We start from the raw sequence: 56537 nt of genomic DNA on the forward strand, positions 1-56537 counted from the left end.
GGCGTGAGCACGACGCCGGGCAGGGGGACGGCGGCCGCGGGCTCGGCGGAGGGCGAGGCAGGGGAGGGCGTCGGGGCACGGTCGCCCCGGACCTCGGGCTCGGAGGAGGCGTTGCGGTCGCGGCCGAGGAACGGTACGACGTCGGCGAGCGGCCCGGTGCCGACCTGGACGGCGAGCACGGCGACGAGACCGGCAGCGACGATCGCGACGGCGCCGACGGGCTCCGTCACCCGCTGGCGCCAGCTGGTCGGTGCGGGTGCCACGCGCACCAGCTCCGGCTCGGTGTCCGTCACGACGACGACGGGCGCGGGGGTGGGGGCCTCGGCCAGTGCGACGCGGGCCGACTCGAGCAGCCGTGTCTCGAGGTCGGTCCGTCGGTACGCCGGGTGGACGAGCAGCCGCCCCGGGCCGGAGGCGGCGGAGACGGCGACGTACCCGACGACCGACCGCACGCCGTCCGCGTCGAGGACTGCGACGCCCTGCCAGTCGGTGGGGATCCGCTGCAGCCACTGGGCGGCGCGCAACGCCCCGGAGGCGACCTCGGGCGCGACCGACGGGTCCTCCGCGACGACCGCCTCGAGCAGGCGGGCGACGAGCCCGCGGTCGGCCGGGCGCGCGCGCTCGACCCGCGGCTCGGGCCGCGGGCGCTCGGCGGGTGCTCGGTCGTCCATGTCGCTCCATGATGGCTGCGGGCGGCGGTTCCTGACGGCAGGACAACGAGATGAGGGGGCGTGAGGTGCGCCTCGACTAGTCCGGCTGCAGCGCGGCGAGGTCGCGGACGGCGTACCGATGGTGCTCCCACTCCTCGTGGAGGACGACGTGCAGGCAGTGGAGCGTCGACACCGTGGAGACGGGGTCCCAGGGGTGGCGGCACGGCACGGTGAGCCGCTCGGGGGTGAGGTCGGCGAGGAAGTCACGGACCATCGCGACCCGCTCGGCCCGCGCCTGCAGCACGTCGCCCCAGGAGGGCGTGCGGGTGGCGAAGACGGACATGTCGTGGCCGTCGGCGGCGTACTCCGCGTTCGGCACGCCCAGCGGGTGGGTCGCCTCCTGGAGCGAGAGCCCGAGCACCCCGCGGCCGAGCCAGGTGTCGGTGGCCATGACGAGGTGGCGAAGCGTCTGCGCGAAGGACCACTCGCCCTCGACCTCCACGTCGACGCTGCCCTGCGGCAGCGCCTCGGCCCGCGCGACGGTGGCGGTCCAGGTCCGCTCGACCGCGGCCCACGCCGAGCGGAGCCCCTCGGGCGTCGTGGCGCGGCGCTCGGAACGCCCGGGGAAGCGTCGGTCCAGCTCGGCCTCGACCAACGGCGCCACGTCGACGCCGTTGACGAGCAGCGAGCCGCCGTCCTCCGAGAGCCACGGCGCGTCGAGGTCCATGCCCTGCACGTCCACGCCCCGCAGCACCGCCCCGGACAGGTCGGCGCGCACGAAGCGGGCGCCGCGCAGGTCGACGTCGACGAACGCCGTGGGGGCCTGCTCCTGGCCGGTCACGGGTCGAGCGTGCCACGGCCTACGCTCCTCCGGTGAGCGCCACCCTCGTCGCCAAGGACCTGACCGGCGGGCACGGCCACCGCGTGCTGTTCGAGGGGCTCGACCTGACGGTCGCTCCCGGTGACGTGGTCGGCGTCGTGGGGGCGAACGGCGCCGGCAAGTCCACGCTGCTGCGCCTGCTGGCCGGCGCGGACGCGCCGATGGGCGGCACGGTGAGCACGGCGCCGAGCGACGCGTTCGTCGGCTGGCTGCCGCAGGAGCACGAGCGGGTGCCGGGCGAGACCGTGGCGGCGTACGTCGCCCGTCGCACCGGCGCCGCCGCCGCGACCGCGGCCATGGAGGAGACGGCCGCGGCGCTCGGAAGTGGCGAGCCGGGCGCGGACGACGCGTACGCCGTCGCGTTCGACCACTGGATGGCCAGCGGCGCCGCCGACCTCGACGACCGCCTCGGCCCGGTCCTCGCCGACCTCGCGCCCGAGGTGGGCCCGGACGCGCTGATGGCCTCGCTGTCCGGCGGACAGGCGGCCCGGGTGGCGCTGGCCGCGCTGCTGCTCAGCCGGTTCGACGTCGTGCTGCTCGACGAGCCGACCAACGACCTCGACCTGGACGGGCTGGCCCGGCTGGAGTCCTTCGTGCAGGGGCTGCGCGCTGGCGTCGTGCTGGTCTCCCACGACCGCGAGTTCCTGGCCCGGTGCGTCACGCGGATCGTCGAGCTCGATCTCGCGCAGCACCAGGTGACGGTCTACGACGGCGGCTACGACGCGTTCCTGGAGGAGCGGGCGGTCCAGCGGCGGCACGCGCGCGAGGCCTACGAGCAGTACGCCGACACCAAGGCCGACCTGGTCAGCCGCGCGCGCACGCAGCGCGAGTGGAGCTCCCAGGGCGTCCGGAACGCGATGCGCAAGAGCCCCGACAACGACAAGATCCGCCGCAAGGCGGCCACCGAGTCCTCGGAGAAGCAGGCGCAGAAGGTGCGCCAGATGGAATCGCGGATCGCCCGGCTGGAGGAGGTCGAGGAGCCGCGCAAGGAGTGGGTGCTCCAGTTCGACATCGCCGCCGCACCCCGCTCGAGCTCGGTCGTGGCGGTGCTGAACGAGGCGACCCGCGAGCTCGGCGACTTCCGGCTCGGCCCGGTCTCCCTCCAGGTCGACGCCGGGGAGCGGATCGGCATCACCGGGCCCAACGGCGCGGGGAAGACGACCCTGCTCGACCTCCTGCTCGGCCGCACCGCGCCCGACGGCGGGTCGGCCTCCCTCGGGGCATCGGTCGCGGTCGGCGTCATCGACCAGGCGCGCACCGGCCTCGACGAGGAGCGGCCTCTGGGCGCGGCGTTCGAGGCCGTCGTGCCGGAGATGACGCAGGCCGAGGTGCGCACGCTGCTGGCGAAGTTCGGGCTCAAGGCCGACCAGGTCGCGAGCCTCGTCGGCCGACTCTCCCCGGGCGAGCGCACCCGCGCGGCGATGGCGCTGCTCCAGGCCCGCGGCGTCAACCTGCTCGTGCTCGACGAGCCCACCAACCACCTCGACCTGCCGGCGATCGAGCAGCTCGAGCAGGCGCTGGAGTCGTACGACGGCGCGCTGCTGCTCGTCTCCCACGACCGTCGTCTGCTGGCGAACGTCCGGCTCGACCAGCGGTGGGAGGTCACCGCGGGGCAGGTGCTGGTCCGGGAGGCCTGACGGGAAGCGTGATCCCGCCGGGAGCGTTGGACCCGGACATGAGGCTCTCGCTGCTCGACCGCTCGCGCACGCGCACCGGCCCGGACGTCTCCGAGGGTGACGCGCTGGGCCACTCGGTCGAGCGGGGGGTGGCGGCCGAGCGGCTCGGCTACGGACGCTTCTGGGTCGCCGAGCACCACGGCGTGCCGGGCGTGGCCTCCGGCGCGCCGGCGGTCCTGCTCGCGGCGGTCGGTGCGGCCACCTCGACGATCCGGATCGGGTCGGGCGGGGTGATGCTGCCCAACCACCAGCCGTTCGTGGTCGCCGAGCAGTTCCGGATGCTCGCCGCGCTGCACCCCGGCCGTGTCGACCTCGGCGTCGGCCGCTCGGTCGGGTTCACCGCGCCGGTGCGCAAGGTGCTGCGTCGCGGGACGGAGGAGCCGGACACGTTCGCCGAGGACGTCGTGGAGCTGCGCGACCTCCTCGAGGACGCCGGCGCGGTCACCGTGCGACCCGCCGGGGTCGGGCCGGTCCCGGTCTCCGTGCTCGCGACCGGCCGCGGGCTCGAGGTCGCCGCGCGGCTCGGGCTGCCGGTGGTGGCCGGCGGGCCGGTGCTGGCTGAGCCCGACGCCGGCGAGCGGCTGGCGGCGTACCGCCGCTCGTTCGTGCCGCACCGCGGCAGCACGTCGCACCTGACCGTCTCCCTCGACGTGCTGGTCGCCGACACCGATGCCGAGGCACGCGAGCTCGCGCTGCCGGAGGTGTGGGCGATGGTCCGCTCGCGACGCACCGGCGTCTTCGGCCCGCTCGAGCCGGTCGCCGACATCCGCGCGCAGGACTGGGACGCCCAGGACACCGCCCGCGTCGAGCGCGGCCTGGACGCCGTCGTGGCCGGCAACGCGCGGACGGTGCGCCGCCGGCTCGACGAGCTCGTCGAGCGCACCGGCGCCGACGAGCTGCTGGTCAGCGGCTCGACCCACGACCGGGACGCCCTTGCGGCCTCCGACGCCGAGGTGGCCGCGCTCCTGCGCTGACCTGCGTCCGCCAGGTCCGCATTTCGGCGACGGCACCGCGTCCTGGGATGATCGGCGGCTGCTGGGGCGTCGAGGGGGTCGGATGAGCGGGATCGCGAGCGAGCTCGCGGGGGTCCGGCGCGCCTTCGCGCAGCCGACCCTGACGCTGCTGCACCAGCGGCAGGCGTCGGTGGTGATCACGATCTTCCGCGAGGCGTTCGGCCGCAACAACGTGCCGATCCCGACCGCCCGGCTGCACACGCAGGTCGAGGAACACCTCGCCCAGGCCCGCGCGGCCGGCGAGACCGACCTGCCGGCCGGCAGCGGGCGCGAGATCTGCCAGCGCTGGATGCGCGGGCAGTGGCTGGTGCGCTCGCTCGACGACGACGGGCGCGAGGTCTACACGCTGACCTCGCACGCGCAGCAGGCGCTCGAGCTCGTCAAGAACCTCGCCCGCGACCGCGCCACGCTCAGCGAGCACCGGATCGCGACGATCCTGGGCACGGTGCGCCGCTTCAACGCCGAGGCCAATCCCGACCGCTCGGCGCGGGTCGGCATCCTCAACGCCGAGATCGCGCGGCTCCAGGCCGAGCGCGACCGGCTCGTCGACGGCGGCGACCTCGAGGGCGCGACCGAGGACTACATGCTCGAGGGCTTCACCGAGCTGCTCTCGCTGGTCTCGGCGCTGCCCAGCGACTTCGCGCGGGTGGAGGAGCGCTTCGCGACGATCCGCGGCGAGATCCTCGCGGCGTTCCGCGCCGAGGACCGCCCCGCCGGGCAGGTCATCGACGACTACCTGGCCCGCGCCGACGCCCTGATGACCGCCACCCAGGAGGGGCGCGCCTTCGAGGGCGCGTTCGCGCTGCTGCGCGACGACGGCCTGGTGACCCAGCTGCGCGAGGACCTCACCGCACTGCTGGAGCACCCGCTCTCCGACGGAATGATCAGCGACGCCGAGCGGGCCGAGCTGCGGGGGACCGTGCGGCTGGTGCGCGACGGCCTGGACCGGGTGCTGGTGCAGCGCTCGCGGGTCACCGCCACGCTCAAGGACTACATCGTCTCGCGCGACGCCGCCCGCGACCGCGAGCTGGAGCAGGTGCTCCGGCAGGTCGAGTCGGAGCTGGTGACCTGGATGGCGACCACCGGACCGCGCGCGACCCACGGCGTACCCCTCCTCCCCGCGCGCGCCGACGTCGGCCACCTCCGCGAGCGGTTCCACGACCCCGCCGACGACGTGCTGCCCGACCGGATCGAGGTCGCCGACCCCGACGACGCGCCGCCGCTGTCGCTCTCCGAGCTGGTCGCCCAAGGCGGGCCGCGGCTGGTCGAGCTGCGCGACCGGGTGGACGCCGCGCTGTCCTCCCTGCTCCCGCCCGCGACGCTCGGCGAGCTCTTCGCTGGCCTCGACGCCGACCTGCGCCGCCCGGTCGAGGTGTTCGGCCTGCTCCACCTCGCCGCGGACCGGGGGTGGACCGGCGAGGACGACGTCACCGAGGACTTCGCCGCCGTCCGGCCCGACGGCAGCGGCCGGACCTTCGCCGTGCCCCGCACGCCGCTGCCCGACCCCGACCACCCCACCGACGCCAGCACCGACGCCAGCACCGACGCCAGCACCGGAAGCGAGACCCGCCCATGAGCCTCGACCTCGACACGGTCACCGACCAGCCGGTCTCGGTCTCGCTCTGGGAGGGCGACGAGGGCGGGCTCGAGCAGGCGCAGCGGCAGGCGCTGGTGACCCTGCTCAAGCAGCGGTTCGTCAGCGCGCGCACCCACCCTCGCGACTGGCAGGTGCTCGTCGAGCACGAGCGGGTGCTGCGCTCGCGGCTCAACGACCTCTTCCTCGACCTCGCGATCGACCGCGACCGCGAGGTCGCCTGGAAGCGCCAGGCCGTCTCCGAGACCGGCAGCCGCTTCCCGACCCTGTTGTACGACGCCGCGTGGTCGCGCGAGGAGACGATCCTGCTCGTGCACCTCCGCGACCGCCTGCGCGCCGGCGCGGCCGCGGGGGAGACGCGGGTCTTCGTCGACCGCGAGGACCTGCTCGAGCACGTGGCCGGCTTCCGGCCCCCGCACGCCACCGACGAGTCCGGTGACGAGAAGCGCGCCCGCAACGCCGTCAGCGGCCTGGTCAAGTCCGGGCTGCTGATCACCGGCGAGCACGAGGACCGGTTCGAGGTCAGCGAGGCCATCGAGCCGTTGCTGCCGCTCGAGCTGCTGCAGGAGCTGCTGGAGTCGCTGCGCCGCGCCAACGCCGAGCCGCAGGCCGCCGATGAGGGGGACGAGGCGGACGAGCCGCTCGGCGTCGGGACGGGTGAGGCGCTGTTCGAGGAGCCGGAGGAGCAGGCATGAGCATCGACGAGATCGAGCAGCTCGAGGACGACCGCTCCGAGGGCCTCTTCGACCGGAAGGTCGTCGAGACGCCGTCCGACGACGGGATGCAGTGGCGCGCGGCGCTCATGCAGCTGGTCAACTGGGGCGGCTTCGGCGGCCTGACGACCATCCCGCTGCGCGGCGACGCGACGATGATCTCCGGCGCGTCGGGTGTCGGGAAGAGCACCGTGCTCGACGCCTACACCGCGCTGATGATGCCCTCGGACACCAAGTTCAACGGCGCTTCCAACGACGCTGTCGCCGGCCGGGCTCGGGGCGTCGGGCAGCGCAACCTGTTGTCGTACCTCCGTGGCGCGGTCGACGTCGTCGACGACCCCCGCACCGGCAAGCCGGTCGAGCGGCTGCTGCGCGGGCAGGGCGTCGACACGTGGGGCGCGGTCGCGATGACCTTCGTCAACGACCAGGGCGGGCGGTTCACCGCGCTGCGCACCTACTACGTCCCCCGCCGCGCCACCCGCTCGGCGGACGTGCAGATGCAGCTCGCGACCCACGAGGGCGCGCTGCCGCTCGGGACGCTCGAGGTTGCGGTCGGCGAGCGGTTCCACGCGACCACGCTCAAGAAGCTGTTCCCCGGCATCCGGGTGCACCGCACCTACGCGGAGTTCGCCGCGGTCCTGCACGCGCGGCTCGGCATCGGCGCGAACGGCGACGGCGCCACGGCGCTGCGCCTGCTGGCGCGGATCCAGGCCGGCAACCAGGTCCGCAGTGTCGACGAGCTCTACAAGGAGATGGTGCTCGAGCGGCCCTCGACGTACGCCGCCGCCGACCGCGCCGTCGAGCACTTCGACGACCTCGAGCGGGCCTACGCGGCCATGCGCACCGAGGAGGAGAAGCTCGCGCTCCTCGAGCCGATCACCGGGCTGCACGAGCGCGGGACCGCCGCGGCGGAGCGGCTCGCGGCCCTCGACGCGTACGGCGTCACGCTGCCCGGCGACACCCCGCTGCGGCTGTGGCTGCTGCGCACGCACCTGCGCCTGATCGAGACGGCCGTCGCGGAGAACCGCGACGCCCGCGCCACCACCGCCGACGCGCTCGCCTCGGCGATCTCCGCCGAGCAGACGCTGCTCGGCGACCTCGAGGCCGCCAAGGAGCAGCACCGCGCCGCCGGCGGCTCGACCGTGCAGTCGCTGGGGCTCGCGCTCCAGCAGGAGGAGGTGGTCCGCGAGGACCGCCTCGCGCGGCGCACCGCCCTCCAGGAGCGCCTGCTCCCGCTCGTCGCGGCCACCGCCGCCGACGGCGACGACACCGCCGGGCTCGACCTCGACGGCGCGCTGATGTCGGCCGAGGCGTTCGCCGTCCTCCAGCAGCACGCGCGGCAGTGGCTGTCCGGGTGCCGCTCGGCGCTGGAGACGATCAAGCGCGACCGCGACGGCACCCGCGACCGGCGCTACCCGCTGCAGCAGCGCCAGGGCGAGCTGCGCCGCGAGCGCGCCTCGCTGGAGAGCCGCGCCGGCCGCGTGCCGGCCGGCATGCACGACTTGCGTGCCGAGGTGGCGCGCGCCAGCGGGCTGTCGGCCGAGGAGCTGCCGTACGTCGCCGAGCTGGTCGACGTCGCCCCGGAGGAGTCCCGCTGGCGCACGGCGGTGGAGACCGTGCTCGGCGGCAGCGCCCGGCTGATGCTCGTGCCGCTCGACCGGCTGGAGCACTTCTCGGCCGCGATCGACGGACTGCGGCTGCGCGGCCGGCTCACCTTCGAGGGCGTCGAGCTCGACCTGCCCGACCTCGGCCCGGCCGACCCCGAGCGGGTCGCCGGCAAGCTGCTGCACCAGGCCTCGCGGTTCTCCGGATGGGTCCAGGCGCACGTCGCCCACCCCTCGCGCAACGCGCTGTGCGTCAAGGACGCCGCGGGGCTCGCCGGCGACGGGTTCCGGGTCACGCCGACCGGCCAGACCCGCAACGGGCGCCGCGGCACGCACGGTCGCAACGACGCCCGGAGCATCATCGGGTTCTCCAACGCCGAAGCGATCGCCGAGATCGACGCCGAGCTGGCCTCGGTGGAGGAGCAGCTGCTGGCGCTCGACGCCGAGGTGGCGACCCTCGACCACCGCGCGGCCGTCCTCGAGCAGCGCCGCACGGCGTACGACGCCGTCGCGAGCGCGCGCTTCGACGACCTCGACGTCTCCGCAAGCGAGCGGCGCACCGCCGAGCTCGAGCAGCGCCGGCAGGACGTGCTCGGCGCCGACGACAAGCTCCAGGTGCTCCAGGCGCAGGTCGAGGAGCTCGCGGAGCGGCTGGAGGCGACGCGGCGCGAGCGGTTCGCGCTGGAGCAGCAGGCCCGGGCGCTGACCGGGGCGCACGGCGCGCTCGTCGACGACGAGGACGCGGTCAAGGACCGGCTCGAGGCGGTCGAGGCCGCCGGTGACGTGGTGCTGACGCCGCAGCAGGACGCCGCGCTTGCGGAGGAGCTCGCCGCTGCGGCCGCGCCGGCCGACCCGGAGGACCTCGCCCGCTTCCCCGAGTCCTCGCACCGGCTCGCCGAGGGCCTGCGCGCCGCCGTCGCGGACGCCGAGGCCGAGACCCGCCGGGTCGCCGACGAGCTGGCGGCGATCTTCCGGCTCTACCAGGCGCGCTGGGAGTCGCCGAACCTCGGCACGACCGCCGCGTCGTACGCCGACTACGCCGCGATCCTCGAGCAGGTGCGCGGCACGGGGCTGGCCGAGCGGCGCTCGGAGTGGCGGCGGCGGCTCACCGAGTGGAGCGGGCAGGACCTGGTGCCGCTCGTCGGGGCGATGGCCGCCTCGATCGAGGAGATCGAGGACCGGCTCGAGCCGATCAACGCGATCCTGCGGCGGCTGGAGTTCGGGGCGACCCGGGACCGGCTGCGGATCCGGCTGCGGCGGCTCTCGCCCGCGCACGTCCAGGTCTTCGCGAAGGACCTCCGCGAGCTCGCCGCGGGCTCGACCGGCGACCTGGACGAGGCGGCCCTGGAGGAGCGGTTCACCCGGCTGAGCCGGTTCATGACCCAGCTGCGTCCGGCCGCCCCCGGCGCGGACGGGGTCGTCACCTCCGACCGCGACCGGCTGCTCGACGTACGCCGGCACGTCGAGGTGAGCGCCGAGCGCTACGACCACCTCACCGGCGAGCTGCGCGCGACGTACCGCACCCTCGGCGAGAAGAGCGGCGGGGAGACCCAGGAGCTCGTGGCGTTCATCGTCGGCTCCGCGCTGCGCTTCCGACTCGGCGACGAGCTGCGGTCGCGGCCGCGCTTCGCGCCGGTCTTCCTCGACGAGGGGTTCGTCAAGGCCGACTCGGAGTTCGCCGGCCGCGCCGTCCAGGCGTGGCGGGGGCTCGGCTTCCAGCTGGTCGTCGGCGTGCCGCTCGACAAGGTCACCGGCCTCGAGCCGCACATGGACGAGCTGCTCGCGATCACCAAGAACAGCGCCACCCACCAGGCCTGGATCACGCCGATCCGGGACGCGGCGGGCGCCTAGCCGGAGAAGCGCGCGGTGACCGAGCCGAGGCCGGAGATCTCGGCGACGACGGTGGCGCCGGGGTGCACGTCGCGCATGGGGCCGAGGGCGCCGGAGAGGACGACCTGGCCGGCGCGGAGCGGCTCGCCGTACGCGCGGGCGGCGCGGGCGAGCCAGGCCAGGGCGTTGAGCGGGTCGCCGAGGCAGGCGGCGCCGGTGCCGGTGGAGACCTCCTCGCCGTCGATGGTCATCCGCATGGTGACGTCGACCGGCTCGACCTCGTCGAGCGTGCGGCGCTCGGTGCCGAGGACGTAGAGGCCGCTGGAGGCGTTGTCGGCGACGGTGTCGCCGAAGGAGATGTCCCAGCCGGCGATCCGGCTGTCGACGATCTCGAGCGCGGCGACGGCGTGGTCGACGGCGCCGCGCACCTGGGCGGCGTCGAGCGGGCCCTCGTCGAGGTCGGCGCCGAGCACGAACGCGACCTCCGCCTCGGCCTTCGGCTGGAGCAGCCCCGACATCGGCACCTCGTCGGCGCCGGAGAGGTCCATGTCGTCGAAGAGCCAGCCGAAGTCCGGCTGGTCCACGCCCAGCTGCTGCTGCACCGCGAGCGAGGTCGCCCCGATCTTGCGGCCCACGACCGTGGCGCCGGCGGCGCGGCGGGCGGCGACGAGGTGGGACTGCACGGCGTACGCCGCGGCGAGGTCGTTCGAGCCGATCAGGTCGCGGACCGGCGCGCACGGGCGCACGTCGCGGGAGGCCGCCACCAGGCGGTCGGCCGCCTCGCTGATCGCGGCCTCCGGGACGTCCGTGCGGCCGGCGTTGTCGGGGGAGTAGGGGTCGCTCACGGGACCAGCGTGTCGTCCGGTGGCGGCGGGGCGGGGGCCGGTCTCGCTGGTCGGTACGCCGTCCGGCCGCCGCGGGCCGCGCGGGCCCTACGGTGCGGCCGTGGAGACCTTCGCGCAGATCGTGGCCTCGCGGTCGGGCGACCCGGCCGTCGGACTGCGCTTCGAGGACCGGGAGTGGAGCTGGGACGAGGTGGTCCGCGAGGGCGCCGCCCGGGCCGCGCTGCTCACCGCGCTGGTGCCCGAGGCACCGACCGGGCGGCAGCGGCACGTCGGTCTGCTGCTCGAGAACGTCCCCGACCACGTCTTCTGGATCGCCGGCGCGGCGCTGGCCGGTGCGGTGACGGTCGGCCTCAACTCCAGCCGCAGCGGGGCCGAGCTCGCCCGCGACCTGCAGCACGCCGACGTCGACGTGCTGGTGACCGAGGAGCGCCTGGCCCGCCTGCTCGCCGGCGCCGACCACGGACTGCCCGCCGGCCGCGTGCTCGACGTCGACGCCCCGGCGTACGCCGCCGCGCTGGTGCCCCACCGCGGCGCACCGGTCCCCGGCCCGGACGCGCTGCCGCCGGCGGACGCGGTCGCGATGCTGCTGTTCAGCTCCGGCTCGACGGGCGCGCCGAAGGCGGTCGTCGTCGGGCAGGGCCGGCTGGGCCGGCTGGCGGAGGCGCTCGTCGGGCGGGTGCGGCTGCGGCGCGAGTCGGTGACGTACCTGTGCATGCCGCTCTTCCACGGCAACGCGGTGATGCTCAACCTGGCGACGGCGATGCGGGTCGGCGCGACGGTGGCGATGGTGCGGCGCTTCTCGGCCGGGTCGTTCAGCGCCGACGTGCACCGCCACGGCGTCACGTTCGTCAACTACGTGGGCCGGGCGCTGTCGTACGTGCTGAGCCGGCCCGAGGACCCGCGCGACCGCACCTCGACGCTCGAGCTGGCCTTCGGCACCGAGGCGTCGGCGGTGGACGTGGCGCGGTTCGCGGAGCGGTTCGGCTGCGAGGTGGTCGAGGGCTACGGCATGAGCGAGGGCGTGTTCCGGGTCGCGCGCACGCCCGGCACCCCACCCGGTGCGCTCGGCGTGCCGGCCGGCGACGCCGACGTGCGGGTGCTCGACGAGGCGACCGGGCAGGAGTGCCCGCCGGCGGTGCTCGACGAGGCGGGCCGGCTGCTCAACCCGGAGGCGGTGGGGCAGATGGTGGCGATCGGCGGGGCGGCAGCGTTCGAGGGCTACTGGCGCAACCCGGAGGCGACGGCCGACCGGGTGCGCGGGGCGGACTTCTGGTCCGGGGACCTGGCCTACCGCGACGCCGACGGGTTCCTGTGGTTCGCCGGGCGCACGTCGGACTGGCTGCGTGTGGACGGCGAGAACGTCGGGACCGCGCCGGTCGAGCGGGTGCTGGCCCGGGCGCCGGGCGTGCTCGCCGCCGTCGTGCACGCCGTGCCCGACCCGGTGACCGGCGACCAGGTGATGTGCGCGCTGGAGATGACGCCGGGGAACCCCTTCGACGCCGAGGCGTTCGGGGCGTTCCTTACCGCGCAGCCCGACCTCGGCGCGAAGGAGTGGCCGCGCTTCGTGCGCGTCACCGCGGCCGTCCCGCTCACCGCGAGCGGCAAGGTCGACAAGGCGCCGCTGCGCGCGGCCGGATGGCTGACCGACGACCCGGTCTGGGTGCGCGTCGGTCGCACGGCGTCGTACGAGCCGCTGGGCGGGGCCGGTCGGCAGGCACTGGCGGAGGACTTCGCCGCCCACGGCCGGAGCGCGCTGCTGCCGGCGCCTCAGCGGTAGCGGTAGGAGCGGCCCTCGCGGACCAGCACGCCGTCGAGGCCCGCGTCGATGTCGCGCTTGACGACCTTGCTGGTGGCGGTGCGGGGGAGCGCGTCGACCAGGCGCAGGTAGCGCGGCACCCAGGTCGTGCCGAGGTCGGGCTGTGCGGCGAGGAAGTCGGCGAAGGCGTCGGCGTCGAACGACGCCCTCGGCTCGAGCTCCGCGACCGCCAGCACCGCGTCACCCACGGCCTCGTCCGGCACGGCGAGCACGGCGACCGACGAGAACGCCGGGAACCGGCCGAGGAGCCGCTCGACGGGCGCGGTGGCGACGTTCTCCCCGTCGACGCGGAGCCAGTCGCCGGCGCGGCCGGCGAAGTAGAAGAAGCCGTCGGCGTCGCGGTAGGCGAGGTCGCCGGACCACACCCACCCGTGCCGGAGCCGGGAGGCGTCGGCCTCGGGGTTGTCCCAGTAGCCCTCGAACAGCGCGGCGCCGGTCTTGTTGACGATCTCGCCTACCGCCTCGTCGGCATTGACCAGCACCCCGGCGTCGTCGAACCGCGCCGGCGGGCACTCCTCGAGCGTCTCGGGGTCCACCACGACCGTCCCCTCGGGTGCGCGGCCTAGCGAACCGGGCGGCGTGTCGGAGGTCCGCATGATGCGGATCTCGCCCTCGCTCGACCCGAACGAGTCGACCACCTGGCAGTCGAAGCGCCGCGAGAACTCCGCGATGTCGCGCTCCGAGGCCTCGTTGCCGAAGGCGACCCGCAGCGGGTTGTCCGCGTCGTCGGGCCGCTCGGGCGTCGCGAGGACGTAGTGCAGCGGCTTGCCGACGTAGTTGAAGAACGTGACGCCGTGCCGCCGCACGTCCGGCAGCCACCCCGACGCGGAGAACCGTCGTCGGAGCACGACCGTCCCGCCGGTCCGCACCGCCGGCGCGATCCCGGCCATGATCGCGTTGGAGTGGAACATCGGCATCACGACGTAGAACACGTCGTCGCTCGTCAGCGCCCGCCGCTCGACCTGCTGCACCGCGATCCGCGCGAGCCGGCCCTGGGTGCAGATGACCGCCTTCGGCGCGGAGGTGGTGCCGGAGGTGAACACGAGCGAGTACGCCGTGCCCGCCGCAACGTCGTCGGCGCGCGCGAGGGGGAGCGGCAGGTCACCGGGCACCGCCGCGGCGAGCCGCTCGGCGTGGGTCGGGTCGTCGACGTGCAGGGTGCGCTCGGGCGGGACGCCGGTCGCGAGCCCGGCGAGCAGCGGGCGGCGGCTGTCGTCGACGACGAGCGCCTGGCAGCGGGTGAAGGTGATGTCGCGCTCGAGCTCGGGCCCGCGGCGGGTGGGGTTGATGCCCACGACGGTCGCGCCGGCGAGCGCGGCGGCGCACCACCAGAAGAGGTGCTCGGCGGTGTTCTCCATCGCCAGGCCGACGTGCCACGGCCCGTCCACCCGCAGCTGCTCGAGCAGGCCGGCGCGCACGCGTGCCTCGACGACGACCTCGCGCCAGGTCCACGAGCGCTCCTCGAACCACAGCGCCGTCGCGTCGTCCTCGGCGCGGTCGGCGACGAGGCGGGCGAACGTCAGGTCGGGCGCCGGCGCGGTCACGGCAGGTCAGGCTGCCACGCGACCCCGTTGATGTGCGCCCCACCGTCCACGAACAGCGTGTTGCCGGTGAGGTAGCGGCAGTCGTCGCCGGCGAGGAACACCGCGACCGGTGCGATGTCGGCCAGGGGGTCGCCGATCCGGCCCATCGGGTTGCCGGCGTCCGCGGCGGCCTCGAGCTCGGGGTGCTCCGACATCGCCCGGCGGAAGGCGGAGCTCTTCGCGCCGGGGCACACCGCGTTGACGACCACGCCGGTCGGGGCCCACTCGCGGGCCGCGGTGCGCGTGAGGGTGCGCAGCGCCTCCTTGGCGGTGTTGTACTCCATGCTGCCGATGTGGGCGTTGACGCCGTTGAGGCTGCACATGTTGACGACCCGGCCCCAGCCGCGCGCCTTCATGTGCGGGAACGCCGCCTGCATCGCCCACAGCGGCCCCCGGAAGCCGACCGCGAAGGCCCGGTCGACGGTGTCGTCGGTCTTGTCCTCGACGCGGCTGTAGGGGATGTGGCCCCAGGCGTTGTTGACCAGCACGTCGATGGAGCCGTAGGTGCTGACGGCGGCGTCGACCATCGCGTGCACCTGAGCCTTGTCGCTGACGTCGGTGCGCACGTAGAGGCCGTCGACCTCCGCCGCGACGGCCCGGCCGTGCTCCTCCGACAGGTCGGCGACCACGACGCGGGCGCCTTCGGCCGCGTATGCCCGGGCCACCGCCGCGCCGATGCCGTCGCCGGCACCGGTGACCACGGCGACGCGCCCGGCGAGGCGGCCCTGCCCCCGGCCGCTCACGGGCGCTCGCCCCGCGCGCCGGCCCCGAGGAGCGCCGGCGACTCCGGCCGGCCGTCGAGGACGCGGCTGGTGCGCACGGTGACGCGCCAGCCCGCCGGCGTACGTCGCAGCTGGACGTGGTTGGCGGTGGCGCGGCGCACGCGGAAGCCCTGCTCGCCGTGGACGACCATGAGGGAGTGGCAGACCGCGACGGCCTCGTCGCCGTCGAGGGTCACGTGCGCGGGGCCGAGGACGTGCGCGCAGCCGCGCTCGATCCACTTCTGGTGGCCCGTCGACGTCACCATGGCGCGGACCGCGTCGCCGCCGTCGAGGAAGGCCTCGTCGACGTCGTACACCCCGTCCTCGGTCCACAGCGCCGCCACCTCGTCGGCGGCGCCGGCGTCGACCAGGGGGCCGTAGGCGGTGACCAGGCGGGTGATCTCCCGCTCGTCCTCCAGCGCCTGCAGGCGACGCTCGAGCGCCGCGAGCCGGTCGGTCGTGGTGTCCGCGTCCGTGCTCATCCGATCTCCTCGCCGACGGCGGCGAGCGCCGCCAGCTGCTCGCAGTAGTGGTCCGCCGAGGTCGCGTGGACCGCGGTGCTGATCATCGTCGCGCCCGCGTCGAGCACCTTCCGCAGCCGCGCCGCCGTGGCGTCGCGGTCGCCGAGCGGGTCCACCGGGCGGCCGGGGGAGAGGACCACCTCGAAGCCCTCCGGGAGCTCGGCGTCCGCCAGCATCGCGGTGAGCGCCGACAGTCCCAGCCCGAACGGCACCCAGCCGTCGCCCAGGGCCAGTGCCCGGCGCAGGGAGCGCGGCGTACGCCCGCCGATCCACAGCGGCACCCGGTCCTGGACGGCGTGCGGCTCGACGACGACGTCGTCGAAGGAGTAGTGGGTGCCGGCATAGCTGGGTGTGCGCCGGCCCAGGGAGGCGCGTAGAGCGGCGAGCGCGTCGTCCGCGATCGCGCCGCGACCCTCGAAGGTCGCGCCGAGCAGCGCGAACTCCTTCTCCAGCGAGCCCACCCCCAGGCCGAGCACGACCCGGCCGCCGCTGACGACGTCGAGGGTGCCGTAGCGCTTCGCGATCTCCAGCGGGTGGTGGTAGCCGAGCACCAGCACCTGGGTGGCCAGCCGGATCCGCTCGGTGCGGGCGGCGAGGTAGCCGAGGGTGGCGAGCGGGTCCCAGTACGTCGCGCCGCGCTCGGCGGCGACGGCCGTCGGCACCGCGACGTGCTCGCTGCAGGTCAGGTGGTCGAAGCCGAGCTGGTCGGCGAGCGTGGCGATGCGCGCCAGCTCGGCGATCCCGGCCCCGGCCTCCCAGTCGTCGTGCGCGCCGGGGTTGGCGGTGACGACCGGGCTGACCAGACCGATCCGGAGGCTCACGCGGGCTTCGAGGCCGGCGGGAGCACCCGCTTGGCGGCCTCGTGAGCACCGAGCACGAGCCGGGCCCGGTCGGTGCGGCTGCGCACCTCGACGGCCTTCTCGTTGCCCTCGGCGACCTGGACCGGGCCGTCGCCGAGAAGGGCGAGCGCCTGGCGGGCGACGTCGTCGGGCTCGGAGACGTGCAGGCCGGGGATGTCCATCGCCAGGCCGGCGCGGGCCATCGCGGGGGTGCGGGTGACGCCGAGGACGAACTCGAGCACGTCGACGTCGTGCTCCCGCATCTCCAGCCACAGGCCCTCAGCGAAGACGCGGCAGAAGGCCTTCACCGCGGCGTACACCGAGATCTGGGCGGAGCCCATGAAGCCGGCCAGCGACCCGACGAGCAGCAGGCCGCCGCGGCGGCGCTGCTTCATCTTCTCGCCGAAGTGACGCACGAGGGCGAGCTGGGCGGTGATGTTGAGGTCGATGACCTGCTGGAACCGCTCGAGGTCACCGGTCACGAACTCGTGGCCGTAGGTGTTGGCGCCCGCGTTGTAGACCAGCAGGCCGACCTCGAGGTCGTCGGTGACCGCCGCGATCCGCTCCATCGCGTCGGCGTCGGTCAGGTCGACGGCCAGGGTGCGGACCTCGGCGCCGAGCGCGCGGGCCGCCTCGGCGGTCTCCTCCAGCGGGCCGGGCTTGCGCGCGAGCAGCACGAGGTCGAGCCCCGCCTCGGCGAGCCGGGTGGCGAAGGACGCGCCGACGCCCTCCGAGCCGCCGGCGATGACGGCCCAGGGGCCGTGGCGGTCGACGTCGATCATGCGTGGGTCACCTCGTGGTCGGGGCCGTCAGGACGGGGGCTGGCGGGGTGCGGGTGCTCGGGGTTGGTGGGCAGCGGCGCGCCGTCCTGCACGGCGAGGTCACCGCGGACGGCCGCCTCCCGGATGCTGGCCCGCAGCGCCTCGCAGCCGGGGAACGCCGTGCCGTTGGGACCCGAGCGCGTGCTGCTCGCCCGCCGCTCGAGGCAGCGCTCGACGGCGTCGGCGTGCCACTGGACGGTGGTCTGCTCCCAGCTGCTCTTGCGGGCCTCGACCCGGGCCCCGCACGTCGTGCAGGACACGGGCGCCATCGGCCCGTCGGCGAGCCGGTTGTCCGGCCGGACCGACATCAGGCGGGCTGCCCGCTGGTGGCGTCGCGACGGGCGAGGTTCTCCTCCACCTCGCGGCGCCAGGCCTCGTTCGGGCGGGTCGTGTCGATCTCGAACTCGAAGCGCTCGGTCATCTCTGGCGTCACGTCCGCGACGTCGACGTAGAACTGCTCGTACCAGCGGCGCAGCTGGTAGACCGGCCCGTCCTCCTCGCACAGCAGCGGGTTGTCGATCCGGGCCTTGGACTTCCAGATCGCGACGTCCTGCTCGAAGCCGAGGCGGATGAAGTTGCCCATCTTCTCGGCCATCTTCGTCGCGGCGGCGTCGTCGAGCCCGGGAAGCTTCTTGACCGTGACGCCGTACTGCAGGACGAAGGTGTTGGCGTCGACCGGGTAGTGGCAGTTGATGAGCACCGCGGGGACGTCGAAGTCCTCGTAGTGGTAGACGAGGTCGTCGATCATGAACGACGGCCCGTGGTAGCTGGCCACCGAGGTCTGCGCCTTGACGGCCGGCGGACGGCCCTCCTTCGGCGGGGGCAGGATGTCCTCGCGGCTCTCGCCGTTCATGAACTGCGTGGCGATGTGGCCCTCGAAGACGTTCTTGAAGTACGTCGGGAACGAGTAGTGCACGTAGAAGAAGTGCGCCATGTCCACGACGTTGTCGACGATCTCGCGGCAGTTCGCGCCCTCGATGGTCGTGGTGTACCAGACCCAGTCGGTGTGCTCGGGGTCGTCGTACGCCTCGATGCGGGGGATCGTCACGTCGGCCGGCGGCGGGTTGCCCTCGGGGTCGTTCCAGACGAAGAGCATCCCGTCCTGCACCAGCGTCGGCCAGGCCTGGGTGCGGGCGCGCAGCGGCACGCGGCGGGCGTAGGGGATCTGCTTGCAGCGGCCGTCGCCGCCCCAGCGCCAGTCGTGGAAGGGGCAGGCGACCTGGTCGCCCTTGACCTGGCCCTGGGACAGGTCGCCCCCCATGTGGCGGCAGTAGGAGTCGAGCACCTTGACGTCGCCGGCGCTGTCGGCGAAGACGACGAGCTTGCCGCCGAAGGCCTCGACGCCGTGCGGCTTGCCGTCGCGGAAGTCGCGCTCGAGCCCGAGGCAGTGCCAGCCCCGCGCGTAGCGGGTCGGTGCGGCCTCCGCCTCGATGTGGCGGACCTCGTCCGGGGCGGCGCTCATCTGTCCTCCAGCTGGTGCTTGGGCGGGGGTGGTGACGGTCGGTCGAGTGTGGGTCGGTGGCGGCGCTGACGTGGGTCGCCGGTCCCACTGACCGGAAGGGCGGGACCTTCTCGGCAAAAACTAGAACGAATTCTGGTTTAGGGCTACCGTCCAGCGCTCCGAGGCGTAGTGTGACGCCCGTCGCCGGACCTAGAATGAATTTCAGTTTTGCGGAGGAGAGCCATGACCGTCGCCCATGCCGAAGCCCCCGAGCGCCGTGAGCTGCCCCCCTCGATGGTCGAGCGGATGACGCTCATCCTCGACGCGTTCCCGTGCCGCACGGCGCGCCTGACGCTCGAGGACGTCGCCCGCATCACCCATCTGCCGCGCTCGACCGCGCACCGGATCCTCGACCAGCTGCTCAAGCTGCAGTGGCTCGAGCACTCCTCGTCCGGCTACAGCCTGGGGCAGCGCGCGCTCCAGCTCGGGGGAGCCATCGACGACACCTCCGACCTGCGCGCCGCGGCCGCCACGCACCTGCACTCGCTGATGGTCCGCACCGGCCTCACCGTGCACCTCGCGGTGCTCGACGAGGGTCGGGTGCGCTACCTGGACAAGATCGGCGCACGCCCCGCGACCGCCGTGCCCTCCCGCGTCGGGGGCTACGCCCCGGCGTACTGCACCGCCCTGGGGCGCGCGATGCTCGCCTACCTCCCCGCCGAGGAGGTCGACGAGCGGGTGGGCCCCCACATGCGGGCGATGACCGGTCGCACGGTCGCCCACCTCGAGGCGCTGCACCACGAGCTCACCCGCGTCCGGGGCCGCCACGGGCTGGCCTTCGAGCGCGGCGAGTGCTTCGAGGAGGTCGCCTGCGTCGCCGCCTGCATCCGCGGGCCCGAGGGTCCGGTCGGCGCCATCTCCCTGGTCGGCGACGCCTCGACGCCGCTGGAGCGGGTCGCGCCCCTGGTCCTCGACGCCGCGCGCCGGGTCACCGCCGAGCTCCACCCCGACTGGCAGCCCGGGCGGGGGCCGCGCCGGCTGCGGACCGTGACCGCGTGAGCGTCGCCGAGGTGAGCACTGCCGAGGTGAGCACTGCCGAGGTGCGGGAGCTCCCCACGGACCAGGGGGTGCTGCGCTACCACGAGGCCGGCGACTCCAGCGCGCGTCCGCTGCTGATGCTCCACGGCTCCGGCCCGGGCGTCACCGGCTGGCGCAACTTCGGCGAGAACCTCCCGACCTTTGCCCCGCACTTCCGCTGCCTGGTCCTCGAGCTGCCCGGCTTCGGCGTCAGCGACCCCACCGACCAGCACCCGATGGTCGCCGCGCTGCCCGCGGTGGGCCGGTTCCTCGACGGGCTCGGTCTCGACCGGGTCGACGTCGTCGGCAACTCGATGGGCGGCCTGGTCGGCACCCGCTTCGCGGTCGCCGAGCCCGAGCGCGTACGCCGCCTGGTCACCGTCGGCGGCATCGGTCGCAACCTCTTCAGCCCGGCTCCTGGCGAGGGGCTCAACCTGCTGATGGAGTTCACGGAGTCGCCGAGCCGCGAACGGCTCGTCGCGTGGCTGCACTCGATGGTCTTCGACCGCTCGATCGTGACCGAGCAGATGATTGAAGAGCGCTGGGCCCAGGCGACCGAGCCGAGCACCCTCGAGGCAGCACGCCGGATGTACAGCCGGGCCGCGCTCGAGGGCATGACCCGCGCGGCCGAGCGGTCCCCGGAGCCGCCGTACTGGGCGATGCTGCACCGCGTCCGTGCGCGCACCCTGCTCACCTGGGGCCGCGACGACCGCGTCAGCCCGCTCGACATGGCGCTGGTGCCGATGCGCACCATCCCCGACGCCGAGCTGCACGTCCTGCCCAGCTGCGGCCACTGGGCGATGATCGAGCAGAAGGCGGCCTGGGAGGCCGTCGTGCTCGCGTTCCTCACCCGCGCCGACTGACCTGCGGCCAGCCAGCCCTTCCACCCGCCTCCAGGAGGAACCGTGCCCCACCCCGTGCTCGACGCCGTCGAGGAGCGCGCCGAGGAGATCGCCGCGCTCGCCGAGACCAACGAGAAGCTCGGCCGGCTCGACGACGCGGCCGCGAAGCTGCTGCGGGACACCGGCGTCATGCGAATGCTGCAGCCGGCGACGTACGGCGGCATGGAAGCGCACCCGCGCGACTTCGCCGAGACCGTCATGCGGCTCGCGTCGGTCGACGGCTCCACCGGCTGGGTCGCGGGCATCGTCGGGGTGCACCCGTGGGAGATGGCCATGTGCGACCCGGAGGTCCAGCAGGCCGTGTGGGGCGAGGACCAGGACACCTGGATCGCCTCGCCGTACGCCCCGATGGGGATCCTGCGTCCCGTCGACGGCGGCTACGTCTTCAACGGCCGCTGGCAGTTCTCCTCCGGCACCGACCACTGCGACTGGATCTTCCTCGGTGCGTTCCTCGGCGACGCCGACGGCAACCGGGTGATGCCGCCGCGCAACTACCACGTGATCCTGCCGCGGTCGGACTACGAGATCGTCGAGGACAGCTGGGACGTCGTCGGGCTGCGGGGGACCGGGTCGAAGGACGTCGTCGTCCGCGACGCGTTCGTCCCCGAGAACCGGGTCATGGACTTCATGGGCTTCCTCGACGGTTCCCACCCGCGCAACGCCGGGCTGACCAGCCCGACCTACCACATCCCGTTCACCACGGCGTTCCCCATGGGCATCACCAGCGCCGTCATCGGCATCGCCGAGGGCGCCCTCGCCGCCCACCTCGCCTACCAGCGCACCCGCGTGCAGGTGACCGGCACGAAGGTCACCGACGACCCGTACGTCCTCTCGACCATCGGCGCCGCCGCCGAGGAGATCAAGGCGTCCCGGACCGCCATGCTCGACAACGTCTCGCGGTTCTACGACGCCGCCGAGGCCGGCCGCGAGATCACCTTCGCCGAGCGCGCCGCCTCCCGCCGCACCCAGGTGGCCGCCGCCTGGCGCGCCGTCCGCGCCATGGACGAGGTCGTCGCCCGGTCCGGCGGCAACGGCCTGCGGATGGACAACCCCATCCAGCGGTTCTGGCGCGACGGCCACATGGGCCTCGCGCACGCCATCCACGTCCCCGGCCCCGTCAACCACGTCGGCGCCCTCACCGACATCGGCGTCACCCCGCCGCCGGGCCCGCTGCTCTCGATGATCTGAGCCCCGGCCGGCCGTGAGGTCCATCGGCTACCCGATGAACCTCACGGTGCACCGATGACATCTTGCCGGGGGACCGTCAGGTTCGTCGGCGCCCCCATGAACCTGGCGGCCGCCCGCCCGGCCTCCGACCGGTCGGGACCCGGGGACGCCGGGCGGGCGAGGACCCCTGGCCTGCGAGCGCCGTACGTCGACAGGAGCACACCCGTGACCGAGCGACCGACACTGACCGCGACGCCCAGCAACGCGGGGGTGGACGCCGCCGTGGCAGCCGCCCGGCGGGTGGTGGCGGCGCTGCTGCACGCCGGCGGCCAGTCGGCGGCGGAGATGGCCGAGGTGGCCGCGCGGCTGACCGAGGTCGCGGAGCACCTCGAGTCCCACGCGCCGACGCGCGAGCAGCGGCTCGTGGACATGTGGGGCGGCGAGGGCGTGACCCGCCACGACCCGGTGACCGGGCCCGAGAACGCGGTCGCGCCGCCGCTGGCGCTGGGCGGCCTGCCGGACGGGTCGATCGAGGGGCGGGTGACGCTCGGCCTGCCCTACCAGGGCCCGCCCGGCTGCGTGCACGGCGGTGTCTCGGCGCTGCTGCTCGACCACACCCTCGGCGTCGCGAACCACTGGGCGGGGCTGTCGGGGATGACCGGGACGCTGACGCTGCGGTACCACCGGACGACGCCGCTGTTCGAGGAGCTCCTGGTCCGGGCGCGGCAGGTGTCGGTCGACGGCCGCAAGATCCGTACGACCGGCGAGATCGTCGCGGGCGGCGAGGTGTGCGTGTCCGCGGAGGGGTTGTTCATCGACAAGCACCTGCCCCGGCCGGGCCGCGGCGCGGCGCGGGGTTGAGTCACGCGTCTCACTCATCGGTAGCGTGACCCACGCCACCTCGGCCGAGGCCGGAGGATGGACCCACCGTCCACCGAGGGAGTGCCGTGCCACGAGTCGCCGAGGACCGGCCGCCGGCCGAGCCGACGTCCCGGGAGCAGAAGGAGCGGTACGCCCGCATCCTCCGCGCCGCCGCCCGCCACGGGGCGGCCAAGGGCCTCGAGCGCGTGCAGATGCACGACATCGCCAAGGACGCCGGGGTCGCGATCGCCACGCTCTACCGCTACTTCCCTTCGAAGACCCACCTCTTCACCGCCCTCATGCGCTCGCAGGTCGACCAGCTGGCCGCGATGACGGTCGAGCGGGTGCCCGACGAGTCCCCGGCGGACGGGATCGCCCGGATGCTCGTGCGTGCCGGGCGTGAGCTGCTCCGGCGTCCGCTGCTGGCCCACGCGATGATGCAGTCCAACAACGCGACCGTCGCCCAGACGCCCTCGGCCGGCGTGACCGAGGTCTTCATCGACGTCATGCTCGACGCCGGCGGGATCGCCGACCCGACCCCGCACGACCTGCGGCTCCTCGGGATCCTCGAGCAGGCGTGGTACGGCATGATCATCTCCGCGCTCAACCGCGGCACCGACCCGCAGGAGCTCGAGGAGGACACCGCACTCGTCGTCTCGCTGGTCGTCGGCGCCCGCGACGCGGGCAGCCGGACCGGCGACGCCGCCTGACGGCGCACCGACAGCAACAAGGGCCGCCCCCACCTGGGGGCGGCCCTTCGTCGTACCGGTCCTGCCGTCAGCGTTCGAGCGCGACCTCGCGGCGCACGACCTTGCCGGTGGCGTTGCGGGGGAGCGGGTGGGTGGTGAGCTTCCAGCGGGTCGGCACCTTGAAGTAGGCCAGCTGCTCGGCGGCGTACGCTGCCAGCCGCTCCTCCAGGCCGTCGACCTCCGCGCCCGGCGCCGGGACGACGACCGCCCCGACCTCCTGGCCCAGGTCCGGGTGGCTGACGCCCATGACGATGCACTCGGCGACGTCGGGGTGGTCGGTGAGGACGCCCTCCACCTCGGCGGGGTAGACGTTCTCGCCGCCGCGGATGATCAGGTCCGAGCGCCGGCTGCTGAGGCTGACCCGGCCCTGCTCGTCGAGGGTGCCGAGGTCGCCGGTGTGCAGCCAGCGGCCCTCGCGCAGCGAGCTCGCGGTGGCGACGTCGTCCTTCCAGTAGCCGAGCATGTTGTAGGCGCTGCGCACGCAGATCTCGCCCTCGACGCCCGCCGGCACGGGCTGCCCGTCGGCACCGCGCACCTCGAGCTCCACCCCGACGATCGGGCGGCCGAGCGTGCCAGGCGCGTCCGCGAGGTCCATCGGCGTGGCGACGGCGACGGCCGTGCACGACTCGGTGAGGCCGTAGCTGTCGACCAGCGCCGAGGCGAACGGCAGCCCGGTGCGCAGCCGCTCCTTCAGCTGGGGCGAGGACGGCGCTGAGGCGAGGGAGAAGGCGCGCAGCGACGAGGTGTCGTACGCCGACAGGTCGGCCTCGAGCAGGCGGCCTGCCATCGTCGGCACGGCGCCCCAGTTGGTGACCCGGGCCTTCTCGACGAGCCGCATCACGGGGTCGACCTGGAACGAGCCGAGGTGCAGGGCGACCTTGCTGCCGGTCGCGAGCCGCGGGGCCACGAGGTTGTGCAGGCTGCCGATGTGGAAGAGCGGCATGACCAGCAGGTAGGACCGGTCGCGCGCGTCGGTCGGGTCGCCGAAGGCGGCCATCAGCGCGTCGCTCATCCGGTGGTACTCGATGACCGAGCACAGGTTCCGGTGCGAGTGGGTCGCGCCCTTGGGCCGCCCGGACGTGCCGGAGGTGTAGAGGATGACCGCGGGGTCGTCCTCCGCGACGTCGGCCGACGGCAGCGGCGCTTCGGGGTGCGCGGCCGCCAGGCGGCGTACGTCGTCGAGGCCGAGCACCGGGACGGGGGAGCCCGCCAGGAGGGCCCGCCGCTTGTCGTCGGCGACCACGAGGACCGGCTCGGCGTGCTGGAGCCCGTAGGCGAGCTCGCGCGCCGACCACCAGGCGTTGAAGCCGACGGCGATCGCGCCCAGCGAGGTGACCGCCCAGAAGGTGAGGATCCACTCGGTGGTGTTGGCGGCGGCGATGGCGACGCGGTCGCCCCGGCCCACGCCGTGCTCCTCGCGGAGCGCCTGGGCGAGCGAGGAGACCCGGGCCGCGTGCTCGGCGAAGGAGAGCTCCTCCTCGAGCGAGACGATGTAGGGGCGGTCGCCGTGCTGGACCGAGTCGGCGAGGACCTCGTGCAGCGCGCGACGACGGTTCGCGAACAGCGTCACCGGCGCGCCCAGCACCTCCTCGCGGACCAGCTCGAAGGGCGCGCCCGGCCCCGTGAGGCCGGCGACGACCTGCTGCGCGGCGAGGCGGGGATCGGTCTGCGTGGTCATGCGCTCTCCTGGCGAGGACTCGTCGTGCGGGTGGCCCGCCCAGTCTCGTCCACCTCGTGACGCGGACCACAGCGTCCTACCGATGAGCGGGACGACGACGGTCCGCGGTCGACGACGACGGTCACGCTGGCGCGCGTCCGCCCACCTCACCCCGGAGACGCCGTGCCCGACGACCACCCGCCCCTCGCCGGGCAGCCCGACCAGCCGTACGACCTCGCCGTGGTCGGCGCGGGTCCGCTGGGCTCCGCGACCGCCCGGCACGCCGCCGAGTCCGGCGTCCGCGTGCTCGTGGTCGGCCCGGACGAGCCGGACGACCCGGCGACCCACGAGGGGACGTGGGCCGGCTACTACGACCAGGGGCGGCTCTGCCACGTGCTCGAGGTGCCGCTGGTGACCTCGATGCTGGCGATGCGCAGCCGGCGGCGCTTCGCGGACCTCACCGCCCGCACCGGGATCGACTTCCTCACCCCGACCCACTCGGTCACGGTGCTGCCCGGCGGCGCCGGCGCGGGTCCCTCGCTGTGGTTCGACCGTGAGCTGCTGGCGCGCAACGCGGTCGACCTCGGCGTGGAGGTCGACCACCTCGACGAGGAGCAGCTGGCCGCGGCGTACCCCTCGCTGACCTTCGAACCCGGCCACGTCGCCCTGCGCGAGCGCGGCGCGGCGATCCTGAACCCGCGCGCGCTGGTGCAGGCGGAGCTGGCCGCGGCGGTGGCGGCCGGTGCGGAGCTGGTGCGCGACGAGGTCGTCGGGACCGAGCGGGTGGGGGACGCCGTCCGCCTGAGCACCCGCGGCGGCCGGACCGCGCTGGCCGATCGGGTCGTCCTTGCCACCGGCGCCGCGACGAACGCGACCGGGCTGCTCGACCGGCCGCTGGTCACCCCGACCTACGGGGCGACGGTCGTCCTCACCGAGGTCGCCGGCCCGGACGCCGTCGACATGCCGACGATGATGATGATGAAGGTCCGCGACGGCGAGCGGTTGTACGGCGGCATCGTGATGGCCCCGGTGCCGTACCCGGATCGCCGGTGGTACCTCAAGACCTCCGGTGACAGCCTGCTCCGCCACCCGCTGCACAGCCGCGAGGAGATCGCCGCGTGGACCCGCACCGGCGGTGACCAGGCGGACCTGGAGGAGACCCGAGCGCTCCTCGACGAGCTCCTGCCGGACCTCGAGGTGCTGTCGATGCGGACCCGGCCGTGCCTGGTCTGCGCGACCCCCTCGGACCGTCCCTACATCGACTGGGCCGACGACCGCACCGTCGTGGTCGTCGAGGGCGAGCGGGGTGCGATGGCGGCCGACGAGATCGGTCGACTGGCTGCGGGACTCGCGCTCACCGGCCGGTGGAGCGACCCCCTGCCGCACGGGGTCTTCGCGGCCGCGTGGGCCGAGCCGGTGCCGGCATGAGCCGCGAGCGCATCGCGATGTACGTGCCGCCCGGCTAGTCCCGGTCGCCGGCCCCGTCGCCGCTGTCGTCCGGTGCGGCGACGAGAGCGACCAGCATGTCGACGACGTCGGCGAGCACCCGCGCGGTGGTGCCCGCGACCAGGCCGTCGTCGTCCTGCACCAGGGTCAGCTCGTGGTCGGCCAGCAGCCGCAGGCTGACGCGGGAGACCCAGCGCACCCGCCGGTCGAACGTCGCCTCGGGGACCCCTGGGAGGGTGGCGCGGAGCCGCTGGACGACGAGCTGGTAGGTCGGCGGGTGGAACTCCCCGACCTGCCAGGAGCCTCGCAGCGAGTAGTGGTCGGTGGCGTTCGCGAGGAACCGCAGGTAGTGGGTACGCCGTGGCTCGCCGGCCGCGCTCTCGACGAGCGGGTGCACCAGCACCCGCACCAGCGCGCGCACGTCCGCGGGCCGGCCGCCGAGCTCCTCGTCCAGCGCGGTCAACAGCTCTGCGCGACGAGCGTCGATCTGCGCGGAGCGAAGCTGCACGATCGCGTCGACGAGCCCTTGCCGGGACCCGAAGTGGTACTGCGCGGCGGAGTTGTTGCGCTGCCCCGCCTCCTGCCCGACCCGGCGCAGCGACACCGAGCCGAGACCCTCCTCGGCCACGAGCCGTTCGGCGACCTCGATCATCCGTCGCCGAGCGTCGCGGTTCTCGTCCTCCACGGGGCCATCGTCGCGCGTCCGGGCGAGGGCCCCGGAGCCGGCCCGCGAGCCGCCCGCCTGCGGTGGAGCAGACAGTTGTCTTAGATCCGCCCGTTGAGTGGGACTGGCCCCGAAGTGACCCAGCGCACAGCCCCTAGCGTCCGGCGCAGCACGGTGCACGGGCGGTCCGAGCACCTCCCGCACCACCCCGATCCGGAGGAACGACATGAAGTTGCACCAGGGTGTCCTGGCCCGTCTCGCCGTCACCGCTGTCACCGGCGCCCTGCTGTTCTCGGGGTGCGCGTCCGACGACGGCGGAAGCAAGGACTCCAACAGCGGGAGCACCGAGGTCGACCGCGGCCGCTACCAGTTCGGCGTCATCGGCGACCAGCCCGACGCCGGCGAGCCGGTCAAGGGCGGCACCCTCGACTTCGCCGACTACGGCGAGATCCGCAGCCTGAGCCCGGCGGTCAGCTACGCCACCGGCGCCTCCGGCGGCGGCGCGATGCTCGCGGTCTACGACACGCTGATGACCCTCGACACCGAGACCCAGCAGTTCGAGCCCAAGCTCGCCGAGTCCCTCGAGAGCAGCGACGACCTCAAGACCTGGACGCTCACCCTGCGCGAGGGCGTCAGCTTCTCCGACGGCACGCCGCTGGACGCGGAGGCCGTGGTCGGCAGCATCAACTGGTACATGCAGAACCAGGGCGTCGACACCGCCATCCTCGGCCCGAACCTGAAGAACATGGAGGTCGCCGACGAGCGCACCGTCGTGTTCACGATGAACGAGGCGTGGGCGAAGTTCCCGGCGATGCTGTCGCAGGCCGTTGGCATGATCGTCGCCCCGGCGGCGTACGCCGGCGAGGAGTTCACGCCGATCGGCGCGGGCGCCTTCGTCTTCGACTCCTACAAGCCCGCCGAGGAGCTCATCCTCAAGGCGAACAAGGACTACTGGGACGGCGCCCCGAACCTCGACGCCATCCGCTTCTTCTGGCCGCTCGCCGACGAGTCCAAGCTCGACGCGCTCGAGGACGGCAGCGCCGACGTGGCCTTCATGCGTGACCCGAAGGTCGTCGACGAGGTCGTCGAGGCCGGCATCGCGGGCAACCTGACGCTCACCAGCTTCGGCAACACCATCTCGATCAACAACCGCGAGGGCTACCCGGGCGCCGACCCGCGCGTGCGCCGCGCGATCGCGCTGGCCTACGACCCGGAGCTGGACTACCAGCGGTCGTACGACGGCAAGGGCCTGCCGGGCAAGGAGATGTTCCCCCCGGAGTCGAAGTGGGACACCAGCGAGGCTGCCCTGCCGGTGGACCTCGAGGAGGCCAAGCGTCTCGTCGAGGAGGCCAAGGCCGACGGGTTCGACGGCGAGATCACCTACCTCGACGGCTCCGACCCGACCTCGCGCACCCAGGCCGTCGCGATGAAGGCGATGCTCGAGCGCGTGGGCTTCAAGGTGAAGACCGACCTGGTCGCCTCGATCGCCGACCAGACCTCCCGCGTCTACGTCGACCACGACTTCGACCTGGCCCGCGGCGCGCTGTCGGCAGCCGAGTCCGACCCGTACCACCGCATGAACAGCGAGTTCAACTCCGCCAGCTTCGGCAACGCCACCGGCTACGCCTCGGAGGAGATGGACGGCCTGCTGGCCGACCTGCGCGCCGCTGACAGCGACGAGGAGATGAAGGAGGTCCTCGACAAGATGCAGGCGCTGCACAACGAGGACATCCCGAACGTCGTCTCCGGCGCCAACGCCGCCGTCCACGCGTGGAACGAGAACGTCTACGGCGTCGAGCTGGGCGCGGAGTACATGCCCGACTTCTCCGACGCCTGGCTGGTGCAGTGACCCGCAAGCTGGCCCTCCGGGTCGGTGAGCTGGTCCTCGTCCTCCTGATCGTCTCCCTCGGGGTCTTCTCCCTGATGGCGCTGCTGCCGGGCGACCCGGCGGTGGCGATCCTCGGAGCCGGTCAGCCGCCCGAGGCGTACGCCGACCTGCGCGAGCAGCTCGGTCTGGACGAGCCGACGTTCAGCCGGTACCTCGACTGGCTGGTGTCGGCGGCGCAGGGGGACCTCGGCCGGTCCGTGGTCCCCCCGCAGTCCGAGGTGGTCGACCGGATCGTCTCGGCGCTACCGGTGAGCCTCCAGATCGCGGTGATGGGGCTGGTGATGGCCATGCTCATCGCCGTCCCCGTCGCGATGTGGTCGGCCTACCACGAGGGCGGCATGGTCGACCGGCTCATCAGCGCCGGCACCTTCGCGCTGCTGTCGGTGCCGAGCTTCCTGGCCGGTCTGCTGCTCATCATGCTGGTCGTCGACGGGACCGGGTGGTTCCCCCGGTCGGAGTGGGTCCGGCTGGGGGAGGGTGACCTGCTCGGCAACCTGCACCACGCGTTCCTGCCGGCGCTCACCGTGGCCCTCGCGGAGCTGGCGATGTTCGCCCGGGTGCTCCGCGGGGACCTGATCACGACGCTGCGCGAGGACTTCATCCTGGCCGCGCGGGCGAAGGGCATGCCGCCGCTGCGGGTGCTGTTCTCCGACGCGCTGCGACCCTCGTCGTTCTCGTTGGTGACGCTGATGGGCCTCAGCCTCGGCCGGCTCATCGGCAGCACCGTGATCGTCGAGTACCTCTTCTCCCTGCCCGGCATGGGATCGCTGGTCGTCAACGCCGCCAACCAGGGCGACTTCCCGATGGTCCAGGGTGCGGTGCTGGTGATCGCGGTGCTCTACGTGCTCATCAACGCCGGCATCGACCTCTCCTACGGCTACCTCGACCCCAGGACGCGACGTGCCCATGTCTGAGCTCACCCAGCCGGAGCCCCCGCTGCTCGAGGCCGAGCCGCCGGAGGCCGCGGCGCTGGCCCCCGCGGCCGGCGCCGACGCGCCGGCAGCACGCCCACGGCGTACGGCGGTCCTCCTCGGCGCCGGCCTGACCGGCGCCGGCCTGGCGCTGCTCGTGGTCGGTCTCCTCGCCCCGCTCGTCACGGTCGCCACGCTGGTCCTCGTGCTGGTCGGGCTGGTGCTGGCTGGTGCCGGCGGGTCGCGCCTCGGCCGGGCCGTCGCGGGACCCGGCTTCGACCTGACGTACTGGTTGGCGATGGCGTGGCTGGTGCTGCTGGTCGGGGTGGCGCTGCTCGCACCGGTGCTGCCCTTCGCCGAGCACGAGGACGTCGCCAGCACCCTGCTGGAGGAGCCCTTCGCCCGGCCCGACCTGGCCTCCGAGCACCCGCTCGGCACCAACGGCTTCGGCCTGGACCTGCTCGCCCGCTCCGTCTACGGCGCCCGCTCGTCGTTGCTGATCGCGCTGAGCGCCGTGGTCATCGGCACGATCATCGGTGGTGCGGTCGGCCTGCTGGCCGGCTACTTCCAGAAGAGCGTGGACCGCGTGGTCGGCGTGCTGACCAACTCGCTGCTGGCCGTGCCGCCGCTCATCCTGCTCATCGCCCTCGCGACGGTGCTGGAGCCGAAGCTGCGCAACATCGCCTTCTCGCTCGCGCTGCTGACGATCCCCAGCATGGTGCGGCTCGCCCGCGCCACCACGATGGCGTACGCGAACCGCGAGTTCGTGGTCGCGGCCCGCGCCCTCGGGGCCACGCGGGGCCGGATCATGCTGCGCGAGCTGCTGCCGAACGTGCTGCTGCCGATCGTGTCGCTGGCGATCGTGATGATCTCGATCCTCATCGTCGCCGAGGCGTCGCTGAGCTTCCTCGGCCTCGGCATCCAGCCGCCGGCACCCACCTGGGGGAACATGATCGCCGAGGGCGAGGGCGACGTGTTCCAAGAGCACCCGCAGGTCGTCCTGGTGCCCGGCGCCTTCCTCTTCCTGACCGTGTTCGCCTTCAACCTCGTGGGTGAGAAGGCCCGCGCGCGTTGGGACTCCCGGAGCGTGAAGCTGTGACCGCACCCCTGCTCGAGGTCGACGACCTCCACACCACCTTCCGGACCCCGCGCGGGGCGATGCGTGCCGTCGACGGGGTGTCGCTGAGCCTCGCGGCCGGCGAGACGCTCGGCATCGTGGGGGAGTCCGGGTCGGGCAAGTCCGTGCTGGGCCGCACGATCATGGGGCTCATCACCAACGGCCCGACCACCGAGGTCACCGGGTCGGTGCGGCTGGCCGGCGTCGACGTCCACGGTGTCAAGCCGGCCGGGCGGCGCGAGCTGTGGGGCACCACGGTCGCGATGGTCTTCCAGGACCCGATGACCTCGCTGAACCCGGTGAAGCGGGTCGGGCTGCACCTGACCGAGAGCCTCCGCCTCCACAAGGGGCTCAGCAAGGGTGCCGCCCGCGAGCGTGCGGTCGAGCTGCTGCGGCAGGTCGGCATCCCGGAGCCGGCGCGCCGGGCGGGCCAGTACCCCCACGAGCTCTCCGGCGGCATGCGCCAGCGCGTCGTCATCGCGATGGCGCTCGCCTGCGACCCGCAGCTGCTGATCGCCGACGAGCCCACCACCGCCCTCGACGTGACCGTGCAGAAGCAGATCCTCGACCTGCTCCAGTCGCTGGCCGAGCGGCTTCACATGGCCACGATCCTCGTCAGCCACGACCTCGGCACCGTCGCGGGTCGCACGGACCGGGTGGCGGTGATGTACGCCGGCCGCGTGGCCGAGTCCGCGGGCACCGACGCCGTCTTCGGCACGCCGCGGCACCCCTACAGCCAGGCGCTCATCGAGTCGATCCCGAGCATCGAGAGCCGGCCGCACAGCCTGCTCGCCACCATCGAGGGCTCGCCGCCGAACATGCTCGCGCCGCCGGCCGGTTGCCGCTTCGCGGCGCGCTGCCGGTACGCCGTGGACCGCTGCCGCGTCGAGGCGCCGGCCCTGGAGCCGCGCGGCGCGGCGGCCGGCTCGGTCGTCGCCTGCCACTTCCCGTTGACCGCACCGCTGCACCACCAGCACCAGGAGGTCGGAGCATGACCGTCACCGAGCAGGCCGCTCCAGCCCGCACCCACGCCTCGACGCTGAAGGCGACCGACGTGGTCGTGGAGTTCCCGGTCGGCCGCGGGCAGAAGGTCCACGCCGTCTCCGGCGTGAGCCTGGAGGTCCCGCCCGGCACGACGCTGGGCATCCTGGGCGAGTCCGGCTGCGGCAAGTCCACGATCGGGCGGGCCCTCATCCAGCTGCCGCCGCCCGACTCCGGCAGCGTGCGGCTGGGCGACCTGGAGCTGACCGAGCTCGGCTCCCGCGACCTGCGCCGGGCCCGCGCCCGGATGCAGATCATCATGCAGGACCCCGTCTCGGCGCTGAACCCGCGGCGCAAGGTCAAGGACCTGGTCTGGGAGGGCCGCTCGATCTGGGGCCACGACGGGGAGACGCCGAAGGAGGTGCTCGTCGACGACATGCTCCGCTCGGTCGGCCTGGACCCCGAGGCGGTCCGCGACAAGCACCCGCACGAGCTCTCGGGCGGGCAGTGCCAGCGGGTCTGCATCGCCCGCGCGCTGATGATGGACCCCGAGGTGCTCATCTGCGACGAGCCGGTCTCGTCCCTCGACGTCTCGGTGCAGGCCCAGATCCTCAACCTGCTGGAGACCAGCGCCCGCTCGTTCGGCCTGAGCATGGTCTTCATCGCCCACGACGTGTCGGTGGTGAAGAACATCAGCGACCAGGTGATGGTGATGTACCTCGGCAAGGCCTGCGAGGTCGTGCCCTCCGACGAGATGCACCGCACCTCGGTGCACCCCTACACCCGGCTGCTGCTCGCCTCGATCCCCGGCGAGCCGCAGGACCACCCGCACGCCCAGCAGGTCTCGGTCGAGCTGCCCTCGCCGCTCGACCCGCCGTCGGGCTGCCGCTTCCGCACCCGCTGCCCGATCGCAACCGACCGGTGCGCGGCCGAGGAGCCGCGGATGCGTGAGATCGCGCCGGGCCACACCGTCGCGTGCCACCACGTGGCCGTCGGGGCCGGCAAGTGAGCCACATGGCCGACCTCGCAGACCTCGACGCCACCGGTCTCGCGGCGGCGGTCGCGGCCGGCGAGGTGTCGGCTCGCGAGGTCGCCGAGGCGGCGATCGCCCGCCTCGAGGAGGGCGACGGCCGGCTCAACGTCATGGTGAGCACCCGCTACGAGGAGGCGCTCGCCGAGGTCGACGCCGGGCTGCCCGACGGCCCACTGCGCGGCGTACCCCTCCTGGTCAAGGACCTCGGCACGTACGTCGCCGGGCTGCCCGCCACGGGAGGGTCGCGGCTGTTCGCCGACGCCGTGGCCGATCGGGACTCCGAGGTCGTCACGCGCTACCGGCAGGCGGGGATGGTGGTGCTCGGGACGACCAACACCCCTGAGCTCGGCCTCAACGCCAGCACGGAGCCGCAGTGGGGCGGGCCGACCCGCAACCCGTGGGCGCCGGACCGGTCCCCGGGCGGCTCGAGCGGCGGGTCGGCGGCGGCCGTCGCGGCCGGCCTGGTGCCGGTGGCGCACGCCAGTGACGGCGGCGGCTCCATCCGCATCCCCGCCTCGGCGTGCGGCCTCCTGGGGCTCAAGCCTAGCCGCGGCCGGGTCACCACCGCCCCGTCGACCGGCTCGCTGTCGAACCTCGTCTCGGTGCACCACGCCGTCACCACGACCGTCCGCGACAGCGCCCTGCTGCTCGACCTGACCGCCGGGCCGCTGCCCGGCGACGCCTACGTCGCCCCGACCCCGACCGGGTCCTACGTGGAGGCCGCGCGGACGGACCCGGGGCGGCTGCGGATCGGGATGTACACCGTTCTCGCCGGCCGCGAGACCCACCCCGAGTGCGTCGCGGCCACGCTCGCCACCGCGCGGCTGCTCGAGGAGCTCGGCCACGAGGTGGTGCCGATCGAGGCGCCGTACGACGCCGCCGAGGTCGCCGCCCGGTCGGGCCTGGTCATGGGCGCCAACCTGGTCGTCACCGTGCAGGACCGCCTGGCCGAGCTCGGCCGCGACCTGCGCGAGGACGACCTCGAGCCGTTCACCCGGCTGCTCCACGACCACTACAGCTCGCTGTCGGCCGCCGACCTCAACCGCGCGCTGCGCTACCTCCAGGAGGTCGGCTGGCAGGTCGGCGCGGCCTTCCGCGACCACGACCTGCTGCTCACCCCGACGCTCGCGCAGCCGGCGCCGCCGCTCGGCCTGCTCGACACGACCCGGCCCGAGGCGATCTACGAGCACGCGTCGACGTACTCGGGCTTCACCAGCGTCTTCAACGTGACCGGCATGCCCGCGGTGTCGGTGCCCACGGGCACGGACACCACCGGCGTCCCCATCGGCGTCCAGCTCGCCGCCGACCTCGGCAGCGAGGGGTTGCTCCTCGCCGTGGCCGGCCAGCTCGAGCAGGCACGGCCCTGGTCACGTCACGCTCCCGCCCCACCTGCTGGTCGCGGATGACGTGACCCGGTGGGACGCGCCGGGCGAGCACGGCCGGTCTACCCGAATTGGGGGATGCGCCGGCAGCGGTGACCGGCGCACGCTGGCGGCAGAGACCTGCCCGCCGGCTGTAGTGGGGTCCCACGGCGACGCACGCCGACGCCCGCCCCTACACCTGCTCCCGCTGCTGGCCCGCACGGAGACGGGACTGCGGTCGGCGGGCCGGTCCCGTCACGACGCGCCGTCCGCCGCCCGCTCGAGGGCACCGACGTCGATCTTGCCCATCTGCATCATCGCGTCCATCGCGCGGCGGGCGCGCTCGGGATCGGCGTCGTCGAGCAGCTCGTTCAGGCGCCTGGGGACGACCTGCCACGAGAGCCCGTACCGGTCCTTGAGCCACCCGCACGGGCCGGGCTCGCCGCCGTCGGCGAGCAGGTCGGCCCAGAGCCGGTCGACCTCCTCCTGGCCGTCGCACTCGAGCACGAACGAGATCGCCTCGGAGAACCGGAACTCCGGCCCGCCGTTGAGCCCCTGCACCCGCTGCCCGGCGATGGTGAAGTCGACGACCAGCACCATGCCGGCGGGGCCCGAGGGCGTCTCCGACGGACTCAGCCAGACCTTGTCGACGTGGCTGTCGGGCAGGCGAGCGGCGTAGAACTCCGCCGCCTCCTGGGCGTTGCCGTCGAACCAGAGGCACGGGTACATGTCGAGCCTCGTCCCCGACGTGGTCGGCGCGGTCGTGGCCTGCTGGTCCGTGAGCTGCTGTGCCATGGTCCCTCCCGGGGATCGAGGTGGGTGGGCGGTCGAGCGACCGTCCCCCACCTACGACCCGGGAGGGTGGTGCGAGTCATCGGTCAGGCGGGCGTCGGCGCGTGGTCGCGAGCGACCTCCTTGGCCCAGCGGTAGTCGGCCTTGCCGGCAGGGGTGCGCTTGACCTCGGGCACCACGACCAGGTCGCGGGGGACCTTGTAGCCGGCGAGCGACTCGCGGGCGTGGCGCTGGACGTCCTCGAGCTGCGGCTCGCGGCCCTCGCGCGGGGAGACGACGGCGGCGACCCGCTCGCCGAGCCGGTCGTCGGGAACGGCGACGACGAGGACGTCGGCGATGTCGGGGTGCCCGTGGAGGACGTTCTCGACCTCCTCGACGTAGACCTTCTCCCCACCGGTGTTGATGCACTGCGAGCCGCGGCCGAGGAAGACGATCGAGCCGTCGTGGTCGCGGTAGCCCATGTCGCCGAGCACCGAGCAGCGGCGGCCGTCGGGCAGCGTGCGGAAGGTGCGGGCGGTCTTCTCCTCGTCCTTGTAGTAGCCCTGCGGGACCGGGCCGAGACGGGCGATGAGGCCGACGTTCTCGGGGCCGGCGGGCACCTCGGCGAGGGTGTCGTCGACGACGAGCATCTTGTCGGTGGCGGGCACGCGCAGGTTGCCGTTGTCGTCGAGGGTGATCTCGCCGTCGTTGCCGGACTCCGAGGCGCCGAAGTTGTCGCGCTGCATGGCGTTGGGCGCGAGCGCCTTGAACCGGTCGCGGCAGGCCTGGGACCAGATCGCCCCGCCGGAGGTGACCATGAACAGCGGCGAGTAGTCGACCTCGTCCTTGCGCCGCTCCATCTCGTCGGCCAGCGGCATGCCCATCGCGTCGCCTACGATCAGCAGGCTCTGCAGCCCGTCGTTCGCGATGCCGTCGACGATCTTGGCCGGGTCGAAGTCGCGGAGCATGACCAGGCGACCGCCGAAGATGAAGTAGAAGAACATCGCGTACGACGCCGCGCCGTGCATCAGCGGCGCCGCGATGAGGAACGAGATCGGCGGCATCGCCTGGGCGGCCGTCGCGATCGCCGCCAGGTCCGGGTGCGCGTCGCCGTAGGGGTTGCCACCGGAGAGCGGCTTGTGGAAGAGGTCGTCGTGGGTCCAGACGACGCCCTTCGGGTAGCCCGTGGTGCCGCCGGTGTAGAGGATGTAGTGCTCGTCCCCGGTGCGCTCGGCGAAGTCGCGCTCGGTCGGCTGGTCGCGCCAGCCCGCGAAGTCCACCAGGTCCACGCCGCGCTCGCCGGCCGCGGCCACGAGCGCCGCGTCGGGCTGCCCGACGACGTACACGGCGCGGACGTGGGGGAGGCGGTCGAGGATCGAGGCCAGCACCTGCTGGTGGGCCGCCTCCTCGACGACGACCGCGACGCTGTCGGAGTTGGTGAAGAGGTACTCCAGCTCCGCGGCGGTGTAGCGGTAGTTGACGTTGATCGGCACCGCGCGGACCTTCAGCAGGCCGACCATCGCGGTGACGTGCTCGACGCAGTTCTTGAGGAAGATCGCGACGTGCTCGCCGGGCGCGATCCCGGAGGTGGCGAACAGGTGGCCGACCTGCGTCGCCTCCCGGTCGAACTCGGCGTACGTCAGCGAGCGGCCCTCGTAGGTGAGGGCGACCCGCTCGGGCACGGCATCGGCGACGGTCTCGAACACGGAGGCGAGGTTGAACTTCATGCCTGGGCACCGTAGTCAGATTTCGCCGCCGATGTGAGCCTTATCACCCAAAGAATGGAACGTGTTCTCGTTCCGCTTCCCTGTGCGGCTCGTCGACCCGCCGGCCGGCGGGTCGACGAGCCGCGGCCCCTAGGGTCCTGCCCATGGCACGCACGAAGAAGAAGTGGTCCGACCTCAGCCCCACCCAGCAGCGCCTCGTCGTCGCGGCGGCGGTCGTCGAGGGCCTCGCCACCCTGTCGGTCTGGCGCGACCTGCGGAGGCGGCCCGCCTCCGCCGTCCGCGGGCCGAAGCCGGTCTGGGCCCTCGTCGCGCTGGTCCAGCCGGTCGGTCCGGTCGTCTACCGACGGCTCGGGCGGCGCTGAGGCCGATCAGGCCAGGGTGCGGGCGGTCATCACGCCGAAGCCGGCGATGTACTCCCGGATCGGGCGGTAGTAGGACGACGCGACGGCGTACGGACCGGCCGTGCCCAGTGCCGCGAACGCCGCCACCCAGGTGCGCACCTCGTGAGCGGAGTTGCCGGCGTCCTCGGCCATCTGCCGCGGGGTCATGGCGTCGATGGGGGAGAGGTCGCCCGAGGCGAGGACGCGCATGACCTCCTGGTCCCACTCCGGGTTGAGGTCCTGGATCGTGGCGGTCCCGGCAGCGAAGGCGCGGCCGGTGTCGATGACCCGCTGCTGGCGGGCGTCGCGAGCGGCCGCGGTGGGGTGGCGGCCGTCGAGCAGCATCGCGCGCTGGGCCTCGTCGGCCGTGGCCCAGCGCGGCACCGGCGGGTCGTGGGAGAGGCCGCCGGAGCCGAGGACGAGCACGCGCTCGTCCTCGAGCGTGGTGAGGAACGAGCCGATCGCCTCGCCCAGTTTGCGCACCCGGGCCATCCGGGTGAACGGCTCAGCGACGCCGTTGACGAAGACCGGGATCGTCGGGACCGCGTCGATGCCGTCCAGCAGGATCTCCAGCGGCTGCACGGCCCCGTGGTCGACCTCCATCCGCCGCGAGATGGCCACGTCCAGGTCGCGCTCGGCGACCCACGCGGCGAGCTGCTCGGCGAGCTCGGTGGGGACCGACAGCGGACCCTCGCTCGTGCCGTAGTCGCCGACCCCGAGCGCCTCGAAGCCGATGCAGAACGGCGGCATCAGGTCGTGGAAGAAGCCGTTGTAGTGGTCCGGCGCGAACGACACGACGAGGGTCGGGTCGTAGTCGGCGACGAAGGCGCGGGCGGTCTCGAAGGCCGCGTCGACCTCGGCCTTGACCTCGGCCGGCGGGTCGTTGAACTCCAGCAGCGGGCTGTGCGACATGCAGACCAGGGCCATGCTCATGCGAGGGCTCCCATCTCGTCAGGCTTCTCGGAGGTCGCGGAGGTCGCGGAGGTCGCGGAGGTCGCGGGGGTCGCGGGGGTCGCGGAGGTGTCGGTGCGCAGCGACCCCGCGGCCACGACGGCGCCCAGCGCCTGCGAGGCCTGCTGGTTGAGGGCCGCAGCGGCGACGAAGTGGTCGGGGCGCAGGACGACGAGGCCGCAGGCGCGGACGTCGAACCAGCGCTTGAGCGCCCCGGAGGTGTCGCCGACGACGGTGACCGGGACCGGCGCGTCGGCGTACTGCTTCTCGGCCCAGGCCCGCTGGGTCTCGGGGACGAAGGCGAGCAGGCGTACGCCGAGTCGGCGCGCCAGTGCGCGGTCGTCGGCGGTGAGGAACGTCGTCGGGTCGGTGCCCCAGGTCGCCAGCGCCCACCAGTCACCGGTGACGTCGTCGAGCAGGACGTCCTGGGCGTCGGCCGTGTTGACCCGCGGCTGGATGAACTGGAGGCCGACCGGGGACGCCTCGCCGGCGGAGTCGACGAGCGGGGCGAGCCGACCCCCGCGGAGACCGGCCCGGGCCCGGCCCGGCTCCAGGCTCACCTGGTCGACGACGACGCCCTCGGCGTACCGCGGCATCGGCTTGAAGCGGAGCTCGGTGAAGTACGACTTCCACGTCGGCACGACGTTGAGCGCGGAGGCGGCACGGTCGCGGAGCCAGCCACCCAGCGGCTTCATCTTCATGATCGATCCGGCTGCCATGTTGACGTCGATCATGTCGGCGGCGTGCTGGTGGCGCTCGGTGGTGTAGGTGTCCAGCAGCGCGTCGTCGGCGTCACCGCGCAGGACGGCGGTCAGCTTCCAGGCGACGTTGGTCGCGTCGCGGATGCCGGAGTTCCAGCCCTGGCCCAGCCAGACGGGCATGAGGTGCGCGGCGTCGCCGGCGATGAGGACGTTGCCCTTCCGGAACGACGTCGCGATCCGGCCGTGGTGGGTGAAGGTGCGCTGGTTGATGACCTGGAGCGCGTCGGGATCGGGCACGAACCGCTCGAGCAGCCGGTTCATGAACGCGCGGTCCTCGACCAGCTCGGTGGGCTCGTCGTCGTGGAGCATGAACTCCCAGCGGCGGATGCCCTGCGGCAGGCCGATGGTGACGTAGGGCCGCTTCGGGTCCGCACCGAGGTAGACGTTGGGGGCACCGATCGGGTCGTTCTCGACGTCGACGACCACCCAGCGGGTCGAGGGCGACCTGCCCTCGAACTCGACGCCCATCCACTTGCGCGTGAAGGAGCCGCCGCCCTCGCAGCCGACCGCGTACCGGCCGACGACCTCGACCGTGCCGGCGACGGTGCCGTCGACGCCGACCTGCTCGGCGGTGACCCGCACGTGGTCGCCGCGGTCGTCGATCCCGACCACCCGGTGGCGGAAGTGCAGCTCGGTGCCGGGGAACCGGTCGAGCCCGGCCGCGAGCTCGCGGTCGACGACCGGCTGGTTGAACCCGTGCTTGCGGGGGAAGCCGAACTCCTGGGTCTGCGGGTCGTTCGTGGCGAGCACCTGCCCGCGCCCGTTGACCAGGCGTACGACGTGGTGGGGCACGGTGTACTGCTCGACCTGCTCCCACAGCCCGGCGGTGCGCAGGGTGCGGATCGACTCGTCGTCGAGACCGACGCCGCGGGGGTAGTCGATGAGCTCCTCGCGTGCCTCCAGCACGACGGCGCGCTGGCCGCGCACGCCGAGCAGGTTGGCGAGCGTCAGGCCGACCGGGCCGGCGCCGATGATCACGACGTCGGTCTCGAGCGTCGGTGCGGTGGTCATCGCGTCGCCCCCGGTCACTGGTGGGCGAGGAAGTCGACGACGAGGCGGTTGAACTCCTCGGCGTGCTCGATCATCGCCCAGTGGCCGCAGCGGTTGAGCAGCACCGCCCGGGAGTTCGGGATGTTCGCGAGCAGCCACAGGGTGGTCTCGTAGTGGAGCACCCGGTCGTCCTTGCCGTGGATGAGCAGCGTCGGCACGGCGATGTCCGGGATCCGGTCGCGGTCGACGCGGATCGGGATCGGCGCCCCGTGGGCCAGCCCCTCGACGTAGTTCTGCAGGTGGTCCGGCCGGGCGAGCGCGGCCTCGGAGCGGGCCCGGGTGAGCTCGGGCGTCGCGAAGCGCGCCTTGTCGTAGGTCATGATCTCGACCAGCGCCTTCATGTTCTCCGGGCTGGCGTCGCGGTAGGCGCGGACGATCACCTTGAGGCCCTCGCTGGGGCCGTCCCCGGCGCCGAAGAGCGAAGCCGGGCCGCGGCCGAGCGAGGCGCCCATCGTCACCAGGTGTGTGATCCGCTCGGGGTGCAGCGTCGCGAACCGGATCGCGGTGTGCGCGCCCATGGAGTTGCCGACCAGCGCGGCGCGGGGGATGTCCAGGGTGTCGAGCAGCTCGACGAGGTCGCGGTCGTGGTCCATGTCCTTCGTGGCCACGGCGTCCGAGCCGCCCCAGCCGGGCATGTCCGGGGCGATCACGTGGAAGCCGGCCGCCGCGATCGCAGGGATGTTGCCCGAGAAGTTCGACCACCCGGTCGCCCCGGGGCCGGACCCGTGGAGGAGCACGACCGGCGGCGCGCCGGGGTCGCCGGCCTCGTAGTAGCGGACGTGCGTGCCCGAGGGCAGCGTGGTGTCCCGGACGGCGGACTCCTGGGTCAACGTCATCTGACGACAGCTCCTGTATGCGTTATCTGCACGGCGGTAAGCGATAGTTACACGACTGCTTCCATGGGAACATCGCCCGGATGCGGGTGTCAAGGGCCTGCGGCGGGTCCGCGAGGCGCGGCCGAGCGGCCGGGGGCCGGGCTCGCTAGCGCAGGGCGGCGGAGATCCGCTCGGCGGCGGCGAGGAGCACGGGGGCAGCCGACTCGGCGACCTCCGGCCGGTAGGTGATGAGGTTCAGGCAGGCGGTCGGGACGCCCTCGGCGCTGGCCAGCGGTGCGGCGACGCCGTACGCCCCGGGCTCGACCTCGCCGTACGTCGCCGCGTAGCCCCGCTCGCGGGCCGCGGTGACGTCGTCCGCCTCGCCGGGGGACGGCGGCCGGGCTGCCAGCAGGGCGATGCCGGCCGAGCCTCGTCCGAGCGGGTGCCGGCTGCCGCTGCGGAAGGACAGCACGTAGCCGGAGGCGGGCGGCTCGATGACCGCGAGCGCGACGGCCTCGCTGCCCTCGTCGACGAGCAGCGACACGGTGGCGCCCAGCTCGGCGGCCAGCTCGCGCATCACCGGCTCGGCGGCTGCGCGGAGGGTGGCATGGATGCCCGTCGCAAGGGCGGCCAGGCCGGCGCCCGTGCGGTAGCGCCCGTCGGCCCCTCGGATGACCAGCCGCGCCTCGGCCAGGGTGGCGAGCAGGCGGGAGGCGATCGAGCGGTGCACGTCCAGCTGCGCGGAGACCTCCTGGATGGTCGCGCCGTCCCGGCCCTGGGCCACGAGCTCGAGCGCTCGCAGGCCGCGGGCGAGCGTCTGGGTCCCCTGTGCGGGTCGTGGCTCGCTCATCGCGGCACAGCGTAGAGGTCGCGAGTCTTTGCCGGGGGGAGGCTTGACAGGCCGCTGTGACTGCAACCACTCTTGCGTCGTATCTGCACGTTCATGTGCATTATCTACACATACCGGGAGATCCCGTGGAACTCACCGACGCCATCCGGCGCAACCCGATGACCCGTTTCCAGTGGGTCATCGTCGCGATCTGCATCCTGCTGACGATGGTCGACGGCTACGAGATCCTGGTGACGTCGTTCACCCTCCCCGCGCTGACCGAGCACTTCGGCCTCGACCGCGGGCAGCAGGGTCTGGTCGCCTCGTTCGGCACGCTGGGCATGGGCATCGGCGCCATCTTCCTCAGCCCGCTCGCCGACCGGATCGGGCGCCGCAAGCACATCCTCGGCTCCCTGGTGATGATCATCGTCGCGATGACCCTCACGGGCCTGGCCACCTCGTTCGAGACCTTCCTCGCCGCCCGTTTCTTCGGCGGGCTGTTCCTCGGCTCGATCGTCCCGAGCATCAACGTCCTCGTCGCGGAGTACGCCAACCAGGCGCGGCGTGGCGTCGTCATGGGCGTGTACGGCGTCGGACTGCCGCTCGGCGCCGCGATCGGCGGCTTCCTCTCGGTCGGTCTCATCGACGCCTTCACCTGGCGCGGCCCCTACTTCTTCTCGGCCATCGTGACCGCTGTGCTCCTGCTGGTGGCCGCCGCCGCCCTGCCGGAGTCGGTGGACTACCTCGTCCAGAAGCGCCCGGCCGGCGCCCTGCGCGCCTACAACCGCATCGCGGCGAAGATCGGGGCGGTGCAGGTCTCGAGCCTCCCCGTGCCGACGCGACCGGCCCCGGTCAGGGGCGCCTTCGTGAGCGGCGTCCTGCGCGGCATCATGCTGCGCCGCACGGTCCTGCTCTGGATCGCCTACGGGCTTGTGATCGCCGCCTTCTACTTCGCCAACAGCCTCACGGCGAAGCTCGTGACGGAGACGACCGGCGATGCGGACTTCGGCATCAAGGCCCAGGCGCTGGTGGCTGCCGGCGGCGTGGTCGGCGCGCTGCTCTTCTCCCTCGCCGCGCGCCGGATCCACCCGCGCCTGGTGACCGCGGGCATCGGGGTCGTCGGCTTCGTCGTCTTCCTCGTGTTCGCCGCCTTCTTCGAACACCAGACGATGGTGCTGGTCCTCGCTGTCATGGTCGGCCTCGCGGTCAACGGCGGCGTGGCCGCGTACTACGCGATCAGCCCGTCGATCTACCCCGTCGCGGTCCGGGCCGCCGCGGTCGGCCTGATGATGGGCCTGGGGCGCGCCGTCGCCTTCTTCGCCCCGAACATCGCGACGTTCCTGCAGGAGCGTGGCCTGAGCCCCGCCGACCTCTACCGCCTGTACGGCGTCGTGCTGGCCCTGTCCGCGGTGACCGTCGCGCTGCTGCACGCGACCTACCGCGGCGCACACCGCCAGGACGCCATGGACGAGGAGGACACCGCCGCGAACGCCGCGGCCGACGCGGCGGAGGCCCGGCTCGCGACGAGCGGCGCCTGACCGGGCGGCGGTTCAGCGCCGACGTCGGGAGAGGGTCGACCCGAGCGCTGCCGCTGCCGCCCGCACGGCGGTCGCGTGCGGCTCGGGCCGGAACCGCCCGACCGGTCCGGTGACGCTGACCGCAGCCAGCACGGTGTGGCCGTCGGGGTCGAGCACCGGCGCGGCGACGCACAGCAGCCCGGGTGTGGACTCCTCGCGCTCGTAGGCGACGCCGGTCTCGAGCACCTTCGACAGCTGGCGGCGCAGCAGCCCGGGCGCGACCACGGTGTGGGGTGTCCGCCGCTCGAGCTCGCCGCCGAGCACTCCGTCGCGCACCTCCTCGTCCGCGTGCGCGAGCAGCACCTTGCCGATGGCCGTGCAGTGCATGGGCATCCGGCCGCCGGTCCGGGAGGGGGAGCGGGCCTGCCGGTGGCCGCCGATCTTGGCGACGTAGACGACCTCGGTGCCGTCCTGGATCCCCAGGTGGACCGTCTCGTGGGTGCGCTCGTAGAGGTCTTGGAGGAACGGCATCGCCAGCTCCAGCAAGGTGCGCTCGGCCGCCGCGCGCATGCCGAGCTCGAACAGGCCGCCGGAGAGCCGGTAGCCGTGCGGCGTCTTGTCCAGCAGCCGGTGCTCCACCAGGTCCCCGGCGATCCGGTGCACCGTGCCCTTCGACAGCCCCGTGCGGCGTACCAGCTCCGCCAGCGGGAGCACCGTGTCGTCGACGCGGAACGCGCGGAGCAGGGCGACGGCCTTGCCCAGCACGGTGTCGAGGGCGGCGTCGGTCACCCGCGACAGCGTACCGGTGAGTGGAACGCGAGCGTGGGTCGCGGACGGCGCCCGAGGAGAGGGTGGAGCCATGAGCCAGACCACCACCGGCGTGAGCGCCGAGGACCTCGACGCGGCCGCGGAGCGGCTGCGCACTGCCGACCGCGCCGGCGTGCCCGGGGCCCCCGTGCGCGACCTGATCGGCCGTGACGACGTCGCCGCGGCGTACGCCGTCCAGCAGCGGGTGGTCGCCGCCCGGGTCGCCGACGGCGCCCGCGTCGTCGGCCGCAAGATCGGGCTGACCTCCGCGGCCGTGCAGGCGCAGCTCGGCGTCGACCAGCCGGACTTCGGCGTCCTCCTCGACGACATGGCGTACGCCGACGGCGACACCGTGCCGACCGCGAGCGTCCTGCAGCCGCGCGTCGAGGCGGAGGTCGCCTTCGTGCTCGCCGCCGACCTCGCCGACGGCCCGCTCGACCGCGAGCAGGTGCGCGGCGCGATCGGGTCCGCCGTCGCGGCGCTCGAGGTCTGCGGCAGCCGCGTGGCCGACTGGGACATCAGCTTCGGCGACACCGTCGCGGACAACGCCTCGGCCGGTGCCTACGTGCTCGGCACCGAGCAGTCGAGCCTCGAGCAGGTCGAGCCGCGCGAGGTGACCATGAGCATGACCATCAACGACGAGGTCGTCTCCACCGGCGCCGGCGAGGCCTGCCTCGGCGACCCGCTCGAGGCGGTCGTGTGGCTGGCGCGGCAGGCGCGCGACTTCGGCGAGCCGCTGCGCGCCGGCCAGGTCGTGCTCTCCGGCGCCCTCGGCCCGATGCGGCCCGTCGGCCCCGGCGACCGCGTCACCGCCACCATCACCGGCCTCGGCGCCGTCAGCGCCGTCTTCAGCGAGTAAGGACTCCCTCCATGACCAGGACCAAGGTCGCCGTCATCGGGTCGGGCAACATCGGCACCGACCTGATGATCAAGGTGATGCGCACCAGCAAGCACCTCGAGATGGGGGCGATGGTCGGCATCGACCCCGACTCCGACGGGCTCGCCCGCGCGAGGCGCTTCGGCTTCGCCACCACGCACGAGGGCGTCCAGGGCCTCATCGACCTGCCCGGGTTCGACGAGATCGAGATCGTCTTCGACGCCACCTCGGCCAAGGCCCACCGGCACAACGCCGCGCTGCTCCGGCCGCTCGGCAAGCGGATGATCGACCTGACGCCCGCGGCCATCGGGCCCTACGTCGTCCCCGCCGTCAACATCGACGACCACCTCGACGCCCCGAACGTCAACATGGTGACCTGCGGCGGGCAGGCGACGATCCCGATCGTCGCCGCCGTCTCCCGCGTCGTGCCGGTGGCGTACGCCGAGATCGTGGCGTCCATCGCCTCGAAGTCGGCCGGCCCGGGCACGCGCGCGAACATCGACGAGTTCACCGAGACCACCTCCGCGGCGATCGTCGAGGTCGGCGGTGCGGCCGCCGGCAAGGCGATCATCATCCTCAACCCGGCCGAGCCGCCGCTCATCATGCGCGACACCGTTCTCGCGCTCGTCGAGGCACCCGACCCCGCGGTGCACGAGGAGATCCGCGGCTCGGTGGAGAAGATGGTGGCCGACGTCGCGGCGTACGTGCCCGGCTACCGCCTCAAGCAGCAGGTGCAGATCACCGAGCTGCCGGCCGACCAGCCGGTGCACACCCTGGTCGGCGACGCCGGTAGGGGTGCGGCCCGCCCGACCCACCAGGTGTCGGTGTTCCTCGAGGTCGAGGGCGCCGCCCACTACCTCCCGGCGTACGCCGGCAACCTCGACATCATGACGTCCGCGGCGCTGCAGATGGCGGAGCGGATCGCGGCGTCGAAGACCGCCACGAAGGCAGGGAACTGACCATGAGCACCTCGATCTTCGTCCAGGACGTCACGCTGCGCGACGGCATGCACGCCGTGCGCCACCGGATCACCCCCGACGACGTCCAGCGCATCGTCTCCGCCCTCGACGCCGCCGGCGTCGACGCCATCGAGGTCGCTCACGGCGACGGCCTCGCGGGCTCCTCGCTCAACTACGGCCCCGGCTCCCACACCGACTGGGAGTGGATCGAGGCCGCCGCCTCGGTGCTGAAGAAGGCGCGGCTGACCACCCTGTTGCTGCCCGGCGTCGGCACCATCCACGAGCTGGAGCGAGCCTACGACCTGGGCGTCCGCTCGGTGCGCGTGGCCATCCACTGCACCGAGGCCGACGTCTCCGCCCAGCACATCGCGGCCGCGCGCGAGCTCGGCATGGACGTCTCCGGCTTCCTCATGCTCTCCCACATGTCGCCGCCTGAGGAGCTGGCGAAGCAGGCGAAGCTGATGGAGTCCTACGGCGCGCACTGCGTCTACGTCACCGACTCCGGCGGGCGGCTCACGATGAACGACGTCGCCGCCCGCGTCCGCGCCTACCGCGACGTCCTCGACGCCGACACCGAGGTCGGCATCCACGCCCACGAGAATCTCTCGCTGTCGGTGGCCAACTCCGTCGTGGCGGTGGAGAGCGGCGTACGCCGCGTGGACGCCTCGCTCGCCGGCCACGGCGCCGGCGCCGGCAACTGTCCGCTCGAGGCGTTCATCGCCGTCGCCGACCTGTCCGGCTTCGAGCACGGCTGCGACCTCTTCGCGCTCCAGGACGCCGCCGACGACATCGTCCGCCCGCTCCAGGACCGGCCGGTCCGCGTCGACCGCGAGACCCTCACGCTCGGGTACGCCGGCGTCTACTCCAGCTTCCTGCGGCACGCCGAGGCCGCCGCGGAGCGGTACGGCGTCGACGTGCGGCAGATCCTCATGGAGTGCGGCCGGCGCCGGCTCGTCGGCGGCCAGGAGGACATGATCGTCGACATCGCGCTGGGCCTCGCGGAGGCGCCGGGCGCGGCCTGACCGAGACCCACGGGGCCCGAGGACACCTCCAGCGCGGAGGTGGTCCCGGCCGCCGACTTACGGGGACCGGCCGTCGAGATCGGCTGCCCGCACTCATCTGGCGCGATCGGCAGCGCGCGGTCGATCGCGGGGCCTAGGTTGTGTGCCGGCTGCTCGGTCCCTGCTGAGCGTCCGTCCCCGTCACCGCACTCTGGGCGCTGACCCTTCACAGAAGTGAGTGCCGTGCGCAAGAGAACGTCCATCGTGGGACTCAGCGCTGTTCTTGCCGGTGGGTTGCTGATCTCGGGCACCTACCTGGTCAACGCAGCCGCTCCTCAACGGAGCGGGACGATCACCGCCTGCGCCAGCAAGAAGACCGGCCAGGTGCGGTTCGTCACCGACGCGGACCGGTGTGTCCGCGGCAAGGAGAGAGTCCTCACCTGGAACGTCAAGGGCCGTGCCGGGAAGAACGGGCCGCCGGGCGCAGCGGGCGCGGACGGACTCGACGGCGCGGATGGTGCTCCGGGCGCGGACGGTGCCCCGGGCAAGGATGGGCTCGACGGTGCTCCCGGCGAGGACGGTGCGCCGGGCACGGACGGTGCCCCCGGCAAGGACGGCGCTCCCGGTACGGGCGCGGGCGTGGTCACCGGACCGAAGCAGCCCGTCCTCGACGACGTGACGTACCGGATGACGATCGAGGCCGAGGGGCGGGACCCCGTCGTCACGCCGATCACCCGCTTCCACACGGAGTTCAGCGTCCCGGTGTCCGGGCGTGGTGGGGACGGTCGACCCCAAGTGGGGGCCATGGAGATGTCGGACCTGTGGGTCTACCTTCCGCACTCTGCGCGAGCGACCGAGGCGTTCAACATCGTCGCCGGTCGCGCACCGCTCGCCGAGGTCAGTGTCGACATGTGCCGGGCCGACCGGCTGACGACGGACGGAGAGAACTGTGCACTGAACGTGAACGTCGAGATGCGCGACGTCGTCCTGCGCAGCGTCGAGACCAGCGAGACCGTCGAGAGCTCTCTGGAGGCCACTGCGTTGCGGTTCGACCCGCACAATGCGGTCATCACCTACACCCGGCGCTTCGAGCGCGGCCCGGGTGGCCAGGGTGGCCGCCCCGACGTCATCCGCTACGAGCAGGGCGAGCCGTCAGACGTGACGCTGGCGTCGTCGGAAGAGGTGGTCCCCGGGTCGGGGATGCAGGCGGTGTTCGGCGAGCGGGTGTTCACCCTGGATGACTGGGCCCTCGGCGTCGACAACTCCGGACGGTCCTCCGGTGGGGGAATCGGCAGCCCTGCGCACTCGAGCATGAGGATGACGATGCACGGCCCCCGGTCGGCCGTGCATGCCATCGGACGGATGGCTCGGGGTGGCTTCCTCTCGGTCGTCGAGGTGACCGGGTGTCGGGTCGGGCCCTGTACCCAGTCGTTCCTGCTGGAGGAGGCCTTCTTCGAGCGGGTGACGCTCGGTTCCCCGACCCTCACCACTGCCGCGACGCTGAACTTCGGCAAGATCCGCTGGAACCGTGTCGACGCGTCCGGGACAAGCGATCACAGCTGGGACGTGGTCGGGGGCTCCGGGCTGCGCTGAGCGGCCGAACCGGCTCGTCAGACCGTGCTTCGTGCGCAGGTGTCGCAGCAGTCGACCCATGGGCACCGACGCAGGTCCAGCAGCGCGAGGATCCGGCCGCAGGCCACGCACTCGCCGTACGTGCCGGCATCCATGCGGTCGAGGGCCTCGTGCACCTGGTCGAGTATCCGCCGGACGCTGGCGCGGTGAGCGGCCTGCACCGGGTCCTCGTCGAGGCCCGCCGGCGACAACGACGTCAGCTGCTGCGTGCGCTGGTACGCCGCGCGGAGCAGCTCCGATCGCAGCTCGTCGAGGTACTCCCGCTGGGCGCCCGTGGGCCTGAGCGTCATGCCTCGCACCTGCCCGGCTGAGTGGTCCGGGTCCGCGAGGACGGGGTCGGGTGGGTGGACATCGGAGTGGTCATGACGGTGCTCCTGGGTAGCCGAGGTGGCGCACCGGCGACACCGGTGCGCTGGGGCGTGGACGCCTGGAGGCGTCGGAGCTAGGCGGGAGGAGCGCGGTCGACGCTGCGGCGCAGGACGTCGAGGCCGCGGATCCCGCGGGCGACCTCGCTCAGCGCGATCGCGAGCAGCGCGGCGCCGGAGGGCACGTGCGACGGCCCCGCCGTCGCCACCTGCGCCCGCATCGACCGCCCGATCATCCCCGCACCATAGGCCGCGGCACGGGGGAAGGCCATTCGCTCGGCCCGAGACGGGTCGTCACCGCGAGGATCCTGACCCGACGACGCAGAACACCCCCGCACGTCCGAGGACGTCCGGGGGTGTTCGCGCTGGCGGAGGGCCGGCGACCTGCTGATGCGCAGGTCAGCCGGCTGCCGACTCAGATGTCGTAGTAGTGACTGACTGACCCATGCTGACCTGCGCAAACTCTAGGAGATCTTGGTTACTTGTACCACGCTTGTAACGGAGGGCGGTTCCTTCTCGGGCGGCGCCGGGTTGGCGTCGTCATCGATGGTTGCACCCCGAGGCGCGAATCTAGTTCGAACAGGGTGTCCGCCATCAGAAGGCGGCACCTACGTAGCGTTCGATCAGTTCTCGCTCGGTGGTGGGGTCGTCCACGGGCCAAGTGATCATGCTGAGTACGACTCGAATGAGCCATTCGGCGCCGAGATCGTGTTCTTCGCCGAGGTCCATCAGAGACGCAGCGAGACGGTTCAGCATTTCGGAGTGGGTGAAGTAGGTGTCGTCGAAAGCCGGGGGTGACTTGACGAACTCAGCCAGGGTGCGGTCGCTGCGAATCGCTTGGACTCCGGCAAGGATCGACTCGATGACCAGTTGTTTGCCCTGCATCCCGCGAGTCTGCGTTCGCACCTGTTCGACCACGGTAGTCGCGGCTAGGCCTACCAGTGTGTCCACAAGGCTGCGCTTGTTGCCCACGAACCGGTAGACGGTCGCGCGTGAGCACCCTGCTCTGCGGGCGACCTCTTCCAAGCTGAACGTCTTGGGACCGCGCTCGCGCAGGACGTCGCTGCCGGCTGCGTAGATGCGTTCCAGGGCGGCTTCCCTTCGACTGCCAGGAATGAGCCATGCGTCGGAATCTGGCATTTTGTACCCTGACGTTACTGAGCGATTTAGTCTCACGGTGAGACGATTGTAAGGCTAGCGAAGACCCCGGTCCCGGGCGGCCTGGTGGCCTCCAAGAGGCGGCGCGCTTGGTCTGAGACGGCCTCCCGATGACTCGTCCCCGCCAGGCGTCTCAGTCATTCAAGAGGCCTTGTGGGTGCACGTCTCCGCGGTTGAGGATTGCTCCTGAGACGGAGGATCGTGATGACAACCCGCACACGCACAGACGGTGCCCCTGACCTGTTCAAGGTGGTCGGGACTGCAGCATGGCTGAACTTCGAGGGTGCCGCGCGCACCGTGATCCGCGGCCGTCGCGGCTGGGTGGGGGCGGTCAATACCGACTACGATCCCTTGGATCCACGGACGGCGGCCCAGCCGCATGCGGCGTATCGACGCCTTCATGAGACGGGGCGGGTGCACTACAACCCGCGTCGGGCCATGTGGGTCCTCTCGCGCCTCGACGACGTCCGCGCCACACTGAGAGCCACCGACAAGGTGACCAGCAGTCAGGGGGTCACCCGGTTACGGATCCAGGCGCCGCTCGTCGTCCTCACTGACGGCGAGGAGCACGCCCGGCTACGCAAGCAGATACAGCCCATGTTCACCACAGGTGCGATGGCCTCCTGGCGCGCGATGGCGGAGAAGCTGGCCTCCGAGATGGTCGACGAACTCGTGCGTGCTCCCGGCTCGGACGTGATGACGACACTGGCCACTCCGCTACCGATGAGCCTGATCGCTCACATCATGGGTGTCTCCGATGGCGACTTCGACGACTTCCGCCGATGGTCGGAGACGACGGTGCGCATCATGGACGCGAATGCGACGCCGCTGGGCATCCGGCACGCACGAGATGCCGCGACAGGCCTGGCGTCCCTGCGGCGGTACTTCACCGAGCAGTTCGACGCTGGGAGGATTCGGGAGTCTGACTCGGCTCTCGGTCGACTCATGAACCACAGTGAGAACGGTGCTCTCACCGGCAACGACCTGTTCATGATCGCGATGCTGCTCCTCGTGGCTGGTAACGAGACCACGACGAACCTGCTGGGCGGGATGTTCGAGACGTTTGCTCGCAATCCGGAGGAGTACGACCGCGTTCGACAGGATCCTGGTCTGGTCCCGATGGCGATCGAGGAACACCTGCGGTTCTCCAGCCCCATCCAGAATCTGTACCGCTACACGCGCGCTGACTACGACATCGCCGGTGTCACCATCCCGCGAGGGTCCAGGGTGTTGCTGTCCTTCGGTGCTGCGAATCGGGACCCCGAGGCGTTCGAGGAGCCCGACACCTATCGGGCTGACCGCAACCCCAGGATGCACGTCGGGTTCGGGCACGGCGCACACCTGTGCGTCGGAGCACCGCTCGCTCGGATGGAGGCCCATGTCGTGCTCACCGAGCTCCTCGGTCGCGTCTCGAGGATCGAGCTGTCCGGTGACCCGACATGGTCGACCAACAGCTCGTTGCGCGGGCCCACCAGACTCCCCGTTCGACTGGTCACCACGTGATGCGCCTCGCCTGTCGCCGCTTCGCGGATAGCCCGCTCCGGTCGTAGACGTGGCGCCGAGTGCGCCGAGCTAAGGGCGGCCGCTCCCGCTCAGGACGGCCGACCCCCCTGGTCCGAGGCGCCCCACGTTGCGGAACTCGCTCGGCGACTGCCCGGTCCAGCGCTTGAAGGCGTGGGAGAAGTTCCCAGGATCGCCATAGCCGAGATCGACCGCGATCTGACTGATCGTCAGGGAGTGGTCGAGAAGCAGCACGATGGCTCTCTCGCGCAGCAGGGACTGTCGGACCTGACGGAATGTCGTGCCCTCGTCCTCGAGCCGTCTCTTCATGGTGCTGGTGGAGACGTCGAGGAGTGCGGCGATGTCCCGGCTGCTCGACCGTCCTGGGTCCTGCTCGAGCAGTCGTCGCACCCGCTCCGTCACGCTGGTGGCACTGGTACTGCGGTCGAGCATGCGGCGCAGCTCGGCGATGGCCAAGCCGTAGGCGACCGGGTCCGGGAACCGGCAGCGGACACGAAGGGCCTCGGCCGGCACGTCGATGAAGGACGTGTGCGCGTCGAAGTCCAACCGTTCGCTCATCAGGTCGGTGCGAGTCTCCACAACTCCGGGGGCAGGCCATGCCAGCTGCAACGTCACCCCTGGTAGCGGGCCGGCCAGCAGGTCGAGTAGTCGAAGCAGCGCCGCACCACCGTAGGTGATGACCAGGCAGTCGAGATCGGGATCGCCGGTCTGACCGCTCAGCCCCACTGTCAAGCCGTGCTCGCCCGGGTGGAAGTGAGGGCGAAGAGCGCCGGAGATCACGGGCAGATACCCCAGCAACTGGAAGATCTCGTCCACCGAGCCAGCGCTGACCAAGGGCAGGCTCAGCGGGCCGAACGAGGTCAGCTGGGCCTTCTCGGCGAAAGCGAGCCCGAGGTAGGTAGCACCGTCGGGGTCGAGGTCCGGGTAGACCTCGCGGAACCATCGGATGGGCACTTGCCGGTCGCGCTGTACCAGCTCGACCTCCGAAGTGCCCTGGAGTTCGATGATCCGACGGAAGTGCGCGACGGCGCTGGGCTCAAGCGCGTCGCTGTTGAGGAGCTGGACGAACGCCAGCGGAGGCACGCCGGGTTCGGGAACTCTCACTGCACCTCCTGAGCCGAAATCACAATATGTTGACGTAGGTGACCATAGCCACAGCCTGACGGGGAGACACAGGATTGAGGGCCGGTCTACCAAGGAGTTTCTTCATGTCCGTTGTCACCTTCATCTCCCACGACGGGGAGAAGCACGAGACACCACTGGAAGAGGGTGTCTCGCTGATGCAGGTCGCCGTCGACAACATGGTTCCTGGAATCGACGGGGACTGCGGCGGCGAAGCCGCCTGCGGTACGTGCCACGTGGTCGTCGAGGACGGATGGATCGACCAGGTCGGCCGTTCGGGTCCCGTGGAGGAAGAGATGCTCGCCATGAACCCCGAGCGCGAGGCGAATTCCCGGCTGTCGTGCCAGATGCGGTTGAGCGACAGCCTGGACGGCCTCGTCGTCCGGCTCCCCGAGTTCCAGCTGTGACTGTCGAGAGGAACACCGCACCATGACGACCCTGACCACCGTGACCGACGCCATGACCGAGCGAGCTCAGTCCATCGTCCCCATGAGCATGCAGATCCGCGGGGCGCACCTGTACGACCGGGCGCGTCGCTTCGTGACCCGGACCAACGGGCAGAAGATCTTCGTCGAGAAGCCGATCCCCCCCGTGGAGCAGGTTGCCCTGGTCGACATCGACCTGAGCAACCCGTTCCTCTACCGGCAGGGCAAGTGGCAGTCGTACTTCGAGCGGGTGCGCAACGAGGCTCCCGTCCACTTCCAGGCCAACAGCCCGTTCGGTCCCTTCTGGTCGGTCACCCGCCACGCTGACATCATCGCGGTCGACAAGGACCATGAGACGTTCTCGGCTGAGCCGTTCATCATCATCGGCGAGCCGCCGCGGTTCATGGATGTCGCCATGTTCATCGCCATGGACCCGCCCAAGCACGACCGGCAGCGCGCCGCCGTCCAGGGCGTCGTGGCTCCGAAGAACCTGCGCGAGATGGAGAGCCTGATCCGCTCGCGGGTCCAAGAGGTGCTGGACGACCTCCCGATCGGTGAGCCCTTCAACTGGGTCGACCGCGTCTCCATCGAGCTGACTGCGCGGATGTTGGCGACACTGCTGGACTTCCCCTACGAGCAGCGCCGCAAGCTCGTCGAGTGGTCGGACCTGGCCAGCTCCATGGAGCAGGCCAACGGCGGCCCCTCGGACAACGACGAGGTGTTCCGCGGATTCGTCGACGCAGCGCAGGGGCTGAGTGCTCTGTGGCGCGACAAGGAGGCGCGGCTGGCGGGGGGAGAAGAGCCTGGCTTCGACCTGATCACGATGCTGCAGCGCAACGAGGACACCAAGGACCTCATCGATCGTCCCATGGAGTTCCTGGGCAACCTCGTCCTGCTCATCGTGGGTGGCAACGACACGACGCGGAACTCCATGAGCGGTGGGATCCTCGCCATGAACCGGTTCCCGGACCAGTTCGAGAAGCTCAAGGCCAACCCGGACCTCATCCCCAATGCGGTCTCGGAGATCATCCGGTGGCAGACACCTCTGGCCTACATGCGGCGGGTCGCCAAGAAGGACACGGTGCTCAACGGACAGTTCATCCGCAAGGGCGACAAGGTGGTCATGTGGTACGCCTCGGGCAACCGTGACGAGCGAGTCTTCGACCGGCCCGACGACCTGATCATCGACCGCAGCAACGCACGCAACCACATCTCCTTCGGCTTCGGAGTCCACCGCTGCATGGGCAACCGGCTGGCGGAGATGCAGCTCAAGATCCTCTGGGAGGAGCTGCTGCCGCGCTTCGAGAAGATCGAGGTCGTCGAAGAGCCTGAGTACGTCCAGTCCAACTTCGTGCGCGGCATCAGCAGGCTGATGGTCACCCTGACGCCGAAGACCCAGGCGTGACCGAGGGGAGGGCGCTGGTCGTCGGCGCCAGCCACGCCGGTGTCCAGGTGGCGGCCGGCCTGCGGCAGCAGGGCTGGTCAGGAGAGGTCGTCGTGGTCGGCGACGAGCCAGCGCTGCCCTATCACCGTCCTCCCCTCTCCAAGGCCTACCTCGCCGGCACGAGCAGCCTGCAAGACCTCGCTCTGCGCAAGGCGGAGTTCTACGCCAAGCACGACATCCGCCTGGTGCAGTCGACGGTCACGCAGGTCGATCGTGCCGCGCAGGAGGTGGGGCTGAACGACGGCACCACGATGGGCTACACCCATCTCGCCCTGTGCACGGGTGGCCGGGTGCGCACCCTGGACGTGTCCGGTATCGACATGCCCGGGGTGTTCTACCTTCGGACCTTCGCAGACGTCGAGTCGATCCGGGCCTCGGCGGCTTCCGGCAGCCACGCCGTCATCGTGGGCGGCGGGTACGTCGGCTTGGAGACAGCCGCGTCCCTGCGCGCTCTCGGCCTGGACGTGACAGTCCTGGAGGCCGCCGAGCGCGTGCTGGAGCGGGTCACAGCACCCGAGGTCTCGGCGTTCTACGAGCGGGTCCACCGCGACGCCGGCGTCGTGATCCGGACGGGCGCCCAGGTCAGCGCCATGGCCGGCGACGAACGCGTGCGTGAGGTGGTCCTGCGGGGTGGTGAGCGGATCCCGGCCGATCTCGTCGTCGTCGGAGTGGGCTTGGTTCCCAACACCGAGCTGGCAGCCGAGGCTGGCCTGCACGTCGAGAACGGGATCGTGATCGACGACCTGGCTCGCACCAGCGACCCCCGCATCGTCGCAGCCGGCGACTGTGCCAGCCACCGGATGGCTCGCTACGACCGCCTCGTGAGGTTGGAGTCCGTGCCCAGCGCCGGGGAGCAGGCGAAGACGGCCGCCGCGACACTGTGCGGCAAGGAGAGGCCGATCGCAGCGCTGCCTTGGTTCTGGTCCGACCAGTACGACCTCAAGCTGCAGATCGCGGGGTTGAATGTCGGCTACGACGAGCTCGTGGTGAGGGGCGACCCCTCTCGAGATCGCGACTTCACCTGCTACTACCTCCAGCAGGGACGGCTGCTGGCCGCGGACTGCGTGAACCGACCGCGGGACTTCCTGAAGGCCAAGCTGCTGATCAGTCAGGGCGAGAGAGTCGATCGAGCAGAGCTCGAGGCCGCCGTCGCTTCCTGAGGGCCGGCATCGTCGTGGGCCCTGCCCGTCCCGCTGGCTTGCCGCCGCGTCCCGGCCTCTGGTGTCTACGATCACCGAGGTGCGGCCGACCTTGACTCTGCGGCGTGGATCGACGCACCAGGACCGACGTGGACTGGCTGGCAGTGGCGGTCTGCAAAGCGGCCCTGGTGGTGCTGCGACGCCTGACTGGCGCGGGTCATAGGGCATTCCCGGGGTCGGTGGCGTCGTGCTGGCTGCCAACCACGTCTCGCACCTTGACCCGTTGCTGGTCGCGGAGATGGTGCTGGCCGAGGTGGCGGGTGCCACGGTTTCGGCCAAGGACAGCCTCTTCAACAAGCCGGTCGTGGGCAGGTGGTTCCGTGCCGCGGGGCACGTCGAGGTCGACCGCGCCGCCGGCCGCGCCGGGTGCGGCGAGGCGGTGAGCGCGGCGCGCAACGGGAGACTCCTCCAGTGAGATGGGCGTTCACGACCGGAAGCGGGGATCCTGGGGGCGCGGGGTGTCGGAGCCGCGCACCATGGCGGAACCGTAGGTCTCCAGCAGCGTTGCCATGAGGCCGTCGAACGGCAGGTCCACGAACATGCCCCGTTCGCGGACGTACTCCATGTGACGTCGGCCGGCGCCGTCGGCTGCATGGAGCAACGCGTCCTGCGACCCGTCGAACTCCAACGGGGGTACTCCGAAGCGACGGCACAGCTCGGAGTTGAAGGCCGGCGACCCCTTGCGCCACTGGCCGTCGACGTACACCGCGCTCCACCCGTGGAACACGAACAGATCCGTGCCCATCAGCTCCAGCAGCGCGGCGCTGTTGAGGTGGTTGCGCACGTCGGAGAATCCGAGCACTGCCGGGATCCCCGCAGCGCGCA

At 72.6% G+C, this 56537-nt stretch carries 53 protein-coding genes (1 of these 53 running past the window's edge); 29 read left to right on the forward strand and 24 right to left on the reverse strand.

From position 1 onward, the window contains the following. Both G6553_RS09190 and G6553_RS09195 read right to left on the reverse strand, forming a co-directional pair. The coding region (locus tag G6553_RS09190; RefSeq protein ID WP_207619561.1) for a hypothetical protein at window positions 1-671 on the reverse strand (671 nt) is incomplete at its 3' end. Between the two features lie 76 nt (window positions 672-747). Continuing rightward, a complete protein-coding gene (locus tag G6553_RS09195; RefSeq protein WP_347565601.1) occupies window positions 748-1491 on the reverse strand; it encodes a DinB family protein in 744 nt (247 codons plus the stop codon). A 32-nt stretch (window positions 1492-1523) separates the two neighbouring features. Between G6553_RS09195 and G6553_RS09200 the strand changes: the two genes are divergently transcribed. The 5 genes from G6553_RS09200 (at window position 1524) to G6553_RS09220 (ending at window position 9981) form a co-directional block, all read left to right on the forward strand. After that, on the forward strand, window positions 1524-3167 hold the full coding sequence (locus G6553_RS09200; protein WP_166191308.1) for an ABC-F family ATP-binding cassette domain-containing protein: 1644 nt from the start codon (window positions 1524-1526) through the stop codon (window positions 3165-3167). A gap of 38 nt (window positions 3168-3205) precedes the next feature. After that, on the forward strand, window positions 3206-4180 hold the full coding sequence (locus tag G6553_RS09205; RefSeq protein WP_166191309.1) for an MsnO8 family LLM class oxidoreductase: 975 nt from the start codon (window positions 3206-3208) through the stop codon (window positions 4178-4180). Window positions 4181-4262: 82 nt separating this feature from the next. Then, window positions 4263-5795, forward strand: coding sequence for a DUF3375 domain-containing protein (locus tag G6553_RS09210; protein WP_166191310.1), 1533 nt, complete (start codon window positions 4263-4265; stop codon window positions 5793-5795). Continuing rightward, complete coding sequence (locus G6553_RS09215) at window positions 5792-6508, forward strand: DUF4194 domain-containing protein (protein WP_166191311.1); 717 nt, start codon at window positions 5792-5794, stop codon at window positions 6506-6508. The genes G6553_RS09210 and G6553_RS09215 overlap by 4 nt, the downstream gene beginning before the upstream one ends. Continuing rightward, window positions 6505-9981: an SbcC/MukB-like Walker B domain-containing protein gene (locus G6553_RS09220; RefSeq protein ID WP_166191312.1), complete on the forward strand. Its 3477-nt coding sequence runs from the start codon at window positions 6505-6507 to the stop codon at window positions 9979-9981. Before G6553_RS09215 ends, G6553_RS09220 begins: the two co-directional genes overlap by 4 nt. On the opposite strand, the gene G6553_RS09225 is transcribed toward G6553_RS09220, so the two are convergent. Beyond that, window positions 9978-10805 carry a fumarylacetoacetate hydrolase family protein gene (locus G6553_RS09225; RefSeq protein WP_166191313.1) on the reverse strand — a complete coding sequence of 276 codons (828 nt, stop codon included), beginning with the start codon at window positions 10803-10805 and terminating at the stop codon, window positions 9978-9980. The genes G6553_RS09220 and G6553_RS09225 overlap by 4 nt on opposite strands. 100 nt (window positions 10806-10905) lie before the next feature. Here G6553_RS09225 and G6553_RS09230 point away from each other — a divergent pair, with 100 nt between their 5' ends. Next, entirely contained in the window at window positions 10906-12582 is a 1677-nt protein-coding gene (locus G6553_RS09230) for an AMP-binding protein (protein ID WP_166191314.1), read from the forward strand. On the opposite strand, the gene G6553_RS09235 is transcribed toward G6553_RS09230, so the two are convergent. From G6553_RS09235 to G6553_RS09265, 7 genes are read right to left on the reverse strand one after another with little or no spacing between them, the layout of a single operon-like run. After that, window positions 12573-14165: an AMP-binding protein gene (locus G6553_RS09235; protein ID WP_347565602.1), complete on the reverse strand. Its 1593-nt coding sequence runs from the start codon at window positions 14163-14165 to the stop codon at window positions 12573-12575. The genes G6553_RS09230 and G6553_RS09235 overlap by 10 nt on opposite strands. Then, window positions 14162-14947, reverse strand: coding sequence for a glucose 1-dehydrogenase (locus G6553_RS09240; protein ID WP_166191315.1), 786 nt, complete (start codon window positions 14945-14947; stop codon window positions 14162-14164). Before G6553_RS09240 ends, G6553_RS09235 begins: the two co-directional genes overlap by 4 nt. After that, on the reverse strand, window positions 14944-15447 hold the full coding sequence (locus tag G6553_RS09245) for a nuclear transport factor 2 family protein (RefSeq protein ID WP_166191316.1): 504 nt from the start codon (window positions 15445-15447) through the stop codon (window positions 14944-14946). Before G6553_RS09245 ends, G6553_RS09240 begins: the two co-directional genes overlap by 4 nt. Next, window positions 15444-16307 (reverse strand): TIGR03619 family F420-dependent LLM class oxidoreductase, encoded by an 864-nt coding sequence (locus G6553_RS09250; RefSeq protein ID WP_166191317.1) that lies wholly within the window; start codon window positions 16305-16307, stop codon window positions 15444-15446. Before G6553_RS09250 ends, G6553_RS09245 begins: the two co-directional genes overlap by 4 nt. Further along, on the reverse strand, window positions 16304-17107 hold the full coding sequence (locus G6553_RS09255; protein ID WP_166191318.1) for an SDR family NAD(P)-dependent oxidoreductase: 804 nt from the start codon (window positions 17105-17107) through the stop codon (window positions 16304-16306). The genes G6553_RS09250 and G6553_RS09255 overlap by 4 nt, the downstream gene beginning before the upstream one ends. After that, window positions 17104-17454 (reverse strand): hypothetical protein, encoded by a 351-nt coding sequence (locus tag G6553_RS09260; protein ID WP_207619562.1) that lies wholly within the window; start codon window positions 17452-17454, stop codon window positions 17104-17106. The genes G6553_RS09255 and G6553_RS09260 overlap by 4 nt, the downstream gene beginning before the upstream one ends. Further along, window positions 17454-18608 carry a Rieske 2Fe-2S domain-containing protein gene (locus G6553_RS09265; RefSeq protein ID WP_166191319.1) on the reverse strand — a complete coding sequence of 385 codons (1155 nt, stop codon included), beginning with the start codon at window positions 18606-18608 and terminating at the stop codon, window positions 17454-17456. The genes G6553_RS09260 and G6553_RS09265 overlap by 1 nt, the downstream gene beginning before the upstream one ends. 222 nt (window positions 18609-18830) lie before the next feature. On the opposite strand from G6553_RS09265, the gene G6553_RS09270 reads away from it, so the two are divergent. The 5 genes from G6553_RS09270 (at window position 18831) to G6553_RS22125 (ending at window position 23304) form a co-directional block, all read left to right on the forward strand. Beyond that, window positions 18831-19646 (forward strand): IclR family transcriptional regulator, encoded by an 816-nt coding sequence (locus tag G6553_RS09270; protein ID WP_166191320.1) that lies wholly within the window; start codon window positions 18831-18833, stop codon window positions 19644-19646. Next, window positions 19643-20527, forward strand: a complete 885-nt coding sequence (locus G6553_RS09275; RefSeq protein WP_347565603.1) for an alpha/beta fold hydrolase — start codon at window positions 19643-19645, stop codon at window positions 20525-20527. Before G6553_RS09270 ends, G6553_RS09275 begins: the two co-directional genes overlap by 4 nt. Before the next feature lie 42 nt (window positions 20528-20569). Further along, a complete protein-coding gene (locus tag G6553_RS22120) occupies window positions 20570-21754 on the forward strand; it encodes an acyl-CoA dehydrogenase family protein (RefSeq protein WP_166191321.1) in 1185 nt (394 codons plus the stop codon). Between the two features lie 204 nt (window positions 21755-21958). After that, window positions 21959-22594, forward strand: a complete 636-nt coding sequence (locus tag G6553_RS21105) for a PaaI family thioesterase (RefSeq protein WP_347565604.1) — start codon at window positions 21959-21961, stop codon at window positions 22592-22594. Between the two features lie 86 nt (window positions 22595-22680). Then, window positions 22681-23304: a TetR family transcriptional regulator gene (locus G6553_RS22125; protein WP_166191323.1), complete on the forward strand. Its 624-nt coding sequence runs from the start codon at window positions 22681-22683 to the stop codon at window positions 23302-23304. A 67-nt stretch (window positions 23305-23371) separates the two neighbouring features. Here G6553_RS22125 and G6553_RS09295 read toward each other — a convergent pair whose 3' ends face one another. Then, complete coding sequence (locus G6553_RS09295) at window positions 23372-25021, reverse strand: class I adenylate-forming enzyme family protein (protein WP_166191325.1); 1650 nt, start codon at window positions 25019-25021, stop codon at window positions 23372-23374. A 162-nt stretch (window positions 25022-25183) separates the two neighbouring features. On the opposite strand from G6553_RS09295, the gene G6553_RS09300 reads away from it, so the two are divergent. Further along, window positions 25184-26428, forward strand: coding sequence for an FAD-dependent oxidoreductase (locus G6553_RS09300; protein ID WP_166191327.1), 1245 nt, complete (start codon window positions 25184-25186; stop codon window positions 26426-26428). A gap of 34 nt (window positions 26429-26462) precedes the next feature. Here the strand turns inward: G6553_RS09300 and G6553_RS09305 are convergent, their stop codons facing one another. After that, window positions 26463-27131, reverse strand: a complete 669-nt coding sequence (locus G6553_RS09305; protein WP_166191329.1) for a TetR family transcriptional regulator — start codon at window positions 27129-27131, stop codon at window positions 26463-26465. Window positions 27132-27336: 205 nt separating this feature from the next. Here G6553_RS09305 and G6553_RS09310 point away from each other — a divergent pair, with 205 nt between their 5' ends. The 6 genes from G6553_RS09310 to G6553_RS09335 are packed head-to-tail and all read left to right on the forward strand — an operon-like array spanning window position 27337 to window position 34446. Then, complete coding sequence (locus tag G6553_RS09310; RefSeq protein WP_166191331.1) at window positions 27337-28959, forward strand: ABC transporter substrate-binding protein; 1623 nt, start codon at window positions 27337-27339, stop codon at window positions 28957-28959. After that, window positions 28956-29912: an ABC transporter permease gene (locus G6553_RS09315; protein ID WP_207619563.1), complete on the forward strand. Its 957-nt coding sequence runs from the start codon at window positions 28956-28958 to the stop codon at window positions 29910-29912. Before G6553_RS09310 ends, G6553_RS09315 begins: the two co-directional genes overlap by 4 nt. Further along, a complete protein-coding gene (locus tag G6553_RS09320) occupies window positions 29905-31008 on the forward strand; it encodes an ABC transporter permease (protein ID WP_166191333.1) in 1104 nt (367 codons plus the stop codon). Before G6553_RS09315 ends, G6553_RS09320 begins: the two co-directional genes overlap by 8 nt. Continuing rightward, the gene (locus G6553_RS09325; protein WP_347565605.1) at window positions 31005-32021 is read left to right on the forward strand and encodes an ABC transporter ATP-binding protein; all 1017 of its coding nucleotides are present in this window, start codon (window positions 31005-31007) and stop codon (window positions 32019-32021) included. Before G6553_RS09320 ends, G6553_RS09325 begins: the two co-directional genes overlap by 4 nt. After that, a complete protein-coding gene (locus G6553_RS09330) occupies window positions 32018-33016 on the forward strand; it encodes an oligopeptide/dipeptide ABC transporter ATP-binding protein (protein WP_166191335.1) in 999 nt (332 codons plus the stop codon). Before G6553_RS09325 ends, G6553_RS09330 begins: the two co-directional genes overlap by 4 nt. A gap of 5 nt (window positions 33017-33021) precedes the next feature. Continuing rightward, window positions 33022-34446, forward strand: a complete 1425-nt coding sequence (locus tag G6553_RS09335) for an amidase family protein (protein ID WP_166191337.1) — start codon at window positions 33022-33024, stop codon at window positions 34444-34446. 210 nt (window positions 34447-34656) lie between these two features. Here the strand turns inward: G6553_RS09335 and G6553_RS09340 are convergent, their stop codons facing one another. Together G6553_RS09340 and G6553_RS09345 are read right to left on the reverse strand one after the other, a co-directional pair. Then, window positions 34657-35196 (reverse strand): VOC family protein, encoded by a 540-nt coding sequence (locus tag G6553_RS09340; protein ID WP_242680214.1) that lies wholly within the window; start codon window positions 35194-35196, stop codon window positions 34657-34659. Between the two features lie 83 nt (window positions 35197-35279). Next, on the reverse strand, window positions 35280-36899 hold the full coding sequence (locus tag G6553_RS09345) for an AMP-binding protein (RefSeq protein ID WP_166191339.1): 1620 nt from the start codon (window positions 36897-36899) through the stop codon (window positions 35280-35282). A gap of 143 nt (window positions 36900-37042) precedes the next feature. Between G6553_RS09345 and G6553_RS09350 the strand changes: the two genes are divergently transcribed. Next, entirely contained in the window at window positions 37043-37261 is a 219-nt protein-coding gene (locus G6553_RS09350; RefSeq protein WP_166191341.1) for a hypothetical protein, read from the forward strand. 6 nt (window positions 37262-37267) lie between these two features. Here the strand turns inward: G6553_RS09350 and G6553_RS09355 are convergent, their stop codons facing one another. The 4 genes from G6553_RS09355 to G6553_RS09370 all read right to left on the reverse strand — a co-directional run bounded on the left by G6553_RS09355 (window position 37268) and on the right by G6553_RS09370 (window position 41706). Continuing rightward, window positions 37268-38212, reverse strand: a complete 945-nt coding sequence (locus G6553_RS09355; protein WP_166191343.1) for a 3-carboxyethylcatechol 2,3-dioxygenase — start codon at window positions 38210-38212, stop codon at window positions 37268-37270. Continuing rightward, window positions 38209-40002, reverse strand: a complete 1794-nt coding sequence (locus G6553_RS09360) for a bifunctional 3-(3-hydroxy-phenyl)propionate/3-hydroxycinnamic acid hydroxylase (protein ID WP_166191345.1) — start codon at window positions 40000-40002, stop codon at window positions 38209-38211. The genes G6553_RS09355 and G6553_RS09360 overlap by 4 nt, the downstream gene beginning before the upstream one ends. A gap of 14 nt (window positions 40003-40016) precedes the next feature. Next, entirely contained in the window at window positions 40017-40877 is an 861-nt protein-coding gene (locus G6553_RS09365) for an alpha/beta hydrolase (RefSeq protein ID WP_166191347.1), read from the reverse strand. Window positions 40878-41022: 145 nt separating this feature from the next. Continuing rightward, the gene (locus tag G6553_RS09370) at window positions 41023-41706 is read right to left on the reverse strand and encodes a helix-turn-helix domain-containing protein (protein WP_166191349.1); all 684 of its coding nucleotides are present in this window, start codon (window positions 41704-41706) and stop codon (window positions 41023-41025) included. 125 nt (window positions 41707-41831) lie between these two features. Between G6553_RS09370 and G6553_RS09375 the strand changes: the two genes are divergently transcribed. Next, window positions 41832-43223 (forward strand): MFS transporter, encoded by a 1392-nt coding sequence (locus G6553_RS09375; RefSeq protein WP_166191351.1) that lies wholly within the window; start codon window positions 41832-41834, stop codon window positions 43221-43223. Between the two features lie 12 nt (window positions 43224-43235). Here the strand turns inward: G6553_RS09375 and G6553_RS09380 are convergent, their stop codons facing one another. Next, entirely contained in the window at window positions 43236-43991 is a 756-nt protein-coding gene (locus tag G6553_RS09380; protein WP_166191353.1) for an IclR family transcriptional regulator, read from the reverse strand. A gap of 70 nt (window positions 43992-44061) precedes the next feature. Between G6553_RS09380 and G6553_RS09385 the strand changes: the two genes are divergently transcribed. The 4 genes from G6553_RS09385 to G6553_RS09400 all read left to right on the forward strand — a co-directional run bounded on the left by G6553_RS09385 (window position 44062) and on the right by G6553_RS09400 (window position 48439). After that, window positions 44062-44868, forward strand: coding sequence for a fumarylacetoacetate hydrolase family protein (locus G6553_RS09385; RefSeq protein WP_166191355.1), 807 nt, complete (start codon window positions 44062-44064; stop codon window positions 44866-44868). An 11-nt stretch (window positions 44869-44879) separates the two neighbouring features. Then, a complete protein-coding gene (locus G6553_RS09390; RefSeq protein WP_166191357.1) occupies window positions 44880-45845 on the forward strand; it encodes an acetaldehyde dehydrogenase (acetylating) in 966 nt (321 codons plus the stop codon). 2 nt (window positions 45846-45847) lie between these two features. Further along, window positions 45848-46867, forward strand: coding sequence for a 4-hydroxy-2-oxovalerate aldolase (gene dmpG / locus G6553_RS09395; RefSeq protein ID WP_166191359.1), 1020 nt, complete (start codon window positions 45848-45850; stop codon window positions 46865-46867). A 666-nt stretch (window positions 46868-47533) separates the two neighbouring features. After that, window positions 47534-48439: a hypothetical protein gene (locus G6553_RS09400; protein WP_242680215.1), complete on the forward strand. Its 906-nt coding sequence runs from the start codon at window positions 47534-47536 to the stop codon at window positions 48437-48439. Window positions 48440-48456: 17 nt separating this feature from the next. Here G6553_RS09400 and G6553_RS09405 read toward each other — a convergent pair whose 3' ends face one another. The 3 genes from G6553_RS09405 to G6553_RS09415 all read right to left on the reverse strand — a co-directional run bounded on the left by G6553_RS09405 (window position 48457) and on the right by G6553_RS09415 (window position 49983). Next, complete coding sequence (locus G6553_RS09405) at window positions 48457-48768, reverse strand: hypothetical protein (RefSeq protein WP_166191363.1); 312 nt, start codon at window positions 48766-48768, stop codon at window positions 48457-48459. A 152-nt stretch (window positions 48769-48920) separates the two neighbouring features. After that, complete coding sequence (locus tag G6553_RS09410; RefSeq protein WP_166191365.1) at window positions 48921-49079, reverse strand: hypothetical protein; 159 nt, start codon at window positions 49077-49079, stop codon at window positions 48921-48923. A gap of 358 nt (window positions 49080-49437) precedes the next feature. Beyond that, complete coding sequence (locus G6553_RS09415) at window positions 49438-49983, reverse strand: TetR/AcrR family transcriptional regulator (RefSeq protein ID WP_166191367.1); 546 nt, start codon at window positions 49981-49983, stop codon at window positions 49438-49440. A 222-nt stretch (window positions 49984-50205) separates the two neighbouring features. Between G6553_RS09415 and G6553_RS09420 the strand changes: the two genes are divergently transcribed. After that, window positions 50206-51504, forward strand: a complete 1299-nt coding sequence (locus G6553_RS09420) for a cytochrome P450 (protein ID WP_166191369.1) — start codon at window positions 50206-50208, stop codon at window positions 51502-51504. Window positions 51505-51573: 69 nt separating this feature from the next. On the opposite strand, the gene G6553_RS09425 is transcribed toward G6553_RS09420, so the two are convergent. Then, window positions 51574-52626, reverse strand: a complete 1053-nt coding sequence (locus tag G6553_RS09425; protein ID WP_166191371.1) for an AraC family transcriptional regulator — start codon at window positions 52624-52626, stop codon at window positions 51574-51576. Between the two features lie 104 nt (window positions 52627-52730). Here G6553_RS09425 and G6553_RS09430 point away from each other — a divergent pair, with 104 nt between their 5' ends. From G6553_RS09430 to G6553_RS09445, 4 genes are all read left to right on the forward strand, one after another. Then, a complete protein-coding gene (locus G6553_RS09430) occupies window positions 52731-53051 on the forward strand; it encodes a 2Fe-2S iron-sulfur cluster-binding protein (protein WP_166191373.1) in 321 nt (106 codons plus the stop codon). A gap of 22 nt (window positions 53052-53073) precedes the next feature. After that, on the forward strand, window positions 53074-54474 hold the full coding sequence (locus tag G6553_RS09435; protein ID WP_166191375.1) for a cytochrome P450: 1401 nt from the start codon (window positions 53074-53076) through the stop codon (window positions 54472-54474). Next, complete coding sequence (locus tag G6553_RS09440; protein WP_166191377.1) at window positions 54471-55673, forward strand: FAD-dependent oxidoreductase; 1203 nt, start codon at window positions 54471-54473, stop codon at window positions 55671-55673. The genes G6553_RS09435 and G6553_RS09440 overlap by 4 nt, the downstream gene beginning before the upstream one ends. Window positions 55674-55899: 226 nt before the next feature. After that, the gene (locus tag G6553_RS09445) at window positions 55900-56127 is read left to right on the forward strand and encodes a 1-acyl-sn-glycerol-3-phosphate acyltransferase (protein WP_242532474.1); all 228 of its coding nucleotides are present in this window, start codon (window positions 55900-55902) and stop codon (window positions 56125-56127) included. A 9-nt stretch (window positions 56128-56136) separates the two neighbouring features. Here G6553_RS09445 and G6553_RS09450 read toward each other — a convergent pair whose 3' ends face one another. Next, a protein-coding gene (locus G6553_RS09450; RefSeq protein ID WP_166191380.1) for a transglutaminase family protein crosses the window boundary here: on the reverse strand, window positions 56137-56537 show its 3' portion. Its footprint extends 271 nt past the window's final position; only the last 401 of its 672 coding nucleotides appear in the window; its start codon lies off the right edge, out of view; the stop codon is at window positions 56137-56139.

The sequence above is a fragment of the Nocardioides sp. IC4_145 genome (assembly GCF_011250565.1).
Taxonomy (GTDB): Bacteria; Actinomycetota; Actinomycetes; order Propionibacteriales; family Nocardioidaceae; genus Nocardioides.

What these genes read in the sequence shown, in the direction of transcription:
- G6553_RS09335 (WP_166191337.1), top strand. Translation starts at nt 33,022, where the DNA reads ATGGCCGACCTCGCAGACCTCGACGCCACCGGTCTCGCGGCGGCGGTC.
- G6553_RS09205 (WP_166191309.1), top strand. Translation starts at nt 3,206, where the DNA reads ATGAGGCTCTCGCTGCTCGACCGCTCGCGCACGCGCACCGGCCCGGAC.
- G6553_RS09365 (WP_166191347.1), bottom strand. Translation starts at nt 40,877, where the DNA reads ATGACGTTGACCCAGGAGTCCGCCGTCCGGGACACCACGCTGCCCTCG.
- G6553_RS09255 (WP_166191318.1), bottom strand. Translation starts at nt 17,107, where the DNA reads ATGATCGACGTCGACCGCCACGGCCCCTGGGCCGTCATCGCCGGCGGC.
- G6553_RS09310 (WP_166191331.1), top strand. Translation starts at nt 27,337, where the DNA reads ATGAAGTTGCACCAGGGTGTCCTGGCCCGTCTCGCCGTCACCGCTGTC.
- G6553_RS09340 (WP_242680214.1), bottom strand. Translation starts at nt 35,196, where the DNA reads ATGGCACAGCAGCTCACGGACCAGCAGGCCACGACCGCGCCGACCACG.
- G6553_RS09385 (WP_166191355.1), top strand. Translation starts at nt 44,062, where the DNA reads ATGAGCCAGACCACCACCGGCGTGAGCGCCGAGGACCTCGACGCGGCC.
- G6553_RS09210 (WP_166191310.1), top strand. Translation starts at nt 4,263, where the DNA reads ATGAGCGGGATCGCGAGCGAGCTCGCGGGGGTCCGGCGCGCCTTCGCG.
- G6553_RS09215 (WP_166191311.1), top strand. Translation starts at nt 5,792, where the DNA reads ATGAGCCTCGACCTCGACACGGTCACCGACCAGCCGGTCTCGGTCTCG.
- dmpG (WP_166191359.1), top strand. Translation starts at nt 45,848, where the DNA reads ATGAGCACCTCGATCTTCGTCCAGGACGTCACGCTGCGCGACGGCATG.
- G6553_RS09350 (WP_166191341.1), top strand. Translation starts at nt 37,043, where the DNA reads ATGGCACGCACGAAGAAGAAGTGGTCCGACCTCAGCCCCACCCAGCAG.
- G6553_RS09420 (WP_166191369.1), top strand. Translation starts at nt 50,206, where the DNA reads ATGACAACCCGCACACGCACAGACGGTGCCCCTGACCTGTTCAAGGTG.
- G6553_RS09220 (WP_166191312.1), top strand. Translation starts at nt 6,505, where the DNA reads ATGAGCATCGACGAGATCGAGCAGCTCGAGGACGACCGCTCCGAGGGC.
- G6553_RS09295 (WP_166191325.1), bottom strand. Translation starts at nt 25,021, where the DNA reads ATGACCACGCAGACCGATCCCCGCCTCGCCGCGCAGCAGGTCGTCGCC.
- G6553_RS09265 (WP_166191319.1), bottom strand. Translation starts at nt 18,608, where the DNA reads ATGAGCGCCGCCCCGGACGAGGTCCGCCACATCGAGGCGGAGGCCGCA.
- G6553_RS09430 (WP_166191373.1), top strand. Translation starts at nt 52,731, where the DNA reads ATGTCCGTTGTCACCTTCATCTCCCACGACGGGGAGAAGCACGAGACA.
- G6553_RS09390 (WP_166191357.1), top strand. Translation starts at nt 44,880, where the DNA reads ATGACCAGGACCAAGGTCGCCGTCATCGGGTCGGGCAACATCGGCACC.
- G6553_RS09360 (WP_166191345.1), bottom strand. Translation starts at nt 40,002, where the DNA reads ATGACCACCGCACCGACGCTCGAGACCGACGTCGTGATCATCGGCGCC.
- G6553_RS09320 (WP_166191333.1), top strand. Translation starts at nt 29,905, where the DNA reads ATGTCTGAGCTCACCCAGCCGGAGCCCCCGCTGCTCGAGGCCGAGCCG.
- G6553_RS09410 (WP_166191365.1), bottom strand. Translation starts at nt 49,079, where the DNA reads ATGATCGGGCGGTCGATGCGGGCGCAGGTGGCGACGGCGGGGCCGTCG.
- G6553_RS09245 (WP_166191316.1), bottom strand. Translation starts at nt 15,447, where the DNA reads ATGAGCACGGACGCGGACACCACGACCGACCGGCTCGCGGCGCTCGAG.
- G6553_RS09370 (WP_166191349.1), bottom strand. Translation starts at nt 41,706, where the DNA reads ATGAGCGAGCCACGACCCGCACAGGGGACCCAGACGCTCGCCCGCGGC.
- G6553_RS09260 (WP_207619562.1), bottom strand. Translation starts at nt 17,454, where the DNA reads ATGTCGGTCCGGCCGGACAACCGGCTCGCCGACGGGCCGATGGCGCCC.
- G6553_RS09355 (WP_166191343.1), bottom strand. Translation starts at nt 38,212, where the DNA reads ATGAGCATGGCCCTGGTCTGCATGTCGCACAGCCCGCTGCTGGAGTTC.
- G6553_RS09400 (WP_242680215.1), top strand. Translation starts at nt 47,534, where the DNA reads ATGACGATCGAGGCCGAGGGGCGGGACCCCGTCGTCACGCCGATCACC.
- G6553_RS09435 (WP_166191375.1), top strand. Translation starts at nt 53,074, where the DNA reads ATGACGACCCTGACCACCGTGACCGACGCCATGACCGAGCGAGCTCAG.
- G6553_RS09345 (WP_166191339.1), bottom strand. Translation starts at nt 36,899, where the DNA reads ATGAAGTTCAACCTCGCCTCCGTGTTCGAGACCGTCGCCGATGCCGTG.
- G6553_RS09415 (WP_166191367.1), bottom strand. Translation starts at nt 49,983, where the DNA reads ATGCCAGATTCCGACGCATGGCTCATTCCTGGCAGTCGAAGGGAAGCC.
- G6553_RS09405 (WP_166191363.1), bottom strand. Translation starts at nt 48,768, where the DNA reads ATGACGCTCAGGCCCACGGGCGCCCAGCGGGAGTACCTCGACGAGCTG.
- G6553_RS09270 (WP_166191320.1), top strand. Translation starts at nt 18,831, where the DNA reads ATGACCGTCGCCCATGCCGAAGCCCCCGAGCGCCGTGAGCTGCCCCCC.
- G6553_RS09330 (WP_166191335.1), top strand. Translation starts at nt 32,018, where the DNA reads ATGACCGTCACCGAGCAGGCCGCTCCAGCCCGCACCCACGCCTCGACG.